General features: G+C 71.6%; 53 protein-coding genes, 3 tRNA genes, 1 other RNA gene and 2 pseudogenes (2 of these 59 only partly in view). 40 read left to right on the forward strand and 19 right to left on the reverse strand.

What is annotated here, in order from left to right:
- On the forward strand, nt 1–237 hold the end of the coding sequence (gene mmsB, locus J3P30_RS07480; protein WP_210480333.1) for a multiple monosaccharide ABC transporter permease. Its footprint begins 969 nt before the window's first position; 237 of the gene's 1,206 nt are visible here — the last part of the coding sequence; its start codon lies beyond the left edge, outside the window; the stop codon is at nt 235–237.
- 126 nt (nt 238–363) lie between these two features.
- The gene (locus tag J3P30_RS07485) at nt 364–1,479 is read left to right on the forward strand and encodes a glycerate kinase (protein WP_210480335.1); all 1,116 of its coding nucleotides are present in this window, start codon (nt 364–366) and stop codon (nt 1,477–1,479) included.
- 55 nt (nt 1,480–1,534) lie between these two features.
- Here J3P30_RS07485 and xylB read toward each other — a convergent pair whose 3' ends face one another.
- Complete coding sequence (xylB, locus tag J3P30_RS07490; RefSeq protein WP_210480337.1) at nt 1,535–2,947, reverse strand: xylulokinase; 1,413 nt, start codon at nt 2,945–2,947, stop codon at nt 1,535–1,537.
- Nucleotides 2,948–3,033: 86 nt separating this feature from the next.
- Nucleotides 3,034–4,230 (reverse strand): xylose isomerase, encoded by a 1,197-nt coding sequence (gene xylA / locus J3P30_RS07495; protein ID WP_210480339.1) that lies wholly within the window; start codon nt 4,228–4,230, stop codon nt 3,034–3,036.
- Nucleotides 4,231–4,298: 68 nt separating this feature from the next.
- Here xylA and J3P30_RS07500 point away from each other — a divergent pair, with 68 nt between their 5' ends.
- A complete protein-coding gene (locus J3P30_RS07500; protein ID WP_210480341.1) occupies nt 4,299–5,483 on the forward strand; it encodes an ROK family protein in 1,185 nt (394 codons plus the stop codon).
- 33 nt (nt 5,484–5,516) lie between these two features.
- Here J3P30_RS07500 and J3P30_RS07505 read toward each other — a convergent pair whose 3' ends face one another.
- Nucleotides 5,517–6,488 (reverse strand): acetylxylan esterase, encoded by a 972-nt coding sequence (locus J3P30_RS07505; RefSeq protein WP_210480342.1) that lies wholly within the window; start codon nt 6,486–6,488, stop codon nt 5,517–5,519.
- A 278-nt stretch (nt 6,489–6,766) separates the two neighbouring features.
- On the opposite strand from J3P30_RS07505, the gene J3P30_RS07510 reads away from it, so the two are divergent.
- Nucleotides 6,767–7,996, forward strand: coding sequence for a multidrug effflux MFS transporter (locus tag J3P30_RS07510; RefSeq protein ID WP_210480343.1), 1,230 nt, complete (start codon nt 6,767–6,769; stop codon nt 7,994–7,996).
- Between the two features lie 13 nt (nt 7,997–8,009).
- Here J3P30_RS07510 and J3P30_RS07515 read toward each other — a convergent pair whose 3' ends face one another.
- Nucleotides 8,010–9,206: a cation:proton antiporter gene (locus J3P30_RS07515; RefSeq protein ID WP_210480344.1), complete on the reverse strand. Its 1,197-nt coding sequence runs from the start codon at nt 9,204–9,206 to the stop codon at nt 8,010–8,012.
- A gap of 5 nt (nt 9,207–9,211) precedes the next feature.
- A complete protein-coding gene (locus J3P30_RS07520) occupies nt 9,212–9,703 on the reverse strand; it encodes a cation:proton antiporter regulatory subunit (protein ID WP_307807435.1) in 492 nt (163 codons plus the stop codon).
- Between the two features lie 82 nt (nt 9,704–9,785).
- Between J3P30_RS07520 and J3P30_RS07525 the strand changes: the two genes are divergently transcribed.
- Nucleotides 9,786–11,054, forward strand: coding sequence for a saccharopine dehydrogenase family protein (locus J3P30_RS07525; RefSeq protein WP_210480348.1), 1,269 nt, complete (start codon nt 9,786–9,788; stop codon nt 11,052–11,054).
- Here J3P30_RS07525 and J3P30_RS07530 read toward each other — a convergent pair.
- Together J3P30_RS07530 and J3P30_RS07535 are read right to left on the reverse strand one after the other, a co-directional pair.
- On the reverse strand, nt 11,051–11,659 hold the full coding sequence (locus J3P30_RS07530) for a hypothetical protein (RefSeq protein WP_210480349.1): 609 nt from the start codon (nt 11,657–11,659) through the stop codon (nt 11,051–11,053). The genes J3P30_RS07525 and J3P30_RS07530 overlap by 4 nt on opposite strands.
- Before the next feature lie 166 nt (nt 11,660–11,825).
- Nucleotides 11,826–11,910, reverse strand: a tRNA-Ser gene (locus J3P30_RS07535).
- A 56-nt stretch (nt 11,911–11,966) separates the two neighbouring features.
- Here J3P30_RS07535 and ffs point away from each other — a divergent pair.
- The 5 genes from ffs to J3P30_RS07560 all read left to right on the forward strand — a co-directional run bounded on the left by ffs (nt 11,967) and on the right by J3P30_RS07560 (nt 17,471).
- Nucleotides 11,967–12,063: signal recognition particle sRNA small type (gene ffs, locus J3P30_RS07540), an RNA gene on the forward strand.
- Nucleotides 12,064–12,211: 148 nt separating this feature from the next.
- The gene (locus J3P30_RS07545; RefSeq protein ID WP_210480351.1) at nt 12,212–14,257 is read left to right on the forward strand and encodes a DNA polymerase III subunit gamma and tau; all 2,046 of its coding nucleotides are present in this window, start codon (nt 12,212–12,214) and stop codon (nt 14,255–14,257) included.
- A 3-nt stretch (nt 14,258–14,260) separates the two neighbouring features.
- Nucleotides 14,261–14,860 (forward strand): recombination mediator RecR, encoded by a 600-nt coding sequence (gene recR / locus J3P30_RS07550; protein WP_210480353.1) that lies wholly within the window; start codon nt 14,261–14,263, stop codon nt 14,858–14,860.
- A 239-nt stretch (nt 14,861–15,099) separates the two neighbouring features.
- Entirely contained in the window at nt 15,100–16,383 is a 1,284-nt protein-coding gene (locus J3P30_RS07555; RefSeq protein WP_210480354.1) for an aspartate kinase, read from the forward strand.
- Nucleotides 16,384–16,403: 20 nt separating this feature from the next.
- Entirely contained in the window at nt 16,404–17,471 is a 1,068-nt protein-coding gene (locus J3P30_RS07560) for an aspartate-semialdehyde dehydrogenase (protein ID WP_210480361.1), read from the forward strand.
- An 88-nt stretch (nt 17,472–17,559) separates the two neighbouring features.
- On the opposite strand, the gene J3P30_RS07565 is transcribed toward J3P30_RS07560, so the two are convergent.
- Nucleotides 17,560–18,201 (reverse strand): MerR family transcriptional regulator, encoded by a 642-nt coding sequence (locus J3P30_RS07565; protein ID WP_210480362.1) that lies wholly within the window; start codon nt 18,199–18,201, stop codon nt 17,560–17,562.
- Between the two features lie 54 nt (nt 18,202–18,255).
- Here J3P30_RS07565 and J3P30_RS07570 point away from each other — a divergent pair, with 54 nt between their 5' ends.
- From J3P30_RS07570 to J3P30_RS07605, 8 genes are all read left to right on the forward strand, one after another.
- A complete protein-coding gene (locus J3P30_RS07570; protein ID WP_210480364.1) occupies nt 18,256–18,672 on the forward strand; it encodes a hypothetical protein in 417 nt (138 codons plus the stop codon).
- Nucleotides 18,673–18,710: 38 nt separating this feature from the next.
- The gene (locus J3P30_RS07575; RefSeq protein ID WP_210480366.1) at nt 18,711–20,183 is read left to right on the forward strand and encodes a malate:quinone oxidoreductase; all 1,473 of its coding nucleotides are present in this window, start codon (nt 18,711–18,713) and stop codon (nt 20,181–20,183) included.
- A gap of 38 nt (nt 20,184–20,221) precedes the next feature.
- A complete protein-coding gene (locus tag J3P30_RS07580; RefSeq protein WP_210480372.1) occupies nt 20,222–21,256 on the forward strand; it encodes an Rv2578c family radical SAM protein in 1,035 nt (344 codons plus the stop codon).
- 150 nt (nt 21,257–21,406) lie between these two features.
- Nucleotides 21,407–22,627, forward strand: coding sequence for a sensor histidine kinase (locus tag J3P30_RS07585; RefSeq protein WP_210480374.1), 1,221 nt, complete (start codon nt 21,407–21,409; stop codon nt 22,625–22,627).
- Nucleotides 22,624–23,769 carry a hypothetical protein gene (locus J3P30_RS07590; RefSeq protein ID WP_210480376.1) on the forward strand — a complete coding sequence of 382 codons (1,146 nt, stop codon included), beginning with the start codon at nt 22,624–22,626 and terminating at the stop codon, nt 23,767–23,769. The genes J3P30_RS07585 and J3P30_RS07590 overlap by 4 nt, the downstream gene beginning before the upstream one ends.
- Nucleotides 23,756–24,505 carry a response regulator transcription factor gene (locus J3P30_RS07595; protein WP_210480378.1) on the forward strand — a complete coding sequence of 250 codons (750 nt, stop codon included), beginning with the start codon at nt 23,756–23,758 and terminating at the stop codon, nt 24,503–24,505. Before J3P30_RS07590 ends, J3P30_RS07595 begins: the two co-directional genes overlap by 14 nt.
- Before the next feature lie 23 nt (nt 24,506–24,528).
- Entirely contained in the window at nt 24,529–25,194 is a 666-nt protein-coding gene (locus tag J3P30_RS07600; protein ID WP_210480380.1) for a thymidine kinase, read from the forward strand.
- A 46-nt stretch (nt 25,195–25,240) separates the two neighbouring features.
- Nucleotides 25,241–25,314: transfer RNA gene (locus tag J3P30_RS07605), tRNA-Pro, on the forward strand.
- Nucleotides 25,315–25,480: 166 nt separating this feature from the next.
- Here J3P30_RS07605 and J3P30_RS07610 read toward each other — a convergent pair.
- Both J3P30_RS07610 and J3P30_RS07615 read right to left on the reverse strand, forming a co-directional pair.
- Nucleotides 25,481–26,404, reverse strand: coding sequence for a metallophosphoesterase (locus J3P30_RS07610; RefSeq protein WP_210480382.1), 924 nt, complete (start codon nt 26,402–26,404; stop codon nt 25,481–25,483).
- Entirely contained in the window at nt 26,395–29,007 is a 2,613-nt protein-coding gene (locus J3P30_RS07615) for a transglycosylase domain-containing protein (RefSeq protein ID WP_210480384.1), read from the reverse strand. The genes J3P30_RS07610 and J3P30_RS07615 overlap by 10 nt, the downstream gene beginning before the upstream one ends.
- A gap of 75 nt (nt 29,008–29,082) precedes the next feature.
- Here J3P30_RS07615 and J3P30_RS07620 point away from each other — a divergent pair.
- Together J3P30_RS07620 and J3P30_RS07625 are read left to right on the forward strand one after the other, a co-directional pair.
- A pseudogene (locus J3P30_RS07620) lies at nt 29,083–29,235 on the forward strand (DUF4177 domain-containing protein); the annotation flags it as partial.
- 5 nt (nt 29,236–29,240) lie between these two features.
- On the forward strand, nt 29,241–29,711 hold the full coding sequence (locus tag J3P30_RS07625; protein ID WP_210480387.1) for a RidA family protein: 471 nt from the start codon (nt 29,241–29,243) through the stop codon (nt 29,709–29,711).
- A 181-nt stretch (nt 29,712–29,892) separates the two neighbouring features.
- Here J3P30_RS07625 and acs read toward each other — a convergent pair whose 3' ends face one another.
- On the reverse strand, nt 29,893–31,869 hold the full coding sequence (gene acs, locus J3P30_RS07630) for an acetate--CoA ligase (protein WP_210480389.1): 1,977 nt from the start codon (nt 31,867–31,869) through the stop codon (nt 29,893–29,895).
- Between the two features lie 350 nt (nt 31,870–32,219).
- Between acs and J3P30_RS07635 the strand changes: the two genes are divergently transcribed.
- Entirely contained in the window at nt 32,220–33,326 is a 1,107-nt protein-coding gene (locus J3P30_RS07635) for a TadA family conjugal transfer-associated ATPase (protein ID WP_374058543.1), read from the forward strand.
- Nucleotides 33,323–34,234, forward strand: coding sequence for a type II secretion system F family protein (locus tag J3P30_RS07640; protein ID WP_210480391.1), 912 nt, complete (start codon nt 33,323–33,325; stop codon nt 34,232–34,234). The genes J3P30_RS07635 and J3P30_RS07640 overlap by 4 nt, the downstream gene beginning before the upstream one ends.
- A gap of 42 nt (nt 34,235–34,276) precedes the next feature.
- On the opposite strand, the gene J3P30_RS07645 is transcribed toward J3P30_RS07640, so the two are convergent.
- Complete coding sequence (locus J3P30_RS07645) at nt 34,277–35,683, reverse strand: MFS transporter (protein WP_374058544.1); 1,407 nt, start codon at nt 35,681–35,683, stop codon at nt 34,277–34,279.
- Between the two features lie 213 nt (nt 35,684–35,896).
- Between J3P30_RS07645 and J3P30_RS07650 the strand changes: the two genes are divergently transcribed.
- The 8 genes from J3P30_RS07650 (at nt 35,897) to J3P30_RS07685 (ending at nt 43,006) form a co-directional block, all read left to right on the forward strand.
- Complete coding sequence (locus J3P30_RS07650) at nt 35,897–36,076, forward strand: DUF4244 domain-containing protein (protein WP_210480392.1); 180 nt, start codon at nt 35,897–35,899, stop codon at nt 36,074–36,076.
- On the forward strand, nt 36,054–36,368 hold the full coding sequence (locus tag J3P30_RS07655) for a hypothetical protein (RefSeq protein WP_210480393.1): 315 nt from the start codon (nt 36,054–36,056) through the stop codon (nt 36,366–36,368). Before J3P30_RS07650 ends, J3P30_RS07655 begins: the two co-directional genes overlap by 23 nt.
- On the forward strand, nt 36,365–36,706 hold the full coding sequence (locus J3P30_RS07660) for an Rv3654c family TadE-like protein (protein ID WP_210480395.1): 342 nt from the start codon (nt 36,365–36,367) through the stop codon (nt 36,704–36,706). The genes J3P30_RS07655 and J3P30_RS07660 overlap by 4 nt, the downstream gene beginning before the upstream one ends.
- Before the next feature lie 157 nt (nt 36,707–36,863).
- Nucleotides 36,864–39,545 (forward strand): type I DNA topoisomerase, encoded by a 2,682-nt coding sequence (topA, locus tag J3P30_RS07665; RefSeq protein WP_210480397.1) that lies wholly within the window; start codon nt 36,864–36,866, stop codon nt 39,543–39,545.
- Nucleotides 39,542–40,165, forward strand: coding sequence for a dTMP kinase (gene tmk / locus J3P30_RS07670; RefSeq protein WP_210480399.1), 624 nt, complete (start codon nt 39,542–39,544; stop codon nt 40,163–40,165). The genes topA and tmk overlap by 4 nt, the downstream gene beginning before the upstream one ends.
- Nucleotides 40,162–41,331, forward strand: coding sequence for a DNA polymerase III subunit delta' (locus J3P30_RS07675; protein ID WP_210480401.1), 1,170 nt, complete (start codon nt 40,162–40,164; stop codon nt 41,329–41,331). Before tmk ends, J3P30_RS07675 begins: the two co-directional genes overlap by 4 nt.
- Nucleotides 41,328–42,857, forward strand: a complete 1,530-nt coding sequence (locus tag J3P30_RS07680) for an alpha/beta hydrolase (RefSeq protein WP_210480403.1) — start codon at nt 41,328–41,330, stop codon at nt 42,855–42,857. Before J3P30_RS07675 ends, J3P30_RS07680 begins: the two co-directional genes overlap by 4 nt.
- 76 nt (nt 42,858–42,933) lie before the next feature.
- A tRNA-Thr gene (locus J3P30_RS07685) sits at nt 42,934–43,006 on the forward strand.
- Nucleotides 43,007–43,319: 313 nt separating this feature from the next.
- On the opposite strand, the gene J3P30_RS07690 is transcribed toward J3P30_RS07685, so the two are convergent.
- Both J3P30_RS07690 and J3P30_RS07695 read right to left on the reverse strand, forming a co-directional pair.
- Nucleotides 43,320–43,658, reverse strand: a complete 339-nt coding sequence (locus J3P30_RS07690) for an ATP-dependent DNA ligase (protein ID WP_210480409.1) — start codon at nt 43,656–43,658, stop codon at nt 43,320–43,322.
- 61 nt (nt 43,659–43,719) lie between these two features.
- Nucleotides 43,720–44,055: a hypothetical protein gene (locus J3P30_RS07695; RefSeq protein WP_210480411.1), complete on the reverse strand. Its 336-nt coding sequence runs from the start codon at nt 44,053–44,055 to the stop codon at nt 43,720–43,722.
- 235 nt (nt 44,056–44,290) lie between these two features.
- Between J3P30_RS07695 and J3P30_RS15690 the strand changes: the two are divergent.
- A pseudogene (locus tag J3P30_RS15690) lies at nt 44,291–44,428 on the forward strand (cyclophilin-like fold protein); the annotation flags it as partial.
- 109 nt (nt 44,429–44,537) lie between these two features.
- A complete protein-coding gene (locus J3P30_RS15565; RefSeq protein ID WP_307807437.1) occupies nt 44,538–44,963 on the forward strand; it encodes a TIGR03618 family F420-dependent PPOX class oxidoreductase in 426 nt (141 codons plus the stop codon).
- A 10-nt stretch (nt 44,964–44,973) separates the two neighbouring features.
- Here the strand turns inward: J3P30_RS15565 and J3P30_RS07705 are convergent, their stop codons facing one another.
- Nucleotides 44,974–45,357, reverse strand: coding sequence for an MmcQ/YjbR family DNA-binding protein (locus J3P30_RS07705; protein ID WP_210480414.1), 384 nt, complete (start codon nt 45,355–45,357; stop codon nt 44,974–44,976).
- Nucleotides 45,358–45,513: 156 nt separating this feature from the next.
- Between J3P30_RS07705 and J3P30_RS07710 the strand changes: the two genes are divergently transcribed.
- Nucleotides 45,514–45,858 (forward strand): hypothetical protein, encoded by a 345-nt coding sequence (locus J3P30_RS07710; protein WP_210480416.1) that lies wholly within the window; start codon nt 45,514–45,516, stop codon nt 45,856–45,858.
- Here the strand turns inward: J3P30_RS07710 and J3P30_RS07715 are convergent, their stop codons facing one another.
- From J3P30_RS07715 to J3P30_RS07725, 3 genes are all read right to left on the reverse strand, one after another.
- Nucleotides 45,859–46,899 (reverse strand): zinc-binding dehydrogenase, encoded by a 1,041-nt coding sequence (locus J3P30_RS07715; RefSeq protein WP_210480418.1) that lies wholly within the window; start codon nt 46,897–46,899, stop codon nt 45,859–45,861. It lies immediately after the preceding gene.
- Complete coding sequence (locus tag J3P30_RS07720; RefSeq protein WP_210480420.1) at nt 46,896–47,759, reverse strand: fumarylacetoacetate hydrolase family protein; 864 nt, start codon at nt 47,757–47,759, stop codon at nt 46,896–46,898. The genes J3P30_RS07715 and J3P30_RS07720 overlap by 4 nt, the downstream gene beginning before the upstream one ends.
- Nucleotides 47,760–47,906: 147 nt before the next feature.
- Nucleotides 47,907–48,647: a hypothetical protein gene (locus tag J3P30_RS07725; RefSeq protein ID WP_210480422.1), complete on the reverse strand. Its 741-nt coding sequence runs from the start codon at nt 48,645–48,647 to the stop codon at nt 47,907–47,909.
- Between the two features lie 306 nt (nt 48,648–48,953).
- Here J3P30_RS07725 and J3P30_RS07730 point away from each other — a divergent pair, with 306 nt between their 5' ends.
- Nucleotides 48,954–49,976, forward strand: coding sequence for an AAA family ATPase (locus J3P30_RS07730; protein ID WP_210480425.1), 1,023 nt, complete (start codon nt 48,954–48,956; stop codon nt 49,974–49,976).
- Nucleotides 49,977–50,003: 27 nt separating this feature from the next.
- Here the strand turns inward: J3P30_RS07730 and J3P30_RS07735 are convergent, their stop codons facing one another.
- Nucleotides 50,004–50,429: a hypothetical protein gene (locus J3P30_RS07735; RefSeq protein WP_210480427.1), complete on the reverse strand. Its 426-nt coding sequence runs from the start codon at nt 50,427–50,429 to the stop codon at nt 50,004–50,006.
- A 213-nt stretch (nt 50,430–50,642) separates the two neighbouring features.
- On the opposite strand from J3P30_RS07735, the gene J3P30_RS07740 reads away from it, so the two are divergent.
- The 6 genes from J3P30_RS07740 to J3P30_RS07765 form a co-directional block, all read left to right on the forward strand.
- On the forward strand, nt 50,643–51,140 hold the full coding sequence (locus J3P30_RS07740; protein WP_210480429.1) for a DUF2975 domain-containing protein: 498 nt from the start codon (nt 50,643–50,645) through the stop codon (nt 51,138–51,140).
- The gene (locus J3P30_RS07745; RefSeq protein ID WP_210480430.1) at nt 51,140–51,346 is read left to right on the forward strand and encodes a helix-turn-helix transcriptional regulator; all 207 of its coding nucleotides are present in this window, start codon (nt 51,140–51,142) and stop codon (nt 51,344–51,346) included. The genes J3P30_RS07740 and J3P30_RS07745 overlap by 1 nt, the downstream gene beginning before the upstream one ends.
- 67 nt (nt 51,347–51,413) lie before the next feature.
- Nucleotides 51,414–52,340 (forward strand): DMT family transporter, encoded by a 927-nt coding sequence (locus tag J3P30_RS07750; protein ID WP_210480432.1) that lies wholly within the window; start codon nt 51,414–51,416, stop codon nt 52,338–52,340.
- Nucleotides 52,341–52,342: 2 nt separating this feature from the next.
- Nucleotides 52,343–52,966, forward strand: coding sequence for a GntR family transcriptional regulator (locus tag J3P30_RS15570; protein ID WP_307807438.1), 624 nt, complete (start codon nt 52,343–52,345; stop codon nt 52,964–52,966).
- Nucleotides 52,967–53,055: 89 nt separating this feature from the next.
- Nucleotides 53,056–55,473, forward strand: coding sequence for a glycoside hydrolase family 2 TIM barrel-domain containing protein (locus J3P30_RS07760; RefSeq protein WP_210480447.1), 2,418 nt, complete (start codon nt 53,056–53,058; stop codon nt 55,471–55,473).
- Nucleotides 55,470–56,135, forward strand: the 5' portion of a protein-coding gene (locus J3P30_RS07765; protein ID WP_210480449.1) for a ThuA domain-containing protein. 36 nt of this gene lie beyond the right edge of the window; 666 of the gene's 702 nt are visible here — the first part of the coding sequence; it begins with the start codon at nt 55,470–55,472; the stop codon falls past the right edge of the window. Before J3P30_RS07760 ends, J3P30_RS07765 begins: the two co-directional genes overlap by 4 nt.

Below are 56,135 nucleotides of genomic sequence, written 5' to 3' on the forward strand. Positions count from 1 at the left end.
GCGGGCACCAGCTTCGAGCTGGACGCCATCGCGGCCGTGTTCATCGGCGGCGCGGCCGTCCAGGGCGGCGTCGGCACCGTGGTCGGGGCGGTCATCGGCGGTCTCGTCATGGGCGTGCTCAACCAGGGCCTGTCGATCCTCGCGGTCGACGCGGCCTGGCAGCAGGCGATCAAGGGCCTGGTGCTCCTGGCCGCCGTCGCGTTCGACGTGCTGAGCAAGCGGAGAGGCGGACGCTGACGCGGAAGCCCCGAGAGAACGCCCCGGCTCCTCGAGCCGGGGCGTTCTCGTTTCCGAGCGCCGTCCCGGGGACCGCGGGGCGGTAATCGTTTTCCTCGCGCCCCGGCATCCAATAGCCTGCCCGGGATGCGCATCGTTCTCGCACCCGACTCGTTCAAGGGCAGCGCCTCCGCTGCGACCGCCGCTCTCGCGCTCGCCCGGGGCTGGCGCTCGGTGCGGCCCCATGACCAGCTCGATCCCGCTCCGATGGCGGATGGCGGCGAGGGGACGCTCGACGCCCTCGCGACGGCGGTGCCGGGCGCACGGCGCGTCCCGCTCACGGTCGAGGGGCCCGTCGGCCAGGACGGCCATGGCCTCGTCGACGCCGAGTGGCTCCTGCTGCCCGCCTCGGCGAACCGGGGGACCGTGGGCGCCGTCGAGCTCGCACTCGCCTCCGGGATCACTCTGCTCGATCCCCTGGCGCCACTCGACGCGCACACCTACGGCTTCGGCCGCCTCATCGCCGCAGCGCTCGACGCGGGCGTGGACGGGCTGCTGCTCGCGATCGGCGGCAGTGCGTCCACCGATGGCGGCACGGGCGCGCTGACGGCCCTCGGCGCGCGCTTCCTCGGCCCTGAGGGACGGCCCGTCCCGCTCGGCGGACGTGGACTCGCGCAGCTCGCGGAGGTCGATCTCTCCGGCCTGCGGCCCCTTCCCCCCGGCGGAGCGACGGTGCTCTCGGACGTCACGAATCCCCTGCTGGGCCCCACCGGGGCGGCCGCCGTGTTCGGGCCGCAGAAGGGCGCCGACTTTCAGCAGGTGGCGGAGCTCGACGAAGGCCTCGCGCGCCTGTCCGGGCTCCTTCCCGCCGACCCCGCCTCGCCCGGTGCCGGAGCCGCGGGAGGGACGGGGTTCGCGCTGCTCGCCTGGGGCGCCGCCCTCGCGTCCGGGGCGGCCGCCGTCGGCGATGCGCTCGACCTCGCGGCGCGCATCGCGCGGGCGGACCTCGTGATCACCGGTGAGGGCTCCTACGACGGCCAGTCGGCCGCGGGCAAGGTGCCGAGCCATGTGGCGGAGCTCGCAGCGACGACCGGCGTCCCCGCGGCGCTCGTCGCGGGCAGGATCGCCGCCGACCCGTCGGGCTTCACCGCGGCGGTCTCTCTGACGGAGCTGTCCGGAAGCCCGGCGGCCGCGATGGGGGAGCCGGAGCGCTGGCTGGAGGCCGCAGGCGCGCAGCTTGCGCGCAGCGTCTCCGCCCCCTGAACTCCCTGCCTGCGCGACCGCGGCTGCCGACCGGGACGCAGCCGGAAGGTGGCGCTCAGGCGGTGGCGGCCGCCGTGTACTGGCGGCGGATCTCCGGTCGCGTGTCGGGCTCCGGCCGCGCGGTGACCGTGAGCGGCCACTGCGGCCGCGTGCCGGTCAGCATCCAGGCCGCCTGCACCGCCGCGCCCGCCGCCACGTACTCGCCGGGCTCCGGCACCTCGACGGGGGCGTCGAAGACCTGAGCGGCGACCGCCGACACCGCCGGGTTCTGCGCCGCGCCGCCGATCAGGAGCACCCGGCGCTCGCGGACGCCGACCGCGCGCAGGGCGTCGAGCCCGTCCGCGAGCCCGCAGAGGAGACCCTCCACGGCGGCGCGAGCAAGGTTCTCGCGCGTCGTCGAGCGGAGCGTCATGCCGCGCAGGGACGCCGTCGCGTCGGGCAGGTTCGGCGTGCGCTCGCCCTCGAAGTAGGGCACGAGGACGAGACCGGACGACCCGGGCTCCGCCGCGAGGGCAAGACGCCCCAGCTCGCCGTGATCGACGCCGAGGAGCCGGGCGGTCGCGTCGAGCACGCGCGCGGCGTTGAGGGTCGCGATGAGCGGCAGGAACTCGCCGCTCGCGCTCGCGAACCCGGCGACGGTGCCGGTGGGGTCGAGCGCGGGCACGTCGGACACGGCGAACACCGTGCCGCTCGTGCCGATCGACACGACGGCGTCGCCGGCTGCCGCACCGAGGCCGAGGCCCGCGGCGGCGTTGTCGCCGGCTCCCGCGCCCACGGCGATGCCGGCCGGGATGCCCGTCTGGGCGACCGTCACTCCGGCGCGCCCGGACGGGGCGAGCACGCGCGGGAGCACCGCGTCGTGTCCGAGTGCCAGCTGGAGGAGCTCGCGGTCGTAGTCGCCGGTGGTCGGCGACCAGTAGCTCGTGCCGCTCGCGTCGGAGCGGTCGGTGACGAGGGCGGTGAGGTCCGGGCCGAGCGGCGAGTCCGGCCCGTAGCCGAGGAGGCGCCACGTCAGCCAGTCGTGGGGGAGGGCGACGGCCGCGACGCGCGCGGCGTTCTCGGGCTCGGCGTCGCGCAGCCAGCGCAGCTTCGTCGCGGTGAACGAGGCGACCGGGACCGTGCCTGTCCGGCGGGCGAACTCCTCGGCGCCGACCTCGGCGATCAGGTCGCGCGCGGCGCCGGCGGAGCGGGTGTCGTTCCAGAGGAGCGCATCGCGGACCACGCGGCCGTCCGCGTCCAGCGCGACCATGCCGTGCTGCTGGCCGCCCACCGAGATCGCGGCGACGTCCTCCAGGCCGCCGGCATCCGCGATCGCCGTGAGCAGCGCGTCCCACCAGGCGGCGGGGGGCACCGCGGTCCCTTCGGGATGCGACGCACGTCCAGTCCGGACGACGGCTCCCGTGTCCGCGTCGCGGATCACGACCTTGCAGCTCTGGGTCGAGGAGTCGACACCGGCGACGAGCGTCATCGCTCTCCCTTTCGGGTCGGTGAACCGCCCGCTCCTGCAGGTTCCGTGGTGGAACCCGCAGGAGCGGGCAGGTCAGGGGTGATGGATCAGCCGCGGGCGCCGAGCAGGTGCTCGGTGGCCAGCTGCTGGAGCCGGATGAAGTTGAAGCCGCGGCCGTTGTAGTACGCGCTGGGGTCGAAGTCCTCCCACGCCGAGCGGTCAGCGAGGAGCTGGTCGTAGCTCTCCCCGTCGTTCAGCGTCGGCTGTGCGAGCTCGGTCAGGCGGGCGGCGGCGAGAGCCTCCTGGACCTCGGGGTCGGCGCGGAAGGCCGCGGCGCGCTCCTTGAGCAGCAGGTAGTTCCGCATGTTCGCCCGCGCCGACTCCCACACGCCGGTCTCGTCCTCGGTGCGGCTCGGCTTGTAGTCGAAGTGCCGCGGGCCGTCGTAGGACGGGCCGCCCTGCGGCGCACCGTTCTCGAGGAGGTCGACGAGCGCGAAGGCGTCGTACAGGTCGCCGTGGCCGAACACGAGGTCCTGGTCGTACTTGATGCCCCGCTGGCCGTTGAGGTCGATGTGGTAGAGCTTGCCCTGGTACAGCGCCTGGGCCACGCCCGCGGTGAAGGACAGGCCCGCCATCTGCTCGTGCCCGACCTCGGGGTTGATGCCGACGAGCTCGGGACGCTCGAGCGTCTCGATGAACGCGATCGCGTGGCCGAGGGTCGGCAGCAGGATGTCGCCGCGGGGCTCGTTCGGCTTCGGCTCGATCGCGAAGCGCATGTCGTAGCCCTTGTCGGTCACGTACTGGCCGAGGAGGTTGACCGCCTCGCGGTAGCGCTCGAGGGCGAGGCGGATGTCCTTGGCGTGCGTGTACTCGGCGCCCTCGCGGCCGCCCCACATGACGTACGTCTTCGCGCCCAGCTCGGCGGCGAGGTCGATGTTGCGGAGCACCTTGCGGAGGGCGTACCGGCGGACGGCGCGGTCGTTGGAGGTGAAGCCGCCGTCCTTGAACACCGGGGCGGTGAACAGGTTGGTGGTGACCATCGGAACGATCAGGCCGGTGTCCGCGAGCACCTGCTTGAGGCGGTCGATCTCGCCCTGGCGGACCTCGTCCGAGGAGCCGAAGGGGAAGAGGTCGTCGTCGTGGAAGGTGAGGCCGTAGGCCCCGAGCTCGGCCAGCTTCTCCACGACGTGCACCGTGTCGAGGTGCTCGCGGGTGGGGCCGCCGAACGGGTCCGCCCCGTTGTAGCCGACGGTCCAGAGGCCGAAGGAGAACTTGTCCTCGCGGGTGGGCGTGAGATCAGTCACGTGACGTCCTTGTCTCTCGGAAATGTTGCGTCGGTGCACATATTAGCGTGCCTCGCTAGGGTTGGCACGTGTCGAATTCGGGCAGCAACCTCGACCGGCTGAGGAGGAACAACCTCGCCACGGTGCTGCGCATCGTGCACCGGAGCCGTGCGGCGTCCCGGGCTCAGATCACCGCGGCCACCGGCCTCTACCGGTCCACCGTCGCGGCGCTCGTCGCGGAGCTCGCCGCCCTCGGGCTCGTCGTCGAGGGGGAGCCCGAGGCCACGAACCGCGTCGGCCGTCCCTCGCCCCGGGTTCACCCGCACCCCGGCGTCGTCGCCCTCGCGGTCAACCCCGAGCTCGACGCGGTGACGATCGGCGTCGTCGGCCTCGGCGCGCTGGTCGAGCACCGGGTGCGCCACCCGGTGTCCTCCGCAGTCACCCCTGAGGACACCGTCGAGATCGTCCGGGATGTCGTGCAGGACCTCCGGGGCGGGCCGCTCGCGGACCGCCGGATCGCCGGCATCGGCGCGGCCGTTCCCGGGCTGGTGCGCGCCGGCGACGGGCTCGTGCGGCTCGCGCCCCATCTGGGCTGGACCGACGCCCCCATCGCCCAGATGCTGGGCGACGCCCTCGGGGTGCCCGCGATGGCGGAGAACGACGCCAGCCTCGGCGCGCTCGCCGAGCACCTCTTCGGCGTCGGGCGGGACGTCGACGACCTCGTGTACCTCAACGGCGGCGCCAGCGGGATCGGCGGCGGCGTGATCGCGGGAGGCAGGCCTCTGCGCGGCGTCGGAGGCTATGCGGGGGAGTTCGGGCACAACCGACCGGGCGTCCCCGACTCCGCCCACCGCGTCAGCCTCACGGGATCGCTGGAGGACGAGGTCAGCCGTGCGCGCCTCCTCGCCGTGGCGGGACTCGAGGCCGCGGACGAGCCGACGCTGGAGCGAGCGCTGCTCGAGAGCCGCGACGAGAGCGTCGTCGCGGAGGAGCTGGACCGGCAGCGGCGGATCCTCAGCACGGCGCTCAGCAATGCCGCGAACGTGCTGAATCCCTCGCTCATCGTGCTGGGCGGGTTCCTCGCCACGCTGCTGGCCTCCGACCCCGAGAAGCTCGCGGAGCTCGTCGCCGAGCAGACGCTGCCGCCCACCGCGGAGCAGCTGCAGCTGCGCGCGGCCGAGCTCGCCGAGGATCGCCTCCTCATCGGCGCCGCCGAGCTCGTCTTCGCCCCGCTGCTCGGCGATCCGGTCCTCGCCTCGCGGCTCGCGCCCTGACGTCGGCGGTTCGACCCGCGGGCACGGACCGGATCAGCTGAGGCGCGCAGGCAGCCACTCCGCCTGGCGGACCCACTGGTGGAGCTGGCCGCCCTCGTGGCCGTTGTAGGGGTAGACGGCCATCTCGCGGTCCTCGTGCGCGTAGTGGTTGAAGGCGGCGTACACGGTGGAAGGGAGCACGATCGGGTCCATGAGAGCGACGGAGAACAGTGACGGCACCGTCGCCCGCCGGGCGAAGTTCACCGTGTCGAAGTAGGACAGCGTTCCGAAGACGATGTCCTCGACGTCGCGGTGCGTCGCCAGGTACCGCGTGATCTCGGTGAAGGGGCGCTCGGGCGTCACCTGCACCGCCCGGCGGAAGTGCGCGAGGAACGGGACGTCGGGCATCGCCGCCCGCACCAGGTCCGGGACGAGGCCGGCGACCGCGATCGAGATGCCGCCGCCCTGGCTGACCCCCGTCACCGCCACGCGGTCCGGGTCGACGAAGTCGAACCCGCGCACCGCGTCGACCAGGCGGACGGCATCCGTGAAGACCCGCCGGTAGTAGTACGTCTCCGGGCTCTCGATGCCCCTCGTCATGAAGCCCTCGACGGCCGGGCCGGCGCCGTACGGGTCCGGGGTGTCGCCCCCGGTGCCCCATCCGCTGCCCTGGCCGCGGGTGTCCATGAGCACGTGCACGTAGCCGCTCACCGGCCAGTTCAGGCGCTCGCCGACGAGACCCCGGCCGCCGTTGTAGCCGACGTACTCGATCACGGCCGGCAGCGGACGGTCGCTGCGCGGGCGGACGATCCAGCCCCGGATCGGCTCGCCCGCGAAGCCCGGAAACTCGAGGTCCTCGACGATGAGCTCCGAGATGGGCGTGGCGGCCGGCCGCCGGGTCGCCTCGCCACCTACCGCGCGCGCCTCGCTCAGGGTGCGCTCCCAGAACGCGTCGAAGTCGGTGGGCTCCTCGACGTCCGGCTGGTAGGAGCGCAGGACGTCGAGTGGCAGGTCGGTGAGCGGCACGGGGTCTCCAAGGACGAGGCGCGGGGGAAGAAAGCCTCTCCAGCATGCCCTGCCGCGTCCCGTGAGCGCGTACGCCCGAGGACGGCGCGCTCCGGCCCGCCGAGCTCGCCCGCGCGCACGTGCCGCCCTCATCGTCAAGGGGGCGTCCGACATTTGTCCTCGGGCGCCCCAATTGAGGTGGAATAGGAAGCGCCGCTAAGTAGTTCTCCTACACTGAAACCGATTTCAGGGTGCCGAGGGCGTCACCCGTCTGCCGTCTCTCCACTCGAAAGACCCGCGTGACTGCCGCCGCCTATCCAGGAAACGCCCTCTCCCGTCCCCAGCTCGCCGTCTTCGTCCTCGTGCTCGGCGCCCTCGTCGGCGTCGGTCCGTTCACGATCGACATGTACCTGCCGGCGTTCCCCGCCCTGACCCGTGACTTCGGGGTCGGCGAGGCCGCCATCCAGCTGACCCTCACCGGCACCCTGGTGGGCTTCGGGATCGGCCAGCTCATCGTCGGCCCGATCAGCGACCGGGTCGGACGCAAGGTGCCGCTGCTGGCCTCGACCACTCTGCACGTGGTGGCCTCCGTCGGCGCCGCCCTCGCCCAGGACGTCACGGTGCTCGCGATCTTCCGCGTGCTCCAGGGCATCGGCGCCGCGGGCGGCAGCGTCGTCGCCATGGCCATGGTGCGCGACCTCTTCGGCGGCCGGCCGCTCGTGCGGATGCTCTCCCGGCTCGCGCTCGTCACCTCGCTCGCGCCGATCCTCGCGCCCCTCATCGGCAGTCAGCTGCTCACGGTCGTCGACTGGCGCGGCGTGTTCATCGTCCTGGCCGGGTACGGCCTGTTCATGCTGATCGCCGGCGCGTTCACGCTGCCCGAGACGCTCGCGCCGTCCACCGAGCACGCCGAGGGGCACAGCACCGCACGCGAGCGCTACCGGTCGCTCTTCACCGACCGGATCTTCGTGGGGGTCGCGCTCGTCGGCGCCATGCAGTTCACGGGGCTGTTCGCCTACCTCTCCTCGTCGTCCTTCCTCTTCCAGGAGGTGTACGGCCTCGACCCGCAGCAGTACGGGATGCTCTTCGCGGTCAACTCGCTCGGCATCCTGCTCGGCAACCAGACGGCCGCCCGTCTGACCAAGGTCATGGGCCCGCAGTGGATCCTCGTGGGCACGACGGCGGTCCAGCTGCTGGCGTCGGGCTTCATCGTCCTCAGCGTCCTGCTCGGCTGGGGTCTCGTCGGGGTCCTCATCCCGCTCTTCTTCTTCATCACGGCGTGCGGCTTCGCGTTCCCCTGCATCCAGGTGACCGCGCTCGCCCACCACGGCAACGAGGCGGGCACTGCGGCGTCACTGCTCGGCGCGCTCAACTTCGGTGTCTCCGGGATCGTCTCGCCCGTGGTCGGCCTGCTCGGCATCGGGACCGCGATCCCCATGGGCTCCGTGATGGCCGTGACGGCGGTGCTGGCGATCCTCGCGCTCTGGCTGATCGCCCGGCCGCGCACCGTCCCCGCGCTGGAGGACTAGGCGGGCGTCCGGGTCACCCGGCGCGGGAGGCGGCGCGGATCGCGTCACCCCGCCGCCGGACGGCCGCTCGGAACCACGTGGCGTCCGGGACGCGCGCGAGGAGCGGACCGGCCACGACCGTGAGCAGGACGTACGCGGTCGCGAGCGGCGCGAGCTGAGGCTCGACGCCTGCGCTCACCGCCAGCCCCGCGATGACGATGGAGAACTCGCCGCGGGGAGTCAGGGTGAAGCCGCTGCGCCAGCGTCCCGGGATCCCCATGCCGGCGCGCTTGGCCGCCAGGTAGCCCGTGGCGACCTTCGTCCCGATGGTCACGATGGCGAGCGCCGCCGCGGGGAGGAGCACCGGCACGATGTCGGCGGGGTCCGTCGCGAGCCCGAAGAACACGAAGAAGATCGCGGCGAACACGTCCCGCAGGGGTGAGAGCAGCTCCTCGGCGCTGTGGGCCACCTGCCCGGAGATCGCGATGCCCACGAGGAAGGCGCCGACGGCGGCGGACACGTTGACCTGCTGCGCGAGGCCCGCGACGAGCATCGTCAGGCCGAGCACGCCGAGCAGCAGCGACTCCCGGTGCGCGACCGAGAACAGTCGCGAGACCATGCGGCCGTGCCGGAGGGCCACGTACAGGATCACCACCACGGCGGTGACGGCGATCACCAGCGCGAGCGCTCCCTCCGCCGGATCTGCGCCGAGGGCGAGCGCGGCGAGCACCGGGAGGTAGAACGCCATCGCGAGGTCCTCGATGACGAGTACGGAGAGGATCGTCGGGGTCTCCCGGTTGCCGAGTCGGCCGAGGTCCCGCAGCACTCCGGCGATCACGCCCGACGACGACACCCAGGTGACGCCGGCGAGCGCGATCGCGGCGATGGGGCCCCAGCCGAGGAGCAGTGCGAAGGCCGCCCCGGGCAGGGCGTTGAGCGCGGCATCCAGGAGCCCCGATATGCGGGCACGCGACAGGCTCTCGACGAGCTCGCCCGCCGTGTATTCCAGGCCGAGCATGAGCAGGAGCAGGATCACGCCGATCTCGCTGCCCGTCTCGAAGAACTCCTCGCTGGCGGACAGGGGGAGGGCTCCGCCGTGCCCGAAGGCCAGGCCGGCGAGCAGGAACAGCGGGATGGCCGAGATGCCGATCCGATTCGCGAACCGCGAGAGCAGTCCGAGCGCGAGCAGGAGAGCGCCCACCTCGATCAACAGGAGGGTGGACTGGCTCATCGCGCCTACCCGGCGCCGTGCGTGAGCAGCTTCGCGAGCGCGTCGAGGCCCGATCGCGTGCCGACCGCGATGAGCGTGTCGCCCGCCTGCAGCGGGCTGTCCGGCGTGGGGGAGGGGATGACCTCGGCCCCGCGGACGATGGCGACGATCGAGGTGTGGGTCCGCGTCCGTGCGCGCGTGTCCCCGAGGACTCCTCCCGCGTAGGGCGAGCCGGCGGGCAGCACGAGCTGCTCGGTGAAGAGTCCGCCGGCCTCGCGGATCCCGGTCAGCTGGCTCACCATCACCGACGCGCCCAGCACGTTCGCGAGGGCGGCCGCCTCGTCGTCGGTCAGCTCGATCGAGTCGCTCGCCGCATCCGGGTCGTCGATGTCGAACAGCGCCAGGTCCCGCTCGCCCGTCCGGTGGGCGACGACCCCGACGCGGCGGCCGCTCTCGGTCAGGACGTCGTGCCGGGTTCCGATTCCGGGCAGCTCGACCCGTTCGATGCGGACGCTCACGGCTCCGACGGTACCAGTCGCCCCTCTCCCCAGCCCGCCTGGGTCCGGGTGTGGACGTCCGCCCCGCCGGTAGCGTTCCCGCATGAGGACCCTCCTGGTCGGCGCGGGCGGCGTCGGCGACGCCATCGCCAAGATCGCGGCCCGGCGGTCCTTCTTCGACACCATGGTCGTCACCGACTACGACCTCGCCCGCGCGGAGCGCACCGTCGCCTGGATCACGGAGCGGCACGGCCCCGACGTCGCCCGCCGCTTCAGCGCCGACCGCATCGACGCGTCCGATCCGGTCGCCGTCGCCGAGGTCGCGCGCAGGCACGGCGCGACCCACGTCATGAACGCGGTCGAGCCCTCGTTCGTGCCCGCCGTCTTCGCGGGGGCGCTGGAGGCCGGTGCCGACTACCTCGACATGGCGATGAGCCTGTCGGAGCCGCATCCCACGGACCCGTACCGGCGCACCGGGGTCAAGCTCGGCGACCACCAGTTCGCGGCCGCCGCCGAGTGGGAGGCGCGGGGGCGGCTCGCGCTCGTCGGCATGGGAGTCGAGCCCGGTCTCAGCGACGTCTTCGCCCGCTACGCGCAGGACCACCTGTTCCGGGAGATCGACGAGCTCGGCACCCGCGACGGGGCGAACCTCGTGGTGCGGGACGAGAGCGGGAACGAGATCTTCGCGCCCTCGTTCAGCATCTGGACCACGATCGAGGAGTGCCTCAACCCGCCGGTGATCTGGGAGGCGGACCGGGGGTGGTACACGACGGAGCCCTTCAGCGAGCCCGAGGTGTTCCGGTTCCCGGCGGGCATCGGCGAGGTCGAGTGCGTCAATGTCGAGCACGAGGAGGTCCTCCTCATGCCGCGCTGGCTGTCCGCGAAGCGGGTCACGTTCAAGTACGGGCTGGGCGCGGAGTTCATCTCCGTGCTCAAGACCCTGCACACGCTGCACCTGGACTCGGTCACGCCGATCCGGGTCCGCTCCGCGACCGGTCCGGTCGAGGTGGCCCCCAGGGACGTCGTCGCGGCCGCCCTTCCGGATCCCGCCACGCTCGGGCCGCGCATGACCGGCGTGACCTGCGCGGGGCTCTGGGTGACGGGCACCGGGACCGACGGGCGGCGCCGCGAGGTGTACCTCTACCACGTGAGCGACAACGAGGTCACGATGCGCGACTACGGAAGCCAGTGCGTGGTGTGGCAGACGGCGCTGAACCCCGTGATCGCGCTGGAGCTGCTCGCCACCGGCGCGTGGCAGGGGACCGGCGTCCGCGGACCGGAGTCGTTCGATGCGGTGCCGTTCCTCGAGCTGATGGCGCGACCGGAGGACGAGGGCGGCTACGGACAGGAGTGGGGACTCGAGGAGCGCTAGATCAGCTGCTCGATCGCGACGAAGACGGGCGTGGCGACGGCCGTGCACAGTGCCGCGACGGCTGTGAACGTGAGGGCGGGATGGCGCTCGTGCCAGTAGAGGTTCGGCCCGTACCGCGCCCGGAGCTCGCGGCGGGTGATCGGGGCGGGCACCCGCTTCACCGGAACGTCGAACGCGTGCTCGACGGCGGTGAGCGCCTCTTCGGACCAGTACTGCCCGCGCATGCGGACCCGGGTCCTGCCCTCCCGGTCGAGGACGAACAGCTGCACGGACGAGTCGAGCGTGCTGCCGGCGAGCACGGGCACCACGAGGACCGACCCGATGTCGGCGCGCGGCGTCACGACCAGGCGGCCGAAGTAGCCGCGCTCCCGCACCTCGTGCTCGTCGATCTCGATGACCGCGTGCCGCACGCGGAGGGTGGCCGGGATGACCACGGCGAGCGTCACCGCGTGGATGGCGAGGACGAGCATCCAGTCGCCCGTCGGGATGGTCAGCCAGTAGAGCGCCAGGAACGGGGGCAGCACGGTCAGGCTGATGGCGGCCGTCGCCGTCGAGGCGAAGCGGCCCCACATGGGATGCACGACGAGGCGGGTGCCGTGCCTCATGTCGGTGCCTTCCCACGCGTCAGCGGGTGTGCGGCACAGGGTAGACCCGCGCGGTAGAGGGTGGGGCGGTCCGCGGAGGGTTGGGGAGAAGAGGGGGAGCGCAGGTCATCGGATCCGCCCGCGGCATGACAGAAGCGCCGCCCCTGGGGGCGGCGCTTCACGTCTGCGGAGGATGGGGGATTCGAACCCCCGAGGGCTTTCACCCAACACGCTTTCCAAGCGTGCGCCATAGGCCACTAGGCGAATCCTCCTGGCGGGAGCGAGCGTGCTCGCCGCACCGACTCCAGCAGTCTACCGGTAGACTGGCGGAGGCTCCTCGCGTGGCGCCATCCAGGCCAACTCCCCCAGGGCGGAAACGCAGCAAGGGTAACCGGGCTCTGGCGGGTGCGCGAGGGGTCCTTTCTCTTTTCCGGGCCGTTTCGAGCTGCGGGGAACGGCAACCGCAACGACGTTCGGCAGCCGTGCAACGCTGCCCTTCGTCGCCCCGGTTGCCGGTTCCACCGGTGCGGCGGGCCCGGCTCCGGTGTCACCCCCGGCAGTTACCCTTGTTCGGTGGTCACCGCCCTCTATCGCCGCTACCGTCCCGAGACGTTCGCGGAGCTGATCGGGCAGGCCCAGGTCACCGACCCGCTGCGCACCGCTCTGCGCACGAACCGCGTCCACCACGCCTACCTCTTCAGCGGTCCGCGGGGCTGCGGCAAGACCACGTCGGCGCGCATCCTGGCCCGCTGCCTGAACTGCGAGCAGGGCCCGACGGACACCCCGTGCGGCGTCTGCCCGAGCTGCGTGGAGCTGAGCCGCAACGGGGGCGGCTCGCTCGATGTGGTCGAGATCGACGCGGCGAGCCACAACGGCGTCGACGACGCCCGCGATCTGCGGGAGCGGGCCATCTTCGCGCCGGCCCGCGACCGGTTCAAGATCTTCATCCTCGACGAGGCGCACATGGTCACGCCTCAGGGCTTCAACGCCCTGCTCAAGATCGTCGAGGAGCCGCCGGAGCACGTGAAGTTCGTGTTCGCGACGACGGAGCCCGACAAGGTCATCGGGACGATCCGGTCGCGGACCCACCACTACCCGTTCCGGCTCGTGCCGCCCGCGCAGATGCTCGAGTACCTGCAGCAGCTGTGCGAGTCCGAGAACGTCAAGGTCGCGGCCGGCGTGCTTCCGCTCGTGGTGCGAGCCGGCGGCGGGTCCGTCCGCGACACACTGTCGCTGCTCGACCAGCTCATCGCCGGATCCGAGGGCGACAGCATCGACTACGAGCGGGCGGTCGCCCTCCTCGGCTACACGCACGGCGCCCTGCTCGACGAGGTCGTCGTCGCGCTCGGCACGCGGGACGGGGCGGCGGCGTTCGGCGCGGTGGACCGCGTGATCCAGACCGGGCAGGACCCGCGGCGCTTCGTCGAGGACCTGCTCGAGCGGCTCCGCGACCTCATCGTCGTCGCGGCGACGGGCGAGAACGCCGGCGCAGTGCTCCGCGGCGTCCCGGCCGAGCAGCTCGAGTCCTACCGGGTGCAGGCCGCCCACTTCGGCGCCGCCGAGCTGTCGCGTGCGGCCGACGTCATCAATGACGCCCTGACCGAGATGACGGGGGCGACCTCGCCGCGCCTCCACCTCGAGCTGATGATCGCCCGCGTGCTCGTCACGGCGAGCGACGGCAGCGCGAGCGGTGCGCTCGCCCGGGTCGAGCGGCTGGAGCGCCGCGTGGGGGTCGCCGCGACTGCGTCCGCTCCCGCCGCGTCGCAGGGTGCCCCGGTCGCTCCTGCCGCAGCGTCCCGGTCCGCCGCCGCTCCGGGTCCCGCGCCCGCCGTCGCGTCCGCGCCCGCGGTCGCGCCCGCCACCGCTGCGTCCGCGACGGGCGCTGGCTCCGCTCCTGTGGCTCCCGCGTCGGTGCCCGCCGCCGCAGCGTCCGCCCCGGCAGCGCCGGCACGGACCGAGCCCTCGACGCCCGAGCGTCCCGAACCCGCAGCGCGTCCCGCGGCATCGGCTCCCGTGAGCGAGCCGGGCTGGGAGGTCCGCGTCCCGGGCTCCGGCGCGTCCCGGTCCGCCCCCGCGCCCGCCGCCCAGGGCAACCCGGGCCAGTCCGGTCAGTCCGGGCCGGCGATTCGGCCCGGAACCGCCGAAGAGGCCCGGGATGCCGTGCCGGCCCCGGCGGCGTCCGCGGTCCCGCTCGACCTGCAGCGGGTCCGGGACTCCTGGCCGGAGATCCTCGAGGCGGTCAAGCGGATCAAGCTCAGTGCCTGGACGGTGGTCTACACCGCCCAGCCGCTGGCGCTGCGCGAGGACATCCTCACCCTCGGCTTCGTCAGCGAGAACGACGTCGCCGGCTTCCGGCAGCAGCAGGCCGCCGGCCAGGGCGTGAGCGAGATCCTGCGCCAGGCGATCCTCGACGTCCTCGGCACCCGCGTGAAATTCCTCGCGCGCGTGGACGCGCCCGACCTCCCGGCGGCGCCCGCTCGCGCGACGGCACCCGCCACGACGAGCCGGCCGTCCCCGGCCCGGAACGAGCCGCAGCGCTACGGGGAGGCCGTCGTGCGCGAGATCCTCGGCGCGAGCTTCATCGAGGAGACCTCGCTCCCGCCGCGGACGAGGGAGTAGCGCGTGTACGAGGGCATCGTCCAGGAGCTGATCGACGAGCTCGGCCGGCTCCCGGGCATCGGGCCGAAGTCGGCGCAGCGCATCGCGTTCCACATCGTCCAGACCCAGAACTTCGACGTGCAGCGCCTCGGCAAGCTGCTGCTCGAGGTGCGCGAGAAGGTCCGGTTCTGCGCGGACTGCGGAAACGTCGCGGACCAGGAGCGCTGCAACATCTGCCGCGACCCGCGCCGCAACCGCTCCCTGATCTGCGTGGTCGAGGAGGCGAAGGACGTCGTGGCGATCGAGCGCACCCGGGAGTTCCGCGGGCTGTACCACGTGCTCGGCGGAGCGATCAGCCCGATCGACGGCGTCGGGCCGGAGGACCTCCGCATCCGCGAGCTGCTCCAGCGCCTCGCAGACGGCAGCGTCGAGGAGGTCATCATCGCGACCGACCCCAACCTGGAGGGCGAGGCGACGGCGACCTACCTGTCCCGCCTGCTGCGCACGATGGAGATGCGGGTCAGCCGCCTCGCCTCGGGCCTCCCGGTCGGCGGAGACCTCGAGTACGCCGACGAGGTCACCCTGGGCCGGGCCTTCGAGGGCCGCCGCCTCGTCGAGCACTGATACCCCCGGACCGTCCGCCCGTCCGTCCCGAATCCGCCACTCTCGCTCAGCAGGAACACCGGGCATCCAGCAGGTGATTCGGCGCCGGATGTTCCTGCTGGACGCCGACTTCTCCTGCTGAGCGAGAGGACGAAGCGGCGGTTACGCCCCTCGGCGACCCCATGCCGGACCGGCCAGTAGAATCGTCGGCGGCCGTCGCGGGGGATCCCGATATCCGCGGCCGGATCCAGGAGTCGCGAGTGAGCTTGATCGTGCAGAAGTTCGGCGGATCGTCCGTCGCCGACGCCGAGAGCATCAAGCGCGTCGCCAAGCGCATCGTCGCCACTAAGAAGGCCGGCAACGACGTCGTCGTGGCCGTCTCCGCCATGGGGGACACGACCGACGACCTGCTCGACCTCGCGCACGAGGTCGCGCCCATCCCCGCGCCGCGCGAGCTCGACATGCTGCTCACGGCCGGCGAGCGGATCTCGATGGCCCTGCTCGCGATGGCGATCCGCAACCTCGGGCACGACGCCCGCTCCTTCACGGGCAGCCAGGCGGGCATGCTCACCGACGCCCGGCACGGTGCCGCCCGCATCGTCGACGTGACCCCCGGACGCGTCCGCGAGGCCCTCGACGACGGCGCGATCGCGATCGTCGCCGGCTTCCAGGGCTTCAATCGCGGCACCGGCGACATCACCACGCTCGGCCGCGGCGGCTCCGACACGACGGCCGTCGCCCTCGCCGCCGCCCTCGACGCCGACGTCTGCGAGATCTACACGGACGTCGACGGGATCTTCACCGCGGACCCGCGCGTGGTCCCGAAGGCGCGCAAGCTCGACCGCGTCACGAGCGAGGAGATGCTCGAGCTCGCGGCGTCCGGCGCCAAGGTCCTGTACATCCGCGCGGTGGAATACGCCCGCCGGCACGGCGTTACCCTGCACGTACGCTCGTCGTTCAACAACAACGCGGGCACCATCGTCTACAACCCGTCGAAGCCGGGACACGACGAGAACGGAGATCCAGTGGAAGAGCCGATCATCGCCGGGGTCGCTCACGACCTGAGCGAGGCGAAGATCACCGTCGTCGGCGTCCCCGACGTTCCCGGCAAGGCCGCCCAGATCTTCAACATCGTCGCCCGGTCGGGCGCGAACATCGACATGATCGTGCAGAACGTGTCCGCCGCCGCCACCGGGCTCACCGACATCTCGTTCACCCTCCCGAAGGCGGATGCGCAGGGCGTCCTCACCGCGCTGACGGTCGAGCGGGACGCCATCGGCTACCAGGCGCTCCAGCACGACGACCAGATCGGCAAGCTGTCGCTCGTGGGGGCGGGGATGCGGACGAACGCCGGGGTCTCGGCGCAGCTGTTCACCGCGCTCTACGACGCGGGCATCAACATCGAGATGATCTCCACCAGCGAGATCCGCATCTCCGTCGTCACGCGCGCGGACATGCTCAACGACGCCGTCCGGGCGGTGCACAGGGCGTTCGGCCTCGACGGTGAGTCGGAAGCCGTCGTCTACGCGGGCACCGGACGCTGACAGGAGGAGACGAGAAGGCCATGGCTGAGAGCAGGGGAGTGCGCGTCGGAGTCGTCGGCGCGACCGGTCAGGTGGGCGCCGTGATGCGCCGCCTGCTCGAGGAGCGGGAGTTCCCGATCGAGGAGATCCGCTTCTTCGCATCCGCCCGCTCCGCGGGCACCACGCTGCCCTGGCGCGGCCAGGACATCGTCGTCGAGGACGCCGCGACCGCGGACCCCACCGGCCTCGACATCGCGCTCTTCTCCGCGGGGGGCTCCACCTCGAAGACCCAGGCGCCGCGCTTCGCCGCCGCCGGCGTCATCGTCATCGACAACTCCTCGGCCTGGCGCATGGACCCCGAGGTCCCCCTCGTCGTCAGCGAGGTCAATACGCACGCCCTCGATCAGGCGGCGAAGGGCATCATCGCCAACCCCAACTGCACGACGATGGCCGCGATGCCGGTCCTCAAGGTCCTCGACGCGGAGGCCGGCCTCCGCCGGCTCGTCGTGAGCACCTACCAGGCGGTCTCGGGCGCCGGCCTCGCCGGCGTCGCCGAGCTCGTCGAGCAGGCCACCGCGGCCGTCGCCGACGACCCCGCCCGTCTCGTTCACGACGGCACCGCCGTCTCGTTCCCGCCTGCCGACAAGTTCCCGCGGACCATCGCGTTCGACGTCATCCCGTTCGCGGGGAACCTCGTGGACGACGGCCTCGGCGAGACCGACGAGGAGAAGAAGCTCCGCAACGAGAGCCGCAAGATCCTCGAGCTGCCCGATCTGCTCGTCAGCGGCACGTGCGTCCGCGTCCCGGTCTTCACGGGGCACTCCCTCTCGATCAACGCCGAGTTCGAGCGGCCGATCACGCCCGAGCGCGCTCGGGAGCTGCTCGACGGGGCGCCGGGTGTCGCGCTGTCGGAAATCCCCACCCCGCTCCAGGCGGCCGGAAGCGACCCGAGCTACGTCGGCCGGATCCGGCAGGACGAGGGGGCGCCGGAGGGCCGCGGACTCGCGCTGTTCATCAGCAACGACAACCTGCGCAAGGGCGCGGCTCTGAACGCCGTCCAGCTCGCCGAGCTCGTCGCGGAGCGGCTGCCGGTCGCCAGCACCAGCTGACCCCGGAGCACATTCGAAAGCCCTGGCGAGGCACCGAGCGTCGACCTGAGCCGGCGGCGTCGCCGCTCGCGCGGCCTGGCGCCCGCCCTCAACCGGCGGGCGGGCGCTCGCCGGGACGCTCGGCGGAACCTTCGAGAAGCCGGCGGGCGGCGTCCTGGTGGGCGATCCTGCGCAGCGCGAGCAGCACGGGCTCGTACAGCGCCGTCCCGAGCACCGCGTACTCGACGGCGCTGCCCGCTCCGTGCGGCATGGCCCTGATGTCGTACTCGGCGAGGGCGCCGATGGCGCGCCCGTAGGCGTCGAGCCGCTCGCCGGTGGGAGGAAGGCCTGCGGCCTCGGCCGCCGCGAGCGCGTGCTCGAGCTGCGCCGCGGCCGGGTAATCGGGATCCCACCGCATCCCCAGCCGTTCCACGGCCGCGCGAGCGCGGGGGAGGTCGTCCCCCTGCTCCCGGGGATACGGCGGCAGGGCGCCCACGGCCGTCCCGAGCGCCGCGAAGAGATCGTCGCCCGGAACGTCGATCACGGCGAGGACCTGCCGGATCTTCGCGAGAGGAAGACCCGCCACCTCGCTCAGGGCCCGGATCACGGCCACCCGGCGGACATGCTCCTCCGTGTAGTCCGCCTGCGTCGCGGCGGTCGACCGGCCCGCCGGCAGCAGCCCCTCCCGGAGGTAGTACTTGATGGTGGCGAGGGGAGTGCCGGTCCGCTGCACGAGCTCCGAGACGCGCACCCCGTTCCCCTTCTCCCTTGACTTCGGATAGTACAGGTATCCAATATAGATACCATGACTATCCAACCCGAGACGCAGGTCCTGATCGGCGTGCTCCTGCTCGCTCTCGTGACGGTCGAGTCGGGCGGGTACTTCATGACCCGCGTCGTCCGCCGCATGTTCCCGGCGAACGGGCTGCAGACGAGCTTCTTCCGTGCGGGCCACGCGCACGCGGGGGTGCTCCTCGTGCTCAGCATCGTGATCCTCTCCGTCCTCGACTCCGCGGACCTGCCGCTCGCGTGGGACCTCGTCGCCCGCAACGGGGTGCCGCTCGCGGCGATCCTCATGCCCGCCGGCTTCTTCCTCTCGGTGCTCGGCCGCGATCCGAAGCGCCCCAACCGCCTGATCCTGCTGCTCTGGATCGGCGCGGCGAGCCTGACGATCGGCCTGATCGCGGCGGGGATCGGTCTGCTGGTCGCTGGGCTCTCCTGAGGGCCGGAGCGCCCCCGGTGCCCCCGTAGGATGGAGGCATGGCATCGGCTGGGCCCGTCGACGTTGTGCTCATAGGCGGCGGGATCATGAGCGCGACTCTCGGCACCCTTCTCCAGCAGCTGGAGCCCTCCTGGTCGATCTCGCTGTACGAGCGGCTCGACGCGGTGGCGGAGGAGAGCAGCAACCCGTGGAACAACGCGGGCACCGGGCACGCGGCGTTCTGCGAGCTGAACTACACGCCGGAACGGCCCGACGGGCGCATCGACATCCGCAGCGCGATCAAGGTGAACGAGCAGTTCCAGATCTCGCGGCAGTTCTGGTCGCATCTCGTCGACTCCGCGCTGGTGCCCGAGGCGTCCGCCTTCGTCAACTCGGTTCCGCACATGACCTTCGTCCGCGGGGCGGAGAACGTCCGCTACCTGCGGGCGCGCCACGAGCTGCTCAAGGATCACCCGCTGTTCGCCGGCCTGGAGTACTCCGAGGATCCGCGCGTCATCCACCGGTGGGCCCCGCTGCTCATCGAGGGCCGGCGCAAGGACGAGCCGGTGGCCGCGACCCGCATCGAGGCGGGGACGGACGTCGACTTCGGAGCGCTCACGCGCGTGCTGATCGACCGGATGGTCGAGAACGGCGCGGAGCTCCACCTCAAGTCCGAGGTGAAGGGCCTGCGCAAGGACGCCGACGGGCTCTGGCGGGTCCGGGTGGGCGGGCCCGGGGGCTCGCAGGAGGTCTCCGCCCGCTTCGTGTTCGTGGGCGCCGGCGGCTGGGCGCTCAAGCTCCTGCAGAAGTCGCGGATCCCCGAGGCCCGCGGGTACGGCGTCTTCCCCATCAGCGGCCAGTTCCTGCGCACCGACAACCCCGAGGTCGTGCGGCGCCACCAGGCGAAGGTGTACGGCAAGGCGTCCGTCGGCGCGCCGCCGATGTCGGTGCCGCACCTCGACACGCGGATCGTGGACGGCCAGGCGTCCCTGATGTTCGGCCCCTATGCGGGCTTCAGTCCGAAGTTCCTGAAGAAGGGGTCCCTGCTCGACCTCTTCCTGTCCGTCAAGCCGCACAACCTGATCCCGATGCTGGCCGTGGCGAAGGACAACATCAACCTCGTGCGCTACCTGATCGGGGAGGTGCTCGCGACCCGGGGCAAGAAGTTCGCCAGCCTGCGCGAGTTCTACCCGAGGGCGAAGCGATCGGACTGGCGGCTCATCGTGGCCGGCCAGCGGGCCCAGGTGATCAAGCCCGACAAGCGGAAGGGTGGGGTGCTGCAGTTCGGCACCGAGGTCATCGCCGCGGCCGACGGCACCATCGCCGGCCTGCTGGGTGCGTCTCCTGGCGCCTCGACGGCGGCTCCGATCATGTTCGACCTGCTCAAGCGCTGCTTCCCGGACCGGGTCTCGACATGGGAGCCGCGCCTTCGGAAGATCGTCCCGACGTACGGCACGCTCCTGTCGAAGGCGCCCGAGCGGGCCGAGGAGGTCCTCGAGGAGACCGCGCGCGTCCTGCGCCTCACCGCCTGAGACTTGACCGGTCTTCGAACATGTGTTCGAATACCGGCATGAGGTGGAGCGCACAGGAGCTGGGCGTGGATCAGGTGGATGCCCTGCCCGGGCTCGCGCGCCTGAACAACCTCGTCCGCTCGGTGCGCACGCCCGAGTTCGCCGGCGTCACCTTCCACGAGGTGCTCGCCAAGAGCGCGCTCAACAAGGTGCCGGGGCCTGAGCGCTTCGGCTTCGGCTGGACCATCAACCCGTACCGCGGCTGCAGCCATGCCTGCACCTACTGCTTCGCGCGACCGACCCACGAGTACCTCGAGCTGAACGCGGGCGAGGACTTCGACCGGCAGATCATCGTGAAGATCAACGTCGCCGAGGTGCTGCGGAAGGAGCTCGCCTCGCCGCGCTGGGCCCGGAAGCCGGTCGCGCTGGGCACGAACACGGATCCGTACCAGCGCGCGGAGGGACGCTACCGCCTGATGCCGGAGATCCTCACCGCGCTCGCCGACTCCGGCACGCCGATCTCGATCCTCACGAAGGGCACCCTCCTCCGGCGCGACCTCGACCTGCTCGCCGACCTGTCGCAGCGCGTGCCCGTCGACCTCGCGATGTCGATCGCCGTGTACGACGACGAGCTGCAGCAGTCGGTCGAGCCGGGAACGCCCACGACTGCGGCCCGGCTCGCCACCGTCGCGGCGGCCCGGGAGCGGGGACTGCCGTGCAGCGTCTTCGTGATGCCGGTGCTGCCGTATCTCACCGACACCACGTCGCATCTCGACCGCGCCTTCTCCCAGATCGCGGAGGCCGACGCGACGTCCGTTCTGCACACGGCGCTCTACCTCAAGCCCGGGACCAAGGAGTGGTTCCTGGCCTGGCTCGACCGCGAGCGGCCCGACCTGTCGCCCCGATACCGCCGGCTGTACGCCAAGGGCGCGTACGCTCCCGCCGAATACCGCACCTGGCTCGCGCAGCGGATCACCCCGCTACTGCGGAAGCACGGGCTGCGAACGGGGCGCACGGATCCGGCCACGGGGGCGGTGCTCTCGAGCGCTGCGGCCGCCCAGTCGGCCCCGTCCCCGGTGCCGACCCTCTTCTAGCTGTACCCCGTTGTGGGCTGAATGCGGGCGCGTCCCTCGACATCGGGGTACAAAACGCTCGGCCCACTGCCATAATCGGAGGCGGCGGCTCCCCGTCGCCGCCGTCGCCAGCGCCATCAGGGACGGCCCGCCGACACCCCGTGAGGTTCCGTGTCCCTCGGTCTGCCCGGCCACCTCGCTCCCCGCGCGGTGAGCGCCGGCCTCGCCCGTGCGTCGCACGTGATCGCCGGTGTCTGCCTCCTGGCGGCATTCGCGGCGACGCTGTCGCAGCAGGTGGCGGCGCCGTCGAGGGTGATCTGGCCGGCCGCGCTCGTGCTGCTGCCGATCCTCGCGCTGCTCGTCGCGGTCGACCGCAACCGATCGCTCCTCCGCGTCTGCGCCTACCTCGTCGTCGGTGCGGCGCTCAGCTACCTGTACGCCTCCATCCTGCTCGTCCAGGTCCCGATCATCACGACCTCCGGCTCGTGGGTGTTCACGCTGCTGAAGGTCTCGCTCGTCATGGTCGGCGCCGTCGGGGCACGCACCGCGGGCGCTGTCGTCCCGCCCGCCGCCGGGTGGGTGCTCGCGGAGGCGTCGATCGGGCTCGCGGCGCTCGGCACCGGCAAGCCGGTCGTGCTCGACGTCACGGCGGGCCTCGCCGTGGCCCTCGTCGTCATCGCCGCGGTCGGGATGGCGATGACCCGGCCGCGGGCGAGGAGCGTTCAGCCCGCGCTGCACCGGGCCGCCCGTGACGAGCACCTCGCGGCGCTCCGGTCGGCTGCCGAGGCGCGGGCCGCCGCCCTGCTGCACGACACCGTCCTGAGCGACCTGGCGGCCATCGCCGCCTCGGAGGGGCCCCTCCGCCCCGCCCTCGCCGATCAGCTCCGGCGCGACCTGGAGATGATCATCGGGCAGGACTGGTCCGAGTCGGTCCCCCACGGCGCCGTCGGCTCGGGCGAGTGGGCGGGAAGCAGCATCGCTCGCTCGGTGGAGGAGGGCCGGGCCCTCGGGCTCGACGTCACGGTGTCGGGTGATCCCGCCTCGGTGAGCACCCTGTCCGCGGCGGCGGACGAGACCGTCGGGCTGGCCGTCCGCCAGCTGCTCGTCAACGTCCACCGGCACGCCGGGGTGGATTCGGCGGAGGTCGTCGTCTACCCGGGTGCCGGGATGGTGTCCGTGATGGTGATCGACGCCGGGCGCGGCTTCGATGAGCGGGAGACCGGCAGGGACCGCTTCGGCCTGCGGACCTCGGTGCGGTCGCGGGTGGAGAGCATCGGGGGCCGGGTGCAGGTGTGGTCGGCACCGGGCCGCGGGACGTCCGTGCTCCTCCAGGTGCCGCAGGCGTCCGCCGCCCGCCAGGATCTCGTGGTGGGGACGGGGGACGCCGCATGACCGGCCGCGAGAGCACGCTCCAGTCCCTCGATCCGCTCGGCGCGCTCGCGGGCCGCCCGCTGACGGTGCTGGCGGGCGCAGCGGCGTCCGTCCTCGCGATCGTCCTCACGCTCTCCCACGGGGAGCAGGTCGGGAGCCTGCCCGTGGCCCTGGCCGCGGTCGCCGTGGCCGTCCTCGCCTCCGCCGCCCTCGTCGTCGTGACCGCGCCCGTCCGGGCCCCGGTGACCCGCCGCGCCGCGGTCCTCGTCGTCGTGCTGGGCTTCGCCGCCCACGTCCTCTTCGCGGTCGCCACGTGGGGCCAGAACACGCTCGTCCGGGACGACTGGGGGCCGTTCGTGCTCGGCCTCCTGCTCCTCGCCCTGTGCCCGTACCGTCCGCCCCGCGAGGTCGTCATCCTCGCGATCGCCGTCGCAGTGCCCGTCGCCGTGGTGACGGTCGTGGAGACCCGGTTCTTCGTGACGGGAGCGCCGACCTCCATCTACGTGATCGTCGCGATCGTCCCGGTCCTCGCCCTCGCCTTCGCCGGCGCCGCCTTCGCTCGGGCGGTCGTGCTCCGCATCGAGCGCTGGCGGGAGCACGCGGAGAAGGCGTCGCTCGAGCACGCGGGGATGCAGGAGGAGGGCATCGTCCGGTCCGTGCAGCAGAGCCGCGTCAGCATCCTCAACCGGGACGTCGTCCCGCTGTTCACCGAGCTGCTCGACACAGGGCGCGTCACCGGCTCGAGCGCCGCTCGGGCCGCCGAGGTGTCGCGCGCGATCCGCGGCGTCATGGTGGCCGAGACGGAGCGGAGCTGGCTCGACGACGTGGTCGTGCCGTTCCACGCCGGGGCCTCCGTCGAGGCGCATCCGGTGCGTGACCCGGACCGGCTCGCCGAGCGGATGGACTTCGACCAGCGGGCCGCGGTGCGGGCGCTGGCGTCGGGCCTGCACGACCGCCTCGCGGCCCGCGACATCCGGATCGCCCTCGAGCGGACCGGGGACGCCTCCCGCGTTCTCCTGACCTGCTCCACCGACCTGGACGAGGCTGCCGTGCCGGCCTCCCTCGCCCCGTACCTGGCCGTCCTCCGCGTCGTGTTCGAGGACGTCGCTCTCGACACGTCCCGCCCCGACCTGACCCTGAGGTTCTCGTATGTCAGCAAGTGACCCGGTCGACCGCACGCCCACCGGCAGCATCCCGACGCTGATCGGCGGTGCGAAGGCGTACCGCGAGCAGGCGGGGCCGCCGCTCCTCGACGGTCCCGCTCCCGTCCGGCTCGCGATCCTCGACGACCACGAGGTGCTCCTCGACAGCCTCACCAGCTGGATCGGGGCGAACGCCCCGGATTTCGAGGTCGTGCTGAGCGCGAAGACCTGGCTCGAGCTCGTCCACAGCTCGAACTTCCCGACGCAGCTCGTCTTCCTCGACTTCCAGCTGAAGGAGCCCGTGTCGATCGAGGCCCGGGTCCGCACCTGCCGTGCGGCCGGGGCCAAGGTGATCGTCCTCAGCGGCGTCGACACGGCGGAGGTGCGCGATCGCGCGCTCGCCGCCGGAGCGGCCGCCTTCGTCTCGAAGTCCCAGCCCCTCCGCGAGGTGATGCAGGCCGCGCGCAGCATCATGGGTGTCGCTCTCAGCGACGACCTGCAGAAGGACTGGCGGCCGCTGCCGATCGGCGCGAGCAACACCAACCGGCCGAAGCTCAGCCTCGGTGAGGCGGAGGCCCTGAAGCTGTACGTCGCCGGCCACTCGACGAGCGAGGTGGCCTCCCTCATGAACGTGCAGTACGAGACCGCGAAGACGTACTTGCGCCGCGTGCGCGAGAAGTACGCTAAAGCGAACCGCCCCGCGAGCCGGAAGGCCGACCTCATCCGTCGCGCCGCCGAGGACGGCTATCTGCAGTAGGCGGCCGACGAAACGGATCCTCCTTGGCGAAGCTCTACTTCCGGTACGGCGCCATGAACAGCGGCAAGAGCACGGCTCTGCTGCAGGCGGCTCACAACTACGAGGAGCGGGGACAGCACGTCCTGCTGGCGAAGCCGCTCGTCGATCGGAAGGGCGACCGGGAGATCGTGTCCCGCCTCGGGGTGAGCCGCACGGCCGACTTCACGATCGGTCCGGACGAGGACGTGATCGGCCTGTTCCACCGCGAGCGTGACGAGATCCGGCTGCGCACGGGCGCCGATGTCGCGTGCCTGCTCGTCGACGAGGCGCAGTTCCTCACCGGCAGCCAGGTGGACGACCTGCTGCGGATCTCGATCCTCGAGGACACGCCTGTCCTCGCGTACGGCATCCGCACCGATTTCCAGACCGTGGCGTTCCCCGGCAGCCGGCGCCTCCTCGAGATCGCGCACAGCATCGAGGAGCTCAAGACGATCTGCCGCTGCGGGCGCAAGGCCGTGTTCAACGCGCGCCGCGTGGGGGACCGGTACGTGTTCGACGGCGACCAGGTCGCGATCGACACGTTCGAGGACGTGACCTACGAGTCGCTGTGCGGCGAGTGCTACCTGCGCGAGAGCGAGGGGCTGCTCGCCCGGCCGCGCACGGCGTCCGCGTTCAGCTACTCGTCCGCCCCCGACCCGGACTTCACGTAAGGAAGCGGTCCGGGGATCGGGTATCCTCGTACGGGCGCTAGTCCGCCGGGGTATGGCGCAGCTTGGTAGCGCGCTTCGTTCGGGACGAAGAGGCCGTGGGTTCAAATCCCGCTACCCCGACACCAGAAGGCCGGTCCGGTATCACCGGGCCGGCCTTCAGTGCGTCCAGGGCACCCCTCCTCGAGCGGAAGCGCTCCGCGCCGGTTCAGGGGCGGCGGGCAAGCGCCGCCAGGGGCGCCGGCCGCCCTCCGAGCGAGCGGAAGCGTGGCGTCGCGGGTCTGCCGCCTCAGGGAGCGGTCAGCGTGACCAGCGTCGCCTCGGGCGGGCACGCGAAGCGCACCGGCGCGTAGATCGAGGTGCCGAGGCCCGCGGACACGTGCAGCCAGGACGCACGGCTGCCGGAGCGCCAGCGGCTGAGGCCCTTCACCTGCCTGCGGGGCAGGTCGCAGTTGGTGACGAGTGCGCCGAAGAACGGCACGCAGACCTGGCCGCCGTGCGTGTGACCGGCGAAGATCACCTCCGCGCCCCGGCGGGTGAAGGAGTCGAGGATGCGCCGGTAGGGCGCGTGGGTGACCCCGATGCGCAGCGCGGCCGGCTCCTCCCGAGCCTCGTCGAGCTCGTCCATGGCGGCCGACACCTCGTCCAGGCGGTCGAACTGCCGGTGCGGGTCGTCCACCCCGAAGAAGTCGATCGGCAGACCGCGCAGCACGAGCCCGGCCGCGGTGTTGTCGAGGTCGGTCCAGCCGAGGTCGTCCCTCAGGTAGCGGGACAGCGCCTCGAGGTCGAGACGGCGGGGGTTCCGCGGCTCCGTGGACGCACCGCGGAAGTAGCGCAGCGGGTTCTTCGGCTGCGGCCCGTAGTAGTCGTTGGAGCCCCAGACGAAGACGCCCGGCACCCCGGCGAACGGCGCGTACGCCTCGCGGATGCCCTCGATGCCCCGCTCATGCCCGAGGTTGTCCCCCGTGTCGACCACCAGGTCCGGCTTCAGGGACGCCAGCGAGCGGACCCACTCCTGCTTCGCCTTCTGCCAAGGCGCCATGTGCAGGTCCGAGAGGTGCAGCACGCGGATGGGATCCGCGCCCGCGGGCAGGACCGGGACGGTCACCCGCCGGAGCGTGAACCGGCGCCGCTCCACAAGGGATCCCCAGGCGAACGCGCCGGCGGCGGCGACCGCACCGGCCGCCGCCGCCGTCCGCAGGATCACGCGCACATCTGGGGGTCGAGCACCTGCTGCCCGTTGGCGTTCACGGCCCCGGCGACGAACACCGTGATGGGGGTGTCCGTGGGGGTCGTGGTGCCCGCGCCGGGATCGGTCGCGGTGACGGTGCAGGCCTGGCGTCCGCCCGGATCGTCCGCCCACTGGAACTCGATCTCCGTGAACCCGGCCCGCTGAAGCTGGTTGCCCGCGGCGATCGCCCGCTGGCCCACGACGTCCGGGACCCGGGCGTCGGTGACCTCCTCCTCGGACTCCTCGTCCTCCTGCTGGCTGCCGTCGCTCGTGAAGACGGTGACGGTCGAGCCGCGCGGAGCGCCGCTGCCACCCGCCGGGTCCGACCCGATGACGGTGCCCGCGGGGAGCGACGAGCTCTGGGGGCCGCCGTCGGCGAACTCGAAGCCCGCGTCCTCGAGCGTCGACTGCGCCTCCTCGAGGCTCATGCCGGCGACGTCCGGCACCGTGACATTCACGCCGCGCAGGAACCGGCTCTCCGGCGTCGGGAAGTCCTCGCCGCCGTACCGCTCGTCGACCGCGGCCATGATCGGCTTCCAGATGCGGTGACGTGCGGTGGCCGCGTTGCCGCTGTCCAGCGAGATGCGCCGCAGGTTCGCGTCGCCGGTCGCCTGGCCCACCAGCACCGACAGCCCCATCTTCGTGCTCGCGCCGGTGGTCCAGGTCTGCGTGGCGCTGTTGGTCGTGCCCGTCTTCGCGATGTGCTCGGTGCCGTTGTAGGGGTTCGAGGCGGTGGCGCTTCCCTCGGTGATGACCGACTTGAGCGCGTGCGCCGCCGCGACCGCGACCTCGGGCTCGATGCCCTGGCGGCACTCGGAGACCGGGATCTGGGCGTCCGTCCCGTCCGGCTTCACCATCCGCTCGATCGCGATCGGAGAGCACACCATGCCGTCGTTCGCGATGCCGGCGTACGCCGTCGCCATCGTGAGCGGCGACACGCTGTTGGTGCCGAGGATGTCGGAAGGGAAGTTGTTGAGCTTGCCGCCGCCCGCGGGGTGGACCATGAGGTCCTCGGCCGCCTTGCGGATGTCGCACTGGTCGAGCTGCTGGCCCATCGACATGAAGGCGCCGTTGATCGAGTGCGCGGTGGACTGCAGGACGCTGCGCCGGCCCGACTCGTTCTGGTCGTTCTCGATGTACTCGGTCCCGCCGAACGAGTTGTCGCAGGCCTTGAACGTGGACAGGTCGTACTCCCGCTCCGAGACGTTCAGCATCTCGCCGAGCGTGTGACCGGCCCGGAGCCAGGCGATCAGCGTGAAGACCTTGTAGGTCGACGCGGCCTGGAAGCCCTGGGAACCGCCGTAGCTCGTGTCCGAGCTGTAGTTGATGGCGGAGAAGTTCGGACCCAGCTCGGCGGCGTTGCCGCTGTCGTTGAAGTCCTTGTTCTGGGCCATCACCTTGATCTTGCCGGTGCCGGCCTCGACCGCCGTCGCCGCGGACGCGATGTCCACGTCCTCCATCGACTTCGGCACGTTCTCGTCGATGGCCGCCTGCGCGGTGTCCTGCAGGTCGAGGTCCAGCGTGGTGTACACGTCGAACCCGCCGCGGATGAAGTTGCTGTAGCGCTCCTCGGCGGTCTCACCGAACACCGGGTCGTTGCGGATCACGTTGACGACGTAGTCGCAGAAGAAGCCCGCGTTGCCCGCCATGGTGCAGCCAGATGCTGCCGGCTGGATGTTCGGCTCGATCGGGGTCGCGAGCGCGACGTCGTATTCCTCCTGGGTGATCATCTGCTCTTCGAGCATCTTCGCCAGGATGTAGTCGCGCCGGACCTTGTTCGCGGCGTACCCGTTGGCTGCGCCGTTCTCGGGGTTGTCCGGCTTGTCGAGACGGAACTTCTCGGGGTTGTTGACGATCGCAAGGAGGCTCGCCGCCTGCGGGACCGTCAGGTCGGACGCGTTGACGCCGTAGTAGTACTGCGATGCCGCCTGGATGCCGTACACCCGGCCGCCGAACAGCGCGATGTTGAGGTAGCCGAGGAGGATCTCGTCCTTCGAGTAGACCTTCTCGAGGCCGATCGCGAGCCGCATCTCCTTGAGCTTGCGGTCGACGCTGACCTTCGTCGCCTCCTCGTACGCGGCGTCGCGCTCCGCCTCGGTCGCGAGCCCCGTCGCCTGCGCCACGAGCATGTTCTTCACGTACTGCTGCGTGATGGTCGACGCGCCCTGCACGTCGCTGCCGAGCACGTTCGACACCGCCGCGCGGATCACGCCGATCGGGTCGACCCCGCCGTGCTCGTAGAACCGCGGGTCCTCGCCGGCGAGCGCGGCCTCCTTCGCGTACTCCGAGACCTGGTCCCAGCCGACGTTCACGCGGTTCTCGGCGTAGAAGGACGCGATGGGGACGTTCTGGTCGGTGCCGTCGACGGTCCGATGCGCATAGATGGTCGTGCGCTCGGGCAGGTTGCCGATCTTCAGGTAGCTCGGGAGGTTCTCGAACATCCCGATCGTGTTGTTGGCGGCGAGTCCGGTGAGCGCGATGGCGGGCGTGACGGCGACAGTCGCGAGAAGACCCGCGAGAGCACTGATCCCCACGAAGCTCAGAACTGCGCCCAGGCGGCCACTCGGCCGTTTGAGGGCAGACATAGGATCAAGGGTACGGGAGCCCACCCGGGAAACCGGGGATCTGTTCGCGAGGGGCGGACCTATGGAAGGACCGGAGTGACGACCTGGGAGTACATGACGACGCCGCTGATCGTGCACAACACGACCGCGATCCTCAACAACTGGGGGGCGCAGGGCTGGGAGCTCGTGCAGATCGTGCAGGGACCGGAGGGCGGCCTCGTCGCCTACCTCAAGCGTCCCGCCGGCGGCGCCTGATGGGCGCCGTCGAGGAGCGCCTCACGACGCTCGGCCTCGAGCTGCCGGAGCCGGTCGCGCCCGTGGCCGCCTACGTGCCCGCAGTCGCCACCGGGAACCTCCTCTGGATCTCCGGTCAGGTGCCGTTCGTGGACGGGACCCCGGCCGAGACGGGCAAGGTCGGCGAGGGCGACGGTCTCGTCTCCCCGGCGCGCGCCCGCGAATGCGCGGCGATCTGCGCGCTGAACGCGCTCGCGGCGGCGAAGGCGGAGCTCGGCGACCTCGACCGCGTCACCCGGGTCGTGAAGCTGGTCGGGTTCGTCGCCTCGTCGCCCGACTTCACCGGGCAGCCCGGGGTCGTGAACGGCGCGTCCGAGCTCCTCGGCGACGTGTTCGGCGAGCAGGGCCGGCACGCGCGGTCCGCGGTCGGCGTCGCGGCCCTTCCGCTCGACGTGCCCGTCGAGGTGGAGCTCGTCCTCGAGTTCGCCTGACGCCGCCTCCCGCCGGGGCGGTCAGGACGTGTGCGGGGTGACCGCCGCGCCCTCCAGGCCCTGATCCGCGGTCGTTCCCTTGCGCTCAACAGGCAGAACCTCGTCCAGCAGGAGAAACCGGCCCTCTTCTTACTGCTGAAGCCGCATCCCGCCTGTTGAGCGAGAGGGAACGGAACGCCCGTCAGTGGCGGACGCGGTCCGCGATGGCCTTCATCACCGTGGCGTCCGTGAGGGTCGTGGTGTCGCCCAGCTCGCGTCCCTCGGCCGCGTCGCGGAGGAGCCGGCGCATGATCTTGCCCGACCGCGTCTTCGGCAGCTCGTTCACGAGGAACAGCTCCCGGGGCCGGGCGATCGGGCCGATGCTGCTCGCGACGTGCGCCCGCAGCTCGTCGACGCCGCCCTCGCGAGCGGCCTCGTCCGCGTGACGGGCGCGCGGGATCACGAACGCGACCACGGCCTGACCGGTCGTCTCGTCGCTCGCCCCCACGACCGCGGCCTCCGCGACCCACGGATGCGAGACGAGGGCGGACTCGATCTCGGCGGTCGAGAGTCGGTGACCGGCGACGTTCATCACGTCGTCCACCCGGCCGAGGAGCCAGATGTCCCCGTCGTGGTCGCGGCGCGCGCCGTCACCCGCGAAGTAGACGGGCCCGCTGGGACCGTCGGAGAACCGCGACCAGTAGGTTTCGTGGAAGCGGTGCGGGTCGCCCCAGATGCCGCGCAGCATGCTCGGCCATGGCTCGGGGATCGCGAGGAGGCCGCTCTCGTTCCGGCCGACCGGCGCCCCGGTGTCGTCCAGCACGTCGACCACGATGCCGGGCAGGGGCACCTGCGCCGAGCCGGGCTTTGCGGCCGTCACGCCGGGGAGTGGGCTGACCATGATGGCGCCGGTCTCCGTCTGCCACCAGGTGTCGACGACCGGTGTCCGCCCGCCGCCGATGACCTCCCGGTACCAGAGCCACGCCTCGGGATTGATGGGCTCTCCGACCGACCCGAGCAGCCGGAGCGACGAGAGGTCGTACTGCTGAGGGATCTCGCGCCCGGCCTTCATGAAGGACCGGATCGCGGTGGGCGCGGTGTAGAGCTGCGTGACGCCGTACTTCTCGATGAGCGCCCACCAGCGGCCGGGCTTCGGCGCATCGGGGGTGCCCTCGTAGATGACGCTCGTCGCACCGTTGGCGAGCGGCCCGTACACGACGTAGGTGTGACCGGTGACCCAGCCGACATCGGCGGTGCACCAGTAGACGTCCCGGTCGGGGTGGAGGTCGAACACGTTGCGGTGCGTGTAAGCGCTCTGCGTCAGGTACCCGCCGCTCGTGTGGAAGATGCCCTTCGGCTTCCCGGTCGTCCCCGACGTGTAGAGGATGAAGAGCGGGTTCTCGGCCTCGAAGGGCTGCGCCTCGTGCTCCCAGTCGACCTGCGCGAGCTCCTCGTGCCACCACAGGTCGCGGCCGTCCGTCCACGCGAGCTGCTCGGAGTCGTCCCAGGCGCGCTTGACGACGAGCACCTTCTCGACGGTCGTGCCCCCGCCGGCGAGGGCGGCGTCCACGGCAGGCTTGAGCGGCGAGACCTTGCCGCGGCGCCAGCCGCCGTCGGCCGTGATCACGAGCTTGGCCTCGGCGTCCTCGATCCGGGCGCGCAGGCTCTCGGCGCTGAATCCGCCGAACACCACCGAGTGGACCGCCCCGATGCGCGCGACCGCGAGCATCGCGATGATGGCCTCGGGGATCATCGGCAGATAGATCGCGACGCGATCGCCGGCTTCGACTCCGAGCGCCGTCAGCAGGTTCGCCGCCCGCTTCACCTCGGCGGTCAGCTCGGCGTAGGTGATCCGCCGGGAGTCGCCGGGCTCGCCCTCCCAGAGGAGCGCGACGCGGTCGCCGTGACCCGCGAGGACGTGCCGGTCCAGGCAGTTGTACGCGACGTTCAATCGGCCGTCGCCGAACCAGCGCGCGAACGGGGCATCGGACCAGTCGAGGACCTCCGTGAAGGGGGCGTGCCAGTGCAGCAGGCTCCGCGCCTGGTCCGCCCAGAACCCGAGGCGGTCCGCGGCGGCCCTCGCGTACAGGTCGGCGGTCGCCACGGCCTGCGCCGCGAACTCGGCCGGGGGATCGAAGACGATGTCCTCCGCCCGCACGTCTCCGGCCGACTCCACCATCGCTCACGCTCCCTCGCGCAGTCCCGAACTCTGCGCGAACGAGCCTAGCGATCGTGGCCCGAGGGCGCGTCGTCTGACGAAACTGAGGATTGCCCGAGTGTGGCGCGAAACACCTCTTGCGGCGTGACCCGAACGGGGTACACTGATCGCGTCAAAGCTCCTTTGACACGCAGCGTAAGCGATTCCCCCCAATCCAGCGTTGCTGTGGCCGCACCTGTTCCCCCCAATAGGTGCGGCCCCTTTCGTTAACCGCGAGTTTCCGGTTCCTCCCCAGCGCCGACGCGGTCCCGGCGATCCACTGCAGGGTCGGCGACGGTCCTGGCAGGAGCGGTGATTCGTACCGTTCCCCCATGCAGTGGGCCAGCTCCCCGGACGCCGTCGACCCCGCTCCTGCCGGGGTGGATCCCGCCTCGTCGCCCCCGGTCCGCTTCGTGCCGCTGCGGCCTTCCCCCTCGGCCGTGAACCGGGGTACGGCGCTGACCCCCGGACGGGGGGCGACGCCGATCCCCGCTCGAGCGGGGAAGCGTCGGGACCAGCTGTGGCCCGAGCTGGGCATGCTCGCGGAGTTCGCGGACGAGCGCACGACCGATCTGCTGCTCGTCGGCCCGGACCTGTGGGTCGATCGCGGAGCGGGCCTCCAGCGGCGGGACGACTGGCCCGCCCTCGATGAGGCGTCGCTGCGGGAGCTCGCGGTCCGGCTCGTCGCCCGCGGCGGCCGCCACCTCGACGACGCGACCCCCTGTGTCGACGTCCGGCTCGCCGAGGGCATCCGGGTGCACGCGGTGCTGCCCCCGGTCACCGTGAGCGGGACCGCCGTGTCGATACGGCTTCCCGCCGCTCAGCGCTGGCGCATCCCGGATCTCGTCGAGGCGGGCATGCTGGACGAGCACGGCCGATCGGTTCTGATCCAGGCGGTCCGCGCCCGCCGCAACATCCTGATCACCGGAGGCGCCGGAACGGGCAAGACGACCCTCCTCGGCGCGCTGCTGGCGGAGGTTCCTCCGACCGAGCGGGTCGTCACGATCGAGGACGTGGCGGAGCTCCGCATCGACCACCCGCACGTCGTCGCCCTGGAAGCACGGCAGCCGAACTCGGAGGGAGCGGGCGGGGTCGGGCTCGAGCGCCTCGTCCGCGAGGCTCTGCGGATGCGACCGGACCGGATCGTGCTGGGGGAGTGCCGGGGCTCCGAGGTGCGCGAGTTGCTGGCCGCCCTCAACACAGGTCATGACGGCGGGGCGGGAACGCTGCACGCGAGTCAGCTGGCCGATGTGCCCGCGCGCCTGGAGGCGCTCGGAGCGCTCGCCGGCATGACCCCGGAGGCCCTCGCCCGCCAAGTGGTGAGCGGCATCCACCTGGTCGTCCATCTCGCACGCGTGGAGGGGCGCCGCGCCGTCGTGGGCTTCGGCCGCTTCGCCCTGACCGCGGGATCCGTCCTCACGGTCGAGGCACCGACATGACAGCGGATTCCCTGGACGCCGTGGCGGAGACGGCGGACCGGCTGTCGGCCCTGCTGGCGGCCGGGCTGCCGCCGAGTGCCGCCTGGCAGCACCTTGCGGATGGACAGGCGTCGCCCCTGCTCACCGCAGCCGCACGAGCGGCGGGGGCGGGCGAGCCGGTGGCTCCTGCTCTCGTGGCGGGCAGCAGCGCCGCCCCCGAGGAGGCGCGTGCCGCCTGGCGGGCGCTCGCCGCGGGAGTCGCGGTCGCGGACCGGACGGGAGCGCCCCTCGCGGACGTGCTCGAGCAGCTCGCCGTCACGCTGCGCGACCTCCAGGGCGCCGAGCGGGACGTCCGAGCCGCGCTCACCGGGCCGCGGATGTCTGGTCGGCTCGTCCTCGCCCTGCCCGCGGTCGGCGTCGCCTTCGGGCTCGGGCTCGGCTTCGACCCTCTCGGGGTTCTCCTCGGCACGCCTCTCGGGCTCGCCTGCGCCGCCGCCGGCGCTGTCCTCTACCTCGCCGGCTGGGGATGGACGCGCCGCCTCGTGCGTCGCGCACGCCCATCGTCCGACCTGCCGGGGCTCGAGGCCGAGCTCGTCGCGGTCGCCCTCGCCGCGGGCCTGCCGGTCAGCGCCGCCCGCGCACTCGTGCGCGACCTCGCCGCCGCATGCGGGGTGGCCCTGAGGGACGGTCCCGACATCGACCGCTCCGCCGCGCTCGCCACGAGCGCGGGGGTGCCCGTGGCCTCGCTCCTGCGCTCGGAGGCCCGGCACCGGCGACGACGGGCCGCGAGCGATGCCCGCATCCGGGCCGAGGCGCTCGCGGTCACCCTCCTTCTGCCGCTCGGCGTGTGCCTGCTGCCGTCGTTCATGCTCCTGTCGGTCGCGCCCCTGCTGCTCTCGATCGTCTCCTCCACAGCGCTGCCGCTGTGAGCGCGGCGATTACTTCTTCGGTCATGCCTGACGTTAGAAGGGTCAGCGGGGTGGCGCGGCTGTGGCGACGTCCGGGGCGTCGACGTCCTCGTCGGCCTTTGGCTCGGCGTGCTGGTAGAGCGCCGACAGTCGCCGATACGGTCGCGTGAGGAACGCGGCGAGTGCGATCACCACCAGCGCGAGACCCGCGAATAGGAACACCAGCGCGATCGCGCGTCCCTCTCCTTCGCCGAGCAGCCAGCCCCAGGTCGAGCGGCCATCGGTCGAGTCCATGTAGGGGATGATCGCGAACTGCGCGATCGGCGCGATCAGGAACGACGTGACGGGCGCCGCTGCCGACTCGAAGGCCTGGGCGAAGCCGAAGACGCGGCCCTGACGGCGGAACGTGACCACCTTCTGGATGACCGTCTGCTCGGCCGCCTCGACGACCGGGATCAGGACCATGTAGAGGAGGATCCCGCCCGCGTAGAGCCACCACCAGTCGCGGATCGTGAACAGCGAGCCGAGGACCCCCATCCCGACCACGACGAGCAGCATCGTGCGGATCGGGTTGCGTCCCAGCCCGAACTTGGCGACGAGCGCGCCGCCGATCAGGAAGCCCGTGGAGCTGACCCCGAGCACCAGTCCCCAGATCTCGACGGGGAACAGCTCGAGGCCGTACGGGTCCATCAGCGCCATGTAGACGCCGCCGATGAGGTTGTTCAGCGTCGTGAAGATGATGAGCGCGAACAGGCCGGGCGCCGAACGGATCGCGCTGATGCTGCCGCGGAGGTCGATGGCCGGTGGCCGTCCGCCCTCGCCCTGCGGCTTCTCCTCGGGGATCCGCAGGAACAGGAGGTGGGCGAACGCGACCGCCGTGAGCACGAGGGCGATCACGAGCGTGCCGCCCATCCCCACCGTCCCGATGGCGAGTCCGGAGAACACGCTGGTGACGAGGAACGCGAGCCCCTGCACCGTGCCGACGAGGCCGTTCGCGTTGGCGTGGCGGTCCACGGGCACGAGCAGCGTGACGGTCGTCGAGAGCGCGATGTTCCGCATGTTCTCGATCACCGAGCCGAACAGGATGATGCCCGAGAACAGCCAGAACCAGGGGCCGCCGAGGTCGAGGAGCGCGGCCTCGGGGAACACGACGTAGAGGCCGGCGGCGATGCCGAACGCGGCCAGGGTGACGAGACTCGCGAACAGCATCACCTGGTGCTTGCGGTGCCGGTCCACGATCGTGCCGAACAGGATCGAGAAGAACGCGACGAGCAGCATGTACGCGCCGCCGATGATGCCGGTCGCGAGCACGGAGCGCGTCTCGAGGTACACCCAGAAGGTGAGCGCGAACCACAGGAAGCTCGTCGTGATGTTCGCGATCGCGGTGTTGACGAGCACCTGGACGAACGTGCGCATGCCGCCCGCCTGGGTCACGTGCTCCGGGGTCGACGCCGGGACCGGATTCGACATGGCACCGAGGCTAGGACCGGCCACCGACACGGTGCTACGAGACGCTCCCCTCCTGGGGCGCCGCTCCTGGGGCCGGAGGGGAGGGCGCGAGCCGCATCCGCCCCCTCCTCCCGATCCCGCTCGTTGCCCCCTTCCTCCACGGAGTCTGCTGCAGGCGCCGGCTCAGGAGGCCCGGCCGGAGACAGTGGACCCGTATCGAACGGAAGGATTCTCATGCTGCGCCTCACGCCCCGGCTCCGCTCCCACGATGACGGCTCGGTGACCGCCGAGTACGCCGTCGCCACGATGGCCGCGGTCGGCTTCGCCGGATTGCTCGTCGTGATCCTCCGCTCGGACGAGGTGCGCGGCATCCTCACCGACCTGGTGCGGAATGCGCTGGCCTTCGGCGGGTGACGGCGGAAGCATCGCCGCAGAGCTCGCCGCCGCGATGCCGGCAGTGATCGTCGTCCTCGTGCTCTGCACGGGAGCGCTCCAGTCGCTCGCGCGCCAGGCGGTGCTCGCCGACGTGGCCGCACAGAGCGCTCGCGCGCTGGCACGCGGCGGAAGTCCGCCGGCGCTGCCGTCCGGTGCCGCGCTCTCCGAGCAGCGCGACGACGGGGCCGTCTGCGTCACCGTCCGAGGCTCGTCCCCGGCGCTGGGGCTGCCGCTGACCGCCCGGGCCTGCGCGCTGGACGGCGGACTGTGACCCCCTCCCGAGCGGACGAGGGCTCGGGGTCGGTCCTCGTCCTCGCCGTCGCGGCCGCGACGATGCTCGTCTGCGGTCTGCTCCTACCTCTATATATGGGACTCGCGGCGAAGCGGCAGATCGCGGGCGCCGCGGACGCCGCAGCGCTCGCCGCGGCGGACGGCCTGTCCGGCGCCGTTCCCGGCGTCCCGTGCGAGCTCGCCGGGCAGGTCGCGGCCCTCAACACGGCCGCGGTGGCCTCCTGCGAGGTGGCCGGGACGGAGGTGATCGTGGTCACCGTCGGCGAGGTCCTCGGCCTGCCGGTCCAGGCCGCCGCCCGGGCGGGACCCCCGGGCTGACACGCCGGAACACACCCGGCAATCCCCAGGCAGGGATTAGGTGCCGGATCGGAAGTCGTGTGTATGGTGTGCGTGACGCTCGACCGACCGAGCACCTCCCCATCCCGCCAGGATGGCGTTTCGACCTCTCACCCCCGTTCCGAGGAGGGGATTTCCCGTGCCCGCCAACAAGAAGCTCGTGATCGTCGAGTCGCCGGCCAAGGCGAAGACGATCGCCCAGTACCTGGGCGACGGCTTCGAGGTGATGGCCTCGGTCGGTCACATCCGTGACCTCATCGAGCCGAAGAACCTGCCCGCCGACAAGAAGGTCGGCTCGCTCGGCAAGTTCTCCGTCGACGTCGAGAACGGATTCGAGCCCTACTACGTCGTCTCCGACCAGAAGAAGAAGACGGTCGCCGAGCTGAAGCGCGCGCTCAAGAACGCCGACGAGCTCTACCTCGCCACTGATGAGGACCGCGAGGGCGAGGCGATCGCCTGGCACCTGCTCGAGGAACTGAAGCCGAAGGTCCCCGTCAAGCGCATGGTGTTCCACGAGATCACCAAGGACGCCATCGCCAAGGCGAAGGACAACACCCGGGAGATCGACACGGCTCTCGTCGACGCCCAGGAGACCCGCCGCATCCTCGACCGCCTCTACGGGTACGAGGTGTCGCCGGTCCTCTGGCGCAAGGTCGGGCCCGGGCTGTCCGCCGGCCGCGTCCAGTCCGCGGCCACCCGTCTCGTCGTCGACCGCGAGCGGGAGCGCCTCGCCTTCGTCGCGGCCTCCTACTGGGACCTCACCGCAAGGTTCGCCCCGGTCGGCTCCGAGGACGACTTCGAGGCCCGCCTCGTCCGCCTTGACGGCCAGCGCGTCGCGAGCGGGCGGGACTTCGACGACCGCGGGCAGCTGAAGCCCGGCGCCCGGGTCCTCGACGAGGGGGCCGCCACCGCGCTCGCCGCAGCCCTCCGAAACGACGCGACGATTTCCACTGTGGCCGGAGTCGAGTCGAAGCCGTACACGCGGCGACCGGCGGCCCCGTTCACCACGTCGACGCTCCAGCAGGAGGCGGCGCGCAAGCTGCGGTTCTCGGCCCGGCAGACGATGAGCGTCGCCCAGTCGCTCTACGAGAACGGCTACATCACCTACATGCGCACCGACTCGCCTGCGCTCTCGACGCAGGCGGTCAACGCGGCTCGCGCTCAGGCCGCCGCGCTGTACGGGCCGGAGACCGTGCCCGCGAAGCCCCGCGTCTACACCGGCAAGTCGAAGAACGCGCAGGAGGCCCACGAGGCCATCCGCCCCTCGGGTGAGACGTTCCGCACTCCGCAGCAGCTGACCGGCGAGCTCCGCGGCAACGAGCTGCGCCTGTACGAGCTGATCTGGAAGCGCACGGTCGCGTCCCAGATGGAGGACGCCCGCGGCTCGACCGCGACCGTCACGATCGAGTCGCGCCCGGCGAGCACGGACACGGTCGCCGTCTTCTCGGCGAGCGGCACCGTGATCACCTTCCGCGGCTTCCTGCAGGCCTACGAGGAGGGTCGCGACGAGGAGCGCAACGCGGAAAAGGAGCCCGCGGAGGCGAAGCTCCCGCCGCTGTCGGAGGGCCAGGCCCTCGGCGTGACGGACGCGGAGGCGAAGGGGCACGAGACGTCGCCGCCCCCGCGGTACACCGAGGCGAGCCTCGTCAAGGCGCTCGAGCAGCTCGGGATCGGCCGGCCCTCGACCTACGCGTCGATCATCTCCACCATCATCGACCGCGGCTACGTCACTCCTCGAGGCACCGCCCTCGTGCCGAGCTGGACCGCGTTCTCGGTCGTGAAGCTGCTCGAGGACTTCTTCGGGGACCTCGTGGAGTACGACTTCACCGCCGCCATGGAGGACGACCTCGACCGCATCGCGGGCGGTGAGGAGGACCGCGTCGGCTGGCTGCAGGGGTTCTACTTCGGCAACGACGGCCACCGCGGCCTTCGCTCGGTCGTGGACAACCTCGGCGACATCGATGCCCGCTCGGTGAACTCCGTGCGCATCGCGGACGACATCACCCTCCGGATCGGCAAGTACGGCCCCTACCTCGAGGTGCAGGACCCGGACGCCGCGCCGGACGCGACTCCGCGCCGGGTCAACCTGCCGCCGGATCTCGCTCCCGACGAGCTGACCGAGGCCAAGGCGCGCGAGCTCATCGACGCCCCGGTGCAGACGGACCGGGTCATCGGGATCAACCCGGACAACGGCAAGCAGGTCGTCGCGAAGGACGGCCGCTACGGCCCCTACGTCACCGAGGTCGACCCTGAGAGCGACGAGGAGGACACTGCGGCGGCGGCCAAGAAGAAGGCCCCGAAGCCCCGCACGGCGTCGCTCTTCAAGTCGATGGACCTCGCGGAGATCGACCTCCCGACCGCACTGAAACTGCTCGACCTGCCCCGCGTCGTCGGCACCGACCCCGAGTCGGGCGAGGAGATCACAGCGCAGAACGGGCGCTACGGTCCCTACATCAAGAAGGGGAACGACACCCGGACGTTGCCGAGCGAGGACGCCATCTTCGAGATCGACCTCGACGGAGCCGTCGAGCTGTTCGCGCAGCCCAAATACGGGGCCCGCAAGGCGTCGTCCGCTCTCAAGGAGTTCGACGCGGATCCGGAGAGCGGCAAGCCGATCCGAATCAAGGAGGGCCGCTTCGGCGCCTACGTGACCGACGGCGTCACGAACGCGACCATCCCGCGCGGCGAGACGATCGAGGAGATCGACTTCCCCCGGGCGGTCCAGCTGCTCGCGGACAAGCGGGCCAAGGGTCCCGCGAAGCCGAAGGCCACGCGGGCGAAGGGGACGACGGGACGGCGCAAGGCCGCCGCCTCCTCGTGACCGCCCTCTTCCTGACCTTCGAGGGCGGCGACGGGGCGGGGAAGTCGACGCAGGCCGAGCTGCTCGAGACCTGGCTGCGCGAGCGGGGCGAGACGGTGCTGCGGACTCGTGAGCCGGGCGGCAGCGATCTCGGGCTGGAGCTGCGGGACATCATCCTGCACCGGAAGGGCCACATCGCCCCTCGCGCCGAGGCCCTGCTCTACGCGGCCGATCGCGCCCACCACATCGCGACCGTGGTCCGACCGGCGCTGGAGCGCGGCGAGGTCGTCGTCCAGGACCGGTACCTGGACTCCTCGGTCGCCTACCAGGGCGCCGGGCGGACGCTGAACCCGGCCGAGATCCGTTCCCTCTCGCTCTGGGCGGCCGAGGGGCTGCTCCCCGATGTCACCGTGCTGCTCGACCTCGACGAGTCGGAGGGCCGCCGGCGTCTCGACGCGACCCGCACCCGGTACGACCGGCTGGAGGCGGAGGAGGCCGCGTTCCATCAGCGGGTCCGCGAGGCGTACCTGGAGCTGGCGGACGCCGAGCCCGAGCGCTTCCTCGTCCTCGACGCCCGGCGGCCGCGCGAGGAGATCGCGGCCGCCATCCGGGACCGGGTGGAGGAGCTGATCCAGGGATGACTCCGGGGCTCTGGAGCGGACTCACCGGGCAGGACGAGGCGATCGAGGTCGTCCGGTCCGCGGCTGAGGCCGCCCACTCCGGCACCGGCTCGCCCAGCGGCATGACGCACTCCTGGCTCATCACCGGCCCGCCCGGGTCCGGCCGGTCCAACCTCGCCTACGCGTTCGCGACGGCGCTCCTCGGCGACGGGTCGCCGGAGGGCGACGCGGCCACGCGGCGGCAGGTGGAGGCGCGCACGCATCCGGACCTCGCGGTGCTCCGGACCGACCGCGTCATCATCTCGATGGACGAGGTGCGCTCGCTCGTCTCATCGTCGCAGTACTCGCCGTCGGTGTCCCGCTACCGCGTCATGGTGATCGAGGACGCCGACCGCATGACGGAGCGGACGTCGAATCTCCTGCTCAAGGCGCTCGAGGAGCCGCCGCCGCGGACGGTCTGGATCCTCTGCGCTCCCAGTGAGGCCGACCTCCTGCCGACGATCCGGTCCCGCGTCCGGACCGTGCGACTGCGGATCCCGAGCACGACCGACGTGGCCCGGCTCATCCAGGAGCGGGACGGCGTGGGATGGGACCTTGCCCTGCAGGCCGCGCAGGAGGCGCAGAGCCACATCGGGATGGCGCACCGGCTCGCCACCGATGGGAACGCGCGCGCCCGCCGTGCCGAGACCCTGCAGCTCGTCGTCGGCCTGAGCGGTGTGTCCGCAGCGGTGAAGGGCGCCGCCCGGCTGCTCGAGATCGCGGGCGAGGACGCCGCGGCGATCACCGAGCAGCGCGATGCGGAGGAGCGGGAGGCGACTCTCCGCTCGCTCGGTGTCGAGCCCGGCGGCGCGATCCCGCCCGCCCTGCGGAGCCAGCTGCGGCAGCTCGAGGACGACCAGAAGCGGCGCGCGACGCGCAGCCTGCGCGACGGCATCGACCGCATCCTCCTGGACCTGCTCTCCCTGTACCGCGACATCCTGCTGGTTCAGCTCGACGCCTCCGTCGAGCCCGTGAACGCCGCCGCCTCCGACGAGGTGAGCCGGGTGGCCGCCGCCACGGATGCCGCCGCGACGCTGGCCGCCATCGACGCGATCACCACCGCCCGCCGGCGGATCGAGGCCAACGTCCCGCCCGCCCTCGCCCTCGAGGCGATGCTCATCGCCACTCTCCGCAAGGCGGTCCCGTGAAGTCCCTCCGTCTCCTCGCCGCCGCGGCGGTCGCCCTCCTCGCCGTGCCGCTCGCCGGTTGCATCCCACAGCCGGGCGCCACTTCGACCCCCACCGCCGAGGAGGTCGAGGCCCGGTACGAGCGGTACTACACGCAGGTGCTGACCTGGGAGGACTGCGGCAACGAGATGCAGTGCGCGACCGCGTTCGCGCCGCTGGATTGGTCGGCGCCGGACGAGGTCGACGACATCGAGCTCGCCCTGGTGCGGCACCGGGCGACGGGGGAGCGAGAGGGCTCGCTGTTCGTCAATCCGGGCGGCCCCGGCGCCTCCGGTTTCGACTTCGTCTACGACAGCGTCGACTTCGCGGTCAGCGACGAGCTGCAGAGGCGCTTCGACGTCATCGGCTGGGATCCCCGAGGGGTTGGGCGCTCCTCCGCGGTTGACTGCTACTCCGATCAGGAGCTCGACGAGTTCCTGTTCGGGGTGCCGGCCGCTCCGGTCGGATCCGAGGAGTACGTGCAGGAGGTCACCGCCTCCGCGAAGGACTTCGCCGACGCGTGCGCCGAGCGCACCGGGGAGCTGCTGCAGTTCATCGACACCGCGAGCACCGTCCGCGATCTCGACATGCTCCGGGCGGTCGTCGGCGATTCCGCGCTCAACTACATCGGCTACTCGTATGGGAGCGACATCGGGGCGCAGTATGCGGACCGGTTCGCCGGCAAGGTGGGACGGGTCGTGCTCGACGGCGCCACCGATCCCACCGTCAGCCTGTTCGAGGTCGACCTGGCTCAGACTCAGGCGTTCGGCGACGCGCTCCGCGCCTACCTCACGGACTGCCTCGGCTCCTCCGCGTGTCCCTTCCGGGGCGGCGTCGACGACGCCATCGTCCAGATCCGCGAGATCCTCGACCGGCTCGACGAGGCCCCGCTGCGCGCCGAGGACGGGCGCCGCCTGAACAGCGCCTACCTGGGAACCGCGATCAACATGGCCCTCTACGACGAGGGGACCTGGCAGTACCTGACGCAGGCCTTCACCGAGATCCAGCAGGGGCGGAGCGAGACGGCCTTCCTCCTGGCCGACGCGTACGTCGACCGCGACGAGGAGGGCCGGTACGCGTCGAACATCATGGAGGCGTTCCTCGCGATCACCTGCATCGACTACCCGGTGGAGACGGACCCGGCGGAGCTCGCGCGACAGCGGGACCTCCTCGCCGAGGTGGACCCGCTCGCGGAGCCGGAGGACCTCGACGCGCTCGGCAACGTCGTCTGCCAGCAGTGGCCGTACTCCTTCGAGGGCGAGATCGGGCCGGTGACGGCCGAGGGGTCGGCGCCGATCCTGGTGGTCGGCACAACAGGAGACCCGGCCACGCCGTACGAGTGGGCGGAGTCGCTCGTCGGGCAGCTCGAGAGCGGGGTGCTGCTCACCTACGTGGGCGAGGGGCACATCGCGTACGACGAGGGCGACCCGTGCATCGTGGGCGCGGTGGACGAGTACCTGATCAACGGCACGGTGCCGCAGGACGGGCTCGTCTGCGACCGCGCCTGACCCTCCCCGCGTCGTCGAGTGGGAGCATGCGCCCGGATCGACTAACATGGTGAGCCGCCGGTGTTCGCGCCGGTGCGCCGCCCTAGCTCAGTCGGCAGAGCGATTCACTCGTAATGAATAGGTCAGGGGTTCGATTCCCCTGGGCGGCTCCGAAATGCGTGGCCATCGACCACTTCTCCCAGTCCGGACGGACGGAGATCTGAGTCGCTGAGCACTCAGGCACCTCCGATCGACGTTCGGTCGGTCGCCTGACCCTCCTCGGGACGGCTCCCACAACACGTAGGCATGGGGAGCGAATGGACCGCTGACGGCCCGGAGCGCCTGCTCACCCACGCGAAGTCGCCGACGGCCTCGGGGCGGCACCACGCAGCCGTCAGAACATTCCGGAGCGGAGAGCGCTCTCGAGACCACGGGTCGAACGGTCGACCGTTGAACGGGAGGTACTCAGCGCGATCGCACTGCCTACGCACCGTCCGGATCGGAAAGCTCCCCGCGGCGCCGCAGCTCCGGAGGCTCCGGCACGAGACGGAGTCCTGCGGACGAGTTCGCTGAATCCATCAGATCCTCGATCCACTCGCGGTTGATGGCCGCCAGCCGACCGCCCTGGAACTTGAACACGATGGGGATGGACGGATGGAGCCACACCACCGAGCGGCCGTTGCCGACCGAGGAGTCGTCTCGCCAGGAGAAGTAGAACGACTCGTGCCTGCGCAGCTTCGCCCCGATGACGATCTGGAGATGGGTGAGAACTCGATCGTCGAAGTCGACGACGAGTGTCGAGTCATAGGTGAACTTGCCCATCTTCCCGTTCCGTTCGGCTCTCCACTCGTGCCACCGTCGACCGTCCGTCAACCGGCACTGCTCAGTCGAGATGCAGGCCCGGGTCCGGCCAGCCGTGCGGATCAGGGCGTGGACTGGGCGGAGTGAGCAGGAGGGCGACGCTCTCTTCGGTCGTCCTCGTGAAGTGCGCCTCTCCCCGTCCCAGGAAGGGCGAGTCGAGAGCCTCCGACGCCAACTGGCTCGTCGGGGTCAGCAGAAGGCTGACGCCTCCCACCTCGCCGTCACCGCGGATGAGGGGCACGTCGACCACGGCCGTCCGATTCGCGGCGACGAGCTCCCGGGCGTATCCGAGGAGAGAGGAGGCGACTGCGTCGCTGGTGACGAACGAACTGCCGGCGCAGTACGAGATCCGTTGCATCGCAGGGCCTTCCCGGGGTGTCCGAATGGAACCGACCGATCCGGGATGGGAAGAGCCGACGCTTCACGGTACGCCCGGGGGAGCGGACACGGCACCGCATTGACTTCGCTTGCTCGGTCTGTAGGCCGAGCTCCGGTGTACCGACAGGGATCCCTCCCGGTTCGTCGTCGTCGTTCGCGATCGAGCGTGAGCGGATGCCGCGGCCAGCCCGCGCATGCGACAGGAGGGAAGCCGGATGCGTCTGCTATTCACACTGCCTGACGGTGACGGTTTCGACGGGAAGCGCTATCCCAACCCGGTGGCCGAACAGCTCGCTCGTCTGCTTCCGCTCGAGCTGGCCTTCTCCCACTTCATCGGCGTCGAGAAGGTGGCGCGCCTGTCTTTCGCTCCTGCATGGAGAGCATGCCGGGCAGCGACGGTCCGGCCCCGGGCGGAATCGCTCCTCGGGCCGCGACGGTCCCGCCCGCGGCTACACTCAGCCGGTGATTCCTGCGCTCCCCGACGATCTCCGCCTGTTCCTGCAGGAGCCGAACTCCGCCGTGATGGCGACTCTGGCCAGGGACGGCCGCCCCGTGACGGTGGCCACCTGGTTCCGTCTCGAGAACGAGCGGACGGTCCTCCTCAATCTGGACGCCGAGCGAGTCCGTCTGGCTCACCTGCGGCGCGATCCGAGGTCTGCCCTCACCGTGCTCGACGGCAGCGACTGGTACAGCCACGTCAGCCTCCAGCTGCTCGTGACGTCGATCACCGACGACGCGCACCTGGCCGACATCGACTCACTCGCCCTGCACTACACCGGGGCCCGATACTCCAACCGGCACCGGCCTCGCGTGAGCGTGCGAGCGGACATCGTCCGCTGGCACGGCTGGGGCGGCTTCGCCCCGGAGCGGAGACCGACCTCGTCCTAGCCGCCGCTGATCAGGGGCGGCGGCCGTAGGAGATGGGATCGACGGGCTGCTCCCGTCGGGGAAGTCCGGCGACCACGAGACGGTAGGAGTTGATCACCAGCTCGTGCACGAGGTCCTCGCTGACCGCACCGCCCGCCCGCACGGTGATCCAGTGCTTCTTGTTCATGTGATAACCGGGGGTGATCTGGGGGTACGTGTGCCGAAGCGCTTGGCCGTCCTCGGGGTCCGCCTTCAGGATGACGATCGGCTCGCCCGTGACCTCGGTCAGCAGCATGAACACCCGGTCCTTGACCTTGAACACCTCCCACTCCGTCCCGAAGGGGTGCGTGAGGACCGCTGCGGGAAGCTGTTCCGCCACGTTCTGCGAGATTGCGTGCAAGCTTCTCCCGTCCATCGGGAACATCCTCGCGCGTCCGTCCGGATCACGCCGGTGCCCCCTCCCATCCCTCACGGCACCGAGACCAAGCGTCGCTCGCGCACAGCCCGCGCGAGTCAGGTGGCGCAGGGCAAGCCCTATCTCCAGGGGGCGCGCGCCGACGAAGCTTGAAGGATGCGGGTCGTCTCGTACGCGGATCAACAGCTGGTCACAAGCGATGGTGTCGCGGAAGGGGTCCTGAGCTACTCGATGGCGCTGGCGCGATCCGAGACCAGCGATGTCGTCCGAATTCCCGTTCTCGTGGACGGCAGACCGACGTGGGCGGAGATCATCATCGGCCCCGCAAGTCAGATCACGACCATCGAGTTGGACGACGAGGACGCGCATCTCGACGATGAGGAGACGGTCCGGGAGCTCCGGCAACGGCGCGAGGCCCTGCAGCGGAGGCCTGCTCCGGTCAGTCCGGATCCCGATCCCATCGAGGACGACGATCCGTTTCAGGATCTGGGTCTGGACTGATCAGGCCCGGTACTCCCCGATGCTCGCGCCGACCGCGATGCCGACCTGGATCTTCGGACCCGGTCCTGCGCCCTCGGGGCGCTCCCCGGCCAGCACCGCCGCGACGTCCTCGAGGCCGACCGTGGCGGCGATGAGGGGACGAGGGTCGACGGCTCCGCTCGCGTAGGCCTCGATCGTCCCGGTGAGGCCGGGCGAGGCGCTGAGGATGCCGACCGCAGTGACGTCCTTGAGGGCGAGGATGCGGGTGTCGATCAGGCTCGGACTGCCGGCCAGGCCGACGTAGACGACGCGCTTGCCCGGCTCGACGAGGTCGAGTGCCTTCGCGGGGAGGTGCTCGGCGTTGGAGGCCTCGATCACCGCGTCCCACGGCAGGTCGGGCAGATCCTCCTCGGTCCAGACGCAATCGAAGCCGAGGCTTCGTGCGAAGGCGAGAGAGCGCTCGCTGCGTCCCATCAGGTGAACCTCGGCGCCCGCGGCCTTCGCGAACAGTGCGGCGAGGAGGCCGATCGTCCCGGGGCCGAGCACGAGAGCCCGGTCGCCGGGGGAGAGGTTCGCGCCCTGGACCGAGCGGAGCGCGTTGCCGCCCGGCTCGACGAGCGCGCCGAGGGGATCGTCCACGCTGTCGGGCAGCTCCCGGAGTGAGGCGGCGGGAACCGCGACCTTCTCCGCGAGGGCGCCGGGCCGGCCGTCGCGGATGCCGAGCTCGCCGCGGAACTCGCAGACGTGCTGATAGCCGCTGCGGCAGCGGCGGCAGACGCCGCAGCCGAGCATCGTGTCGCCGGTCACGCGCCGGCCGAGCCAGCGCCGGTCGACGCCGTCCCCGAGTGCGGACACCGTTCCCATCCACTCGTGGCCGATGCGGATCGGGAAGGTCGTGACGCCCTCCTCGATGTACTGCATCTCGCCGGTGTAGAGCTCGACGTCGGTGCCGCACACGCCTGCTCGGTGCACGTCGACGACGACCTCGCCGGGTCCGGCGGCGGGCGGCTCGACCTCCTGAATCCCGGCCTGGCCGGGCCCGGTGATGACGAACGCCTTCATCGCGGCGCCAGGACGTTCTGCCGCTGCCGGCCGAGGCCCTCGATCCCGAGCTCGATGACGTCGCCGGGCTGGAGCCAGATCGGCGGCCGGAATCCCATGCCCACACCGGGGGGAGTGCCGGTGTTGATGAGATCCCCGGGCTCCAGGACGAGGAACTGGCTGAGGTAGTGCACGATGAAGTACGGATCGAAGATCATCGTCGAGGTCGACCCGGTCTGCCGGCGCACGCCGTTCACGTCGAGCCACATGTCGAGGGCGAGGACGTCCTCGATCTCGTCCGGGGTGACCAGCCAGGGGCCCGCCGGGTTGAACGTCTCCGCCGACTTGCCCTTCGACCACTGCCCGCCGCGCTCGATCTGGAAGGCGCGCTCGCTGACGTCGTTGACCACGACGAAACCGGCGATCGACTGCCGGGCCTCCTCGACCGAGTCGAGGTAGCTGGTGCGCTGCCCGATCACGATGCCGAGCTCGACCTCCCAGTCCGGCTTCGTGGAGCCGCGGGGGATGCGGACGTCGTCGTTCGGCCCGATGAGCGTGTTGGGCGACTTGGTGAAGAGGATCGGCTCCGTCGGAACGGCCTGGCCGGTCTCGGCCGCGTGATCGCTGTAGTTGAGGCCGATGCAGAGGATCTGGTGCGGGCGGGCGATTGGGGCGCCGACGCGCTCGCCGCCGAGCGAGCGGACGGCCGCCGGGTCGGCGGCACGCTCCGCCACGATCGGAAGGATCCGGTCGAGGCCGCCCGATCCGAAGAAGCGCTCGTCGAAATCGTCCGCCACGTCGGAGAGGTCGACATAGGAGTCCTCGCCCGCGAGGGCGGCGGGTCTCTCCCTGCCGACGGGACCGATGCGCAGCAGTTTCATGGAAGTCCTCGATGTTCGACGTGTGGTGGAGAGGGCAGTTTCTCTCGGACGAGCTGCGAGACGGGAGGCATTGCGGTGCCCTTTGCCCGGCTCGCGGCGCACCCATTTCCAGCGCCGCTCAAACGGGTGCGCCCTCTCTCACAATCATCACGCCCGATCGATGCGGTGGCGCCCTTCTCCTCCCCTGTCGGGACCGGTGCGCTGAGCGGAACCCGACGGAGCAAGCTGCAGCGTCAGCTGACGGTTCTGCACGAGCAGCTCGGCTTCACGGAGGACCGCCCAGAGCGCGATGAGCACACCGCAGACCTCCAGTGCCTCCTCCACGATCACCGCACCGGCGTAGAGGATCCGTCCGGCGCCGGACTGGGGCCAGCCGGTGATGGACAGGACGACCGCCTGAACGAGCTCGACTCCCACGGCTCCCGCCAGGAAGACGAGTCCGGCGACGAGCAGCCGCCGCCGCAGGGGCTCCCGCAGTCGACGGGACAGCCACAGGACGGCGGCGCCGACGAGGAGTGCGAAAGGCACTCCGAGGATCAGCCATTGGAACATGAACAGCCGCTGAGGGATGAAGTCCTCGAATCGCTCGTGGAGGCTGGCGCTCTCGTCGATGGACATGTAGACCGCGACGGCGCTGAACGCGTAGTAGGGGGCCGCCGCTCCGCCGCTGCGGCGATGGAGGCTGCCGACAGCGCAGAAGGCGAAGGCGAGGGCCGCGAGCAGCAGGGTGGAGAACCACGACCAGAGGTTGCTCTCACCGTCGGGCGAGAGGAAGCGCCCCAGCTCGTCGAGGAAGGAGTCGGGCGGCGCCGAGAGGGCGAACTCGAGGAGGCGGACCGCCGACCCCACCGCCATGATCGCCGCGGCGATGATCCCGAGAACCGCCACCAGAGGCCGGGCGGGTGACGCCGCTTCACCAGCGGCGCCCTCGTCGGGTCTGTTCCCTCGGGCCATGCTCGCTCGATCCCGCCGGGCTCGTTCGGGTCCGACCATCGCGCGGTCCGCGCCGGGACGACATCGGCCGCGGTGCGCACAACCTAGCCTGATGAGAGCGCACTCGGAAGAGCAGTATCGGGTCTCGGGGCCCGCCGACGCGCCGCTGCCAGAGGACGGGGACAGCCGTCTGCCACTCCGCAGCCGCTCCGGCGCAACGGCCCTCGGCTGCGCCGGATGTTGCGGGACTAGGCTCCCGGCATGGCCGGCAGCCGCAACCCTCTCGACGACCTCCGCGAGACCATCGGCCACCTGGCGGATCAGCTCAAGCGGCCCGGGTTCGAGCGCATGGACGATCTCGTGGGCGATCTCTTCGGCGGCCGTCCGGGGCCTGCCCGACCGCTGTCCGAGGTCCAGGCGGAGCTCGACGCGCTGGTCGGGCTCGAAACCGTCAAGGAGCAGGTGCGGGCGCTCGTCGCGTTCCTCCAGGTCCAGGCCCGCCGCAAGGCGCACGGCCTGCCCGAGGTGGCGACCTCCCAGCACCTCGTGTTCCTCGGCAACCCGGGCACGGGCAAGACCACGGTGGCTCGGCTCCTCGCGGAGATGTACCGAGCGGTCGGGCTGCTGCAGAAGGGCCACCTGGTCGAGGTCGACCGGTCCGGGCTCGTGGGGCAGTACGTCGGCGCAACCGCACTCAAAACGGATCGGGTGATCCGCCGGGCGCTGGACGGCGTCCTGTTCATCGACGAGGCCTACGCCCTCGCACCGGAGGACAGCCGCGTCGACTTCGGGCCGGAGGCGATCGAGGTCCTGCTCAAGCGGATGGAGGATCACCGGCACCGCCTGGTGGTCATCGTGGCCGGCTACCCGCGCCTGATGGAGTCCTTCCTGCTCTCCAACCCCGGGCTGCGATCCCGGTTCGCGCGGGAGATCACCTTCCCCGACTACTCGGTGGACGAGCTGCAGTCCATCTTCGGCAGCATCGTTGCGCAGCACGAGTACACGCTCGAGCCCGGGGCGGAGCAGACGCTGCGCCGCATCCTCGCCGGCCTCCACACCGGGGAGGACTCGGGCAACGCCCGGTTCGCGCGCACGCTGTTCGAGCAGGCGCTCAACCGTCAGGCGCTGCGGCTGTCGCGTGACGAGGGCCGCAGTCTCGATGCGCTGGACCGAGACGACGTGACGACGCTGACCGCCGACGACATCGCCGAAGCCGCCCGTGCCCTGGGTGAGGGGCCGGGAACCGACCCCGAACCGTCGCGCTGGCGCCGCTGGCTCGGCTGACCTCCGGGCGCGCGCCGTCGCTGGGGTTCAGGCGAGCGTGTGGCGGCACTCGTAGAGCACAGCGTGGACGTGCCCGCCGAGCGCCACCCTGTCGAGCACGGCCTCGAGAAGCCCCGTCAGCGTGTTGAGCCATATATACCGCTCGTCGCCGGTCCGGAATCTGGCCAGGGCGAAGTGGGCTCTGGCTCCGTCCTCCGGCCGGAGGACGGAGACGCCGTCCAGCTCGGCGTAGGCGACGGCGCCGTCGTCCATTCGCAGCACGCCACGCAGGGTGGGGATGTTCACGTTGTCGGAGCGCCGCGGCGCCAGGTTGGTCAGCTCGAACTGCGCACTCAGCCGCTCGCCGGTGACCGTGCCCGTCAACGTGCCGTAGATCTGCCCGCCTGCGCCGTAGTCCAGCAGCTCCAGGGAGCGGTAGGTCATCTCCCAGTCGCCGAGCCTGACGAGCTCCATCAGCTCCTCCTCGCCCTCGCAGAACCGCCGATGCTACGGCGGGGGCGATGTGGCGCACAGGGTCCTGCGACTCCATCCGACATGCTCGCGGCCGCATGGAGTCGGCCGCGGCCTGGATCGCTGCCGCTCGCGGCCGTCTGCGAGCGGCTCTTCCGACCTGCGGCGCCGATCCGCCCTATTGACTTTCGATAGGTACTGCACGACTATCGATGCATGCTGAAGCTGCATCTGCTCGTGACTCCGCTCCGGATACTGCTCGTCCTCGCGTTCGTCTTCCTGGTGGTGATGCAGGTGTTCAGTGTTCCTGGCGACATCGGGCACGATCTCCAGCAGGCGCCCGAGGCGGCGCACCTGCTCGTGCCGATGCTGGTCGTCACGGAGCTCGAGATCCTGTGCTTCCAGGTCGTGATCGTCTGCACGTGGCGACTGCTCACCATGGTCAAGCGGGACCGGATCTTCAGCGAGGCGTCCCTGGTCTGGGTGAACGTGATCGTGTGGACGTTCGTGGCCGCCTGGCTGCTCCTGCTCGGCCTGGCGGGCTATCTGACGGCGGTCATCTACGTCACCCCGGAATTGAGGGATCCCGGGATCCCGATCGTGCTCTTCGGCATGGTGCTGCTCGGGGCGGTGTTCGTGCTGCTCGTGGCGGTCCTGCGGGCGCTGCTGCGCCAGGCCACGGCCCTGCGCACGGAGATGGAGGCGGTCATCTGATGCCGATCGTGGTGCGGATCGATGTGGAGCTCGCGAAGCGCAAGATGAGCGTCGGGGAGTTCGCCGAACGGGTAGGCCTCACGCCGGCCAATGTCGCGGTGCTCAAGAACGGCCGGGCCAAGGCGGTGCGCTTCAGCACGCTGGAGGCCATGTGCCGGACGCTGAACTGCCAGCCAGGGGATCTCCTGGAGTGGGTCGAGGAGTAGGCGCCCGCGCTGCCTCGTGCCTCAGCAAGGCGGGCGCGCATGGGACGGATTGTGTAACAATCCTCGGGTGCCCCCGGTCGTCCTGGTCCTGCTCGCCGCCGTGCTCTTCGGCACGACGGGAACGGCGCAGGCTCTCGGTGCCCCGGAAGTGGATGCACTCTCGCTCGGCTCCGCCCGGATCGTCGTGGGCGGCTCCCTGCTCGCCCTCGTGGCGTATCTGACGGCCAGGCGCGCCGCACCGGTCCTCACCGTCGCGAAGCATCTGGATCGGCGGGGCTCGGCGCTCACCGTGCTCATCGGCGCTGTCGGCGTCGTCGCGTATCAGCCGGCGTTCTTCCTCGGAACCGAGCGCAACGGGGTGGCCGTCGGGACACTCGTCGCGCTCGGCTCCGCGCCGCTCCTCACCGGCGTCCTGACCTGGGGGATGGAGCGGCGCTTCCCCGGGGCGCGCTGGGGCGTCGCTACGGCAGTCGCCGTGCTGGGACTCGCCCTGCTCGGCGGTGCGGGCGGCGCGACCGGAGGCGGTGTCGACGTTCTCGGGCTCCTGAGCTCGCTCGGAGCGGGTGCGGCCTATGCGCTCTACGCGGTCATGTCCAAGCGACTGCTGGATGCGGGGTGGCGAGGAGCCGGCACCATGGGCGCCGTGTTCGGGGCCGCCGCCGTCGTCAGCCTCGCGCTCCTCGTCGTCACGGACACGCGGTGGCTCTGGACGGCGTCCGGTGCGCTGACCACGCTCTGGCTGGGCGTCGCCACCGTCACGGTCGCGTACCTGCTGTTCGCGGCGGGACTGCGGCACGTGTCCGCCGCATCCGCGTCCACCTTAACCCTGGCGGAGCCGATCACCGCCGCTCTGCTCGGCCTCCTCATCCTGCACGAGACCCTGGCGCCGTCGTCGTGGATCGGCGTCACGGCCATCGCGGCGGGGATCCTGATCCTCGCTCTTCCGCCGCGGCGCCCGGCGGTCGTGCGCGTCGCGGAGACCCCGACCCTGTGACCGTGCGCTCCTCCACGGCGGTCCACGCCCTCGCCGCCGCACTGCGGGAGGAGGTGCTGAGCGGGCGGCTCGCCCCCGGCCAGCCGCTGCGCGAGGAGCGCCTCGCCGCCCGGTTCGAGGTGAGCAGGCACACGGTCCGCGCGGCGCTGGCGTCGCTGGCGGCCGAGCGCCTGCTGGTGGCCGAGCCCTACCGCGGGGTGCGCGTGTCGGACTTCGACGAGGTGCAGGTGCGGGAGCTCCAGCAGCTGCGCACCGCGCTCGAATGCGAGGCGGCGCGCCTGGCCCTGGACGCCGGCGGGCTCCCGTCCTCGGAGGTGGATCGGGCGATCGACAGGCTGGCGGAGGCCGAGAGGCGCGGCAGCGACTGGATCGACGTCGAGCGCGCCCACGCAGCCGTGCACCAGGCGATCGTGGACGCCGCGGGGAGCCGCCGGCTCTCGGACACGTACCGGACGCTGGAGGGCGAGCTCGCTCTGCTGCTGCTGCACACCCGGACGGTGTTCTCCTCGCGGGACCTTGCCGAGGAGCACCGGGTGCTGCTGCGGGAGGTCGAGGCCCTCGGTCCCGAGGCGATCCGGTCCCACATCGCGGAGTCGACCACGGAGCTACTCCGCAGCAGGGCCTGAGACCGGGCGCGTCCGCCGGCGGGTCCCGCCTGTAGAAGACTGAGGAGTGGAGCCGCCGCCGACCGGGGCGGCGGAAGACGGAGAATCGCGTGACCGTGCTGCCCTTCAACGACGGCTGGGCGTACCGCCGGCCCCTCGGTCCCTTCGCGGCCGCCGAAGCCGGCGACGTCGTCCCGGTTCCGGTGCGGCTGCCGCACGACGCGCTGCGCGACACCGAGCGCCGGCCGGACGTGCCGGGCAAGGGAGCCGGCGCCTACCACCCGCACGGGGCCTTCTCCTACCTCAAGACGTTCGCGGTGCCCGCCGAGTGGGAGGGACGGCTCGTCCGGCTCGAGCTGCAGGGGGCGTTCCGCCGCGCCCAGGTCTTCCTCAACGACGAGTTCGCGGGGAACCGGGCCGACGGATACGCGCGCTTCCTCGTCGACCTCACGCCCTTCCTGAAGTACGGGGAGGACAACGAGCTGCGGATCGAGGTTCGCTCGGGTGAGGACTCCCGCTGGTACTCGGGGACCGGCCTGCACCGTCCCGCGCTGCTCCACGTCGACGCGCCCGTGCACATCGTGCCGGACGGCGTGACGGTCAGCACCGTGCGCATCGAGGAGGACCAGGCCGTCGTCGACGTCGTCACCACGGTCGCGAACGCGGGGCTGAGCACCCGCACGGTGATCGTGAGCACGACGGCGACGGCGCCCGACGCGCGCGAGGTGGAGCGCGACGCGACCCCGTCGACGCTCGCGCCAGGTGAGACGGCGGTCGTCCGTCAGCGCCTCTACGTCGCCGACCCCCAGCTCTGGAGCCCGGACAGTCCCGCGCTGTACACGGCGAGGGTCGGCCTCGGCACGGACGAGGCCGACGACCATGTCGTCTCCTTCGGCATCCGCACCGTGACGGTCGATCCCCGCAAGGGCCTCCGCATCAACGGGGAGCCCGTTCTCCTGCGCGGCGCGTGCGTGCACCACGACAACGGGCCGCTCGGCGCGGCAGCGATCGGACGGGCGGAGGAGCGCCGCATCGAGCTGCTCAAGCAGGCCGGCTTCAACGCGATCCGGACGGCTCACAACCCCGCATCGCCGGCCATGCTCGACGCGTGCGACCGGCTGGGCGTCCTCGTCATGGACGAGGCGTTCGACATGTGGACGCGCTTCAAGACGCCCTACGACTACGCGGCCGACTTCCCCCAGTGGTGGGCCGCGGACCTCGCGGCGATGGTCGCCAAGGACCGGAACCACCCGAGCGTCATCATGTACTCGATCGGCAACGAGATCATCGAGGTCGGCAGCCCGCACGGGGCGCGGTGGGCCCGCAGGATGGCCGAGCACCTCCGCGCGCTCGACCCGACACGCCTCGTCACCAACGGCATCAACCCGTTCCTCGCGGTGATCGACGAGCTGCCCGCCATCCTCGAGGCGGCCGGCGGCGGCCTCAACGAGGCGATGGCGAGCCCCGAGGGCGCGTTCCGCGCGATCGGCTCGAGCGAGGCGGTCACGCGCCGCACCGCGGAGTCCAGTGCGGCGCTCGACGTCCTCGGACTGAACTACGCCGAATCCCGCTACGAGCAGGACCGGGAGCTGTTCCCGCATCGCGTGATCGTCGGCTCCGAGACCTTCCCGTCCCAGATCGGCGCCCTGTGGCCCATGGTCCTCGAGAACGCCAACGTCATCGGCGACTTCACCTGGACCGGATGGGACTACCTGGGGGAGGTCGGCATCGGCGCGACCGGCTACGCCGAGGACCGCGAGGCGGTCGCCGCGCTCGAACGGGAGTACCCCTACCTCACCGCCTGGACCGGGGACTTCGACATCACCGGCTGGCGCCGTCCCGTCTCCTACTACCGGGAGATCGTGTTCGGGCTCCGGACCGAGCCCTACATCGCGGTCCTGCGGGCCGAGCACAGCGGCCACACGGTCACCATGCAGTCCCCATGGGCGTGGAGCGACTCCGTCTCCTCGTGGACCTGGCCCGGCCACGAGGGCCGGCCGATCACCGTCGAGGTCTACGCGGACGCCGACGAGGTGGCCCTGCTGCTTGACGGCCGGGAGGTGGCCCGCGGCCCCGTGGGCGACCGGCGCCCGATGCTCGCGACGCTCCAGACGGTGTACCGGCCGGGCGAGCTGACGGCCGTCGCCTACCGGGACGGCGCCGAGGTCGGCCGCACGGCGCTGACCACGGCGGAGGGATCGCCGCGACTCACGGCCGTCGCCGACCGCACCCGGATCCGCGACGACGACGCCGACCTCTCGTTCGTCGCGATCGAGCTGCGCGACGCGGCGGATCGCCTCGTTCTCGGCGACGACCGGCCCGTGACCGTGGAGGTCACCGGCGCCGGTGTCCTCGCGGGGATGTGCAGCGCCAACCCGAAGACCGAGGAGCGGTTCGACGCCTCCACCTGGCGGACCTTCGACGGGCGGGCGCTCGCCGTGGTGCGACCACGCGAGGCGGGCGAGATCCGGGTGACGGTGACGTCGCCCGGCCTCGACCCGGTCGAGCTGGCGGTGACCGTACGATGACCGGGGAAGGGGCGCAGCCCGCCGCGGAGCGACCGCGCGCACTGCTGCTCACGGGGGTCGGGCGGTACGCCGATCCGTGGCATCCGTTCGAGCAGACCAGCGATCGGCTCCGCGAGATCCTCACCGCCGCCGGGTACGAGGTCCACGAGCCGCAGGACGTCGACGCCGCCCTCGCCGCATACACGGACGGTGCTCCACCGAGCATCGTCGTGGCGAACCTCGGGAAGCCCCGAGACGGCCTCCCCTCGCCGGCCCTCGAGGCGCGCCCGGGACTCGAGCGCCTTCTCTCGACCACGCCGATCCTCGCCGTCCACGCCGCCGCCAACAGCTTCCCGGACTCGGACCTCTGGGCGACGACGATCGGCGCGCGCTGGGTCGACGGCCGGGCGTGGCACCCGCCGTTCGGCCGGCTCGCGGCCGTCCCGGAGTCGTCCGACGGATCCCCGCTCGGCCCGCTCCGCCCATTCGAGCTCGACGACGAGCGGTATCTCGGCCTCGACCACCACGGTCCCGTGCTCGGGCTCTACCGCCACGCCGACGAGGACGGCGTCCTCCAGCCATCGGTCTGGCTTCGGAACGCCGACGGACGGAGAGCCGCCTACGACGCGTACGGGCACGACGAGCGCGCGTACGCCTCCGACGCCCACCGCGACCTGCTGCTG

The sequence above is a fragment of the Naasia sp. SYSU D00948 genome (genome assembly GCF_017916515.1).
Lineage (GTDB): Bacteria > Actinomycetota > Actinomycetes > Actinomycetales > Microbacteriaceae > Naasia.

Excerpts from the sequence above, each read along its gene's own strand:
- J3P30_RS07675 (WP_210480401.1), top strand. The coding sequence starts at position 40,162 with ATGACTCCGGGGCTCTGGAGCGGACTCACCGGGCAGGACGAGGCGATC.
- J3P30_RS07570 (WP_210480364.1), top strand. The coding sequence starts at position 18,256 with ATGACTATCCAACCCGAGACGCAGGTCCTGATCGGCGTGCTCCTGCTC.
- J3P30_RS07655 (WP_210480393.1), top strand. The coding sequence starts at position 36,054 with ATGCGCTGGCCTTCGGCGGGTGACGGCGGAAGCATCGCCGCAGAGCTC.
- J3P30_RS07730 (WP_210480425.1), top strand. The coding sequence starts at position 48,954 with ATGGCCGGCAGCCGCAACCCTCTCGACGACCTCCGCGAGACCATCGGC.
- J3P30_RS07695 (WP_210480411.1), bottom strand. The coding sequence starts at position 44,055 with ATGCAACGGATCTCGTACTGCGCCGGCAGTTCGTTCGTCACCAGCGAC.
- J3P30_RS07715 (WP_210480418.1), bottom strand. The coding sequence starts at position 46,899 with ATGAAGGCGTTCGTCATCACCGGGCCCGGCCAGGCCGGGATTCAGGAG.
- J3P30_RS07575 (WP_210480366.1), top strand. The coding sequence starts at position 18,711 with ATGGCATCGGCTGGGCCCGTCGACGTTGTGCTCATAGGCGGCGGGATC.
- J3P30_RS07690 (WP_210480409.1), bottom strand. The coding sequence starts at position 43,658 with ATGGGCAAGTTCACCTATGACTCGACACTCGTCGTCGACTTCGACGAT.
- J3P30_RS07615 (WP_210480384.1), bottom strand. The coding sequence starts at position 29,007 with ATGTCTGCCCTCAAACGGCCGAGTGGCCGCCTGGGCGCAGTTCTGAGC.
- J3P30_RS07735 (WP_210480427.1), bottom strand. The coding sequence starts at position 50,429 with ATGGAGCTCGTCAGGCTCGGCGACTGGGAGATGACCTACCGCTCCCTG.
- J3P30_RS07560 (WP_210480361.1), top strand. The coding sequence starts at position 16,404 with ATGGCTGAGAGCAGGGGAGTGCGCGTCGGAGTCGTCGGCGCGACCGGT.
- J3P30_RS07580 (WP_210480372.1), top strand. The coding sequence starts at position 20,222 with ATGAGGTGGAGCGCACAGGAGCTGGGCGTGGATCAGGTGGATGCCCTG.
- J3P30_RS07590 (WP_210480376.1), top strand. The coding sequence starts at position 22,624 with ATGACCGGCCGCGAGAGCACGCTCCAGTCCCTCGATCCGCTCGGCGCG.
- J3P30_RS07650 (WP_210480392.1), top strand. The coding sequence starts at position 35,897 with ATGCTGCGCCTCACGCCCCGGCTCCGCTCCCACGATGACGGCTCGGTG.
- J3P30_RS07635 (WP_374058543.1), top strand. The coding sequence starts at position 32,220 with ATGCAGTGGGCCAGCTCCCCGGACGCCGTCGACCCCGCTCCTGCCGGG.
- J3P30_RS07740 (WP_210480429.1), top strand. The coding sequence starts at position 50,643 with ATGCTGAAGCTGCATCTGCTCGTGACTCCGCTCCGGATACTGCTCGTC.
- xylB (WP_210480337.1), bottom strand. The coding sequence starts at position 2,947 with ATGACGCTCGTCGCCGGTGTCGACTCCTCGACCCAGAGCTGCAAGGTC.
- J3P30_RS07745 (WP_210480430.1), top strand. The coding sequence starts at position 51,140 with ATGCCGATCGTGGTGCGGATCGATGTGGAGCTCGCGAAGCGCAAGATG.
- J3P30_RS07515 (WP_210480344.1), bottom strand. The coding sequence starts at position 9,206 with ATGAGCCAGTCCACCCTCCTGTTGATCGAGGTGGGCGCTCTCCTGCTC.
- J3P30_RS07525 (WP_210480348.1), top strand. The coding sequence starts at position 9,786 with ATGAGGACCCTCCTGGTCGGCGCGGGCGGCGTCGGCGACGCCATCGCC.
- acs (WP_210480389.1), bottom strand. The coding sequence starts at position 31,869 with ATGGTGGAGTCGGCCGGAGACGTGCGGGCGGAGGACATCGTCTTCGAT.
- J3P30_RS07485 (WP_210480335.1), top strand. The coding sequence starts at position 364 with ATGCGCATCGTTCTCGCACCCGACTCGTTCAAGGGCAGCGCCTCCGCT.
- J3P30_RS07625 (WP_210480387.1), top strand. The coding sequence starts at position 29,241 with ATGGGCGCCGTCGAGGAGCGCCTCACGACGCTCGGCCTCGAGCTGCCG.
- J3P30_RS07710 (WP_210480416.1), top strand. The coding sequence starts at position 45,514 with ATGCGGGTCGTCTCGTACGCGGATCAACAGCTGGTCACAAGCGATGGT.
- J3P30_RS07645 (WP_374058544.1), bottom strand. The coding sequence starts at position 35,683 with ATGTCGAATCCGGTCCCGGCGTCGACCCCGGAGCACGTGACCCAGGCG.
- J3P30_RS07705 (WP_210480414.1), bottom strand. The coding sequence starts at position 45,357 with ATGGACGGGAGAAGCTTGCACGCAATCTCGCAGAACGTGGCGGAACAG.
- J3P30_RS07640 (WP_210480391.1), top strand. The coding sequence starts at position 33,323 with ATGACAGCGGATTCCCTGGACGCCGTGGCGGAGACGGCGGACCGGCTG.
- J3P30_RS07595 (WP_210480378.1), top strand. The coding sequence starts at position 23,756 with ATGTCAGCAAGTGACCCGGTCGACCGCACGCCCACCGGCAGCATCCCG.
- J3P30_RS07720 (WP_210480420.1), bottom strand. The coding sequence starts at position 47,759 with ATGAAACTGCTGCGCATCGGTCCCGTCGGCAGGGAGAGACCCGCCGCC.
- J3P30_RS07530 (WP_210480349.1), bottom strand. The coding sequence starts at position 11,659 with ATGAGGCACGGCACCCGCCTCGTCGTGCATCCCATGTGGGGCCGCTTC.